Origin of the sequence: Pseudomonas sp. UBA6323 (assembly GCF_002439135.1) — a bacterium.
GTDB lineage: Bacteria > Pseudomonadota > Gammaproteobacteria > Pseudomonadales > Pseudomonadaceae > Aquipseudomonas.
In genome coordinates, this window is record NZ_DJSX01000075.1 from 55297 (window position 1) to 112967 (window position 57671).

52 protein-coding genes, 1 other RNA gene and 1 pseudogene (2 of these 54 only partly in view) are annotated in these 57671 nt (G+C 63.6%); 34 read left to right on the forward strand and 20 right to left on the reverse strand.

The window, feature by feature from the left end; translation table 11 throughout:
• The 5 genes from B3P22_RS17965 to B3P22_RS17985 form a co-directional block, all read left to right on the forward strand.
• Positions 1–345 carry the 3' portion of a FadR/GntR family transcriptional regulator gene (locus B3P22_RS17965; RefSeq protein ID WP_197859038.1) on the forward strand. 360 nt of this gene lie to the left of the window's left edge, so 345 of the gene's 705 nt are visible here — the last part of the coding sequence; the start codon falls outside the window, past its left edge; it ends in the stop codon at positions 343–345.
• A 110-nt stretch (positions 346–455) separates the two neighbouring features.
• Entirely contained in the window at positions 456–782 is a 327-nt protein-coding gene (trxA, locus tag B3P22_RS17970) for a thioredoxin TrxA (RefSeq protein ID WP_037052882.1), read from the forward strand.
• A gap of 232 nt (positions 783–1014) precedes the next feature.
• The gene (gene rho / locus B3P22_RS17975; protein ID WP_296271925.1) at positions 1015–2274 is read left to right on the forward strand and encodes a transcription termination factor Rho; all 1260 of its coding nucleotides are present in this window, start codon (positions 1015–1017) and stop codon (positions 2272–2274) included.
• 320 nt (positions 2275–2594) lie between these two features.
• Positions 2595–4061 (forward strand): 4-hydroxy-3-polyprenylbenzoate decarboxylase, encoded by a 1467-nt coding sequence (gene ubiD, locus B3P22_RS17980; protein ID WP_296271926.1) that lies wholly within the window; start codon positions 2595–2597, stop codon positions 4059–4061.
• Positions 4061–5029: a CDP-6-deoxy-delta-3,4-glucoseen reductase gene (locus B3P22_RS17985; RefSeq protein ID WP_296271927.1), complete on the forward strand. Its 969-nt coding sequence runs from the start codon at positions 4061–4063 to the stop codon at positions 5027–5029. The genes ubiD and B3P22_RS17985 overlap by 1 nt, the downstream gene beginning before the upstream one ends.
• 45 nt (positions 5030–5074) lie before the next feature.
• Here B3P22_RS17985 and B3P22_RS17990 read toward each other — a convergent pair whose 3' ends face one another.
• From B3P22_RS17990 to B3P22_RS18000, 3 genes are read right to left on the reverse strand one after another with little or no spacing between them, the layout of a single operon-like run.
• Entirely contained in the window at positions 5075–6079 is a 1005-nt protein-coding gene (locus tag B3P22_RS17990; RefSeq protein WP_296271928.1) for an ArsA family ATPase, read from the reverse strand.
• Positions 6070–6339, reverse strand: coding sequence for a cory-CC-star protein (locus B3P22_RS17995; RefSeq protein ID WP_275545644.1), 270 nt, complete (start codon positions 6337–6339; stop codon positions 6070–6072). The genes B3P22_RS17990 and B3P22_RS17995 overlap by 10 nt, the downstream gene beginning before the upstream one ends.
• Complete coding sequence (locus B3P22_RS18000) at positions 6336–8018, reverse strand: carbon starvation CstA family protein (RefSeq protein ID WP_275545643.1); 1683 nt, start codon at positions 8016–8018, stop codon at positions 6336–6338. The genes B3P22_RS17995 and B3P22_RS18000 overlap by 4 nt, the downstream gene beginning before the upstream one ends.
• A 526-nt stretch (positions 8019–8544) precedes the next feature.
• Between B3P22_RS18000 and B3P22_RS18005 the strand changes: the two genes are divergently transcribed.
• On the forward strand, positions 8545–8703 hold the full coding sequence (locus B3P22_RS18005; protein ID WP_161865703.1) for a DUF3309 family protein: 159 nt from the start codon (positions 8545–8547) through the stop codon (positions 8701–8703).
• Positions 8704–8815: 112 nt separating this feature from the next.
• On the opposite strand, the gene B3P22_RS18010 is transcribed toward B3P22_RS18005, so the two are convergent.
• A complete protein-coding gene (locus tag B3P22_RS18010) occupies positions 8816–9796 on the reverse strand; it encodes an NADPH:quinone oxidoreductase family protein (RefSeq protein WP_296271929.1) in 981 nt (326 codons plus the stop codon).
• Positions 9797–9951: 155 nt separating this feature from the next.
• Here B3P22_RS18010 and B3P22_RS18015 point away from each other — a divergent pair, with 155 nt between their 5' ends.
• Complete coding sequence (locus B3P22_RS18015; RefSeq protein ID WP_197859045.1) at positions 9952–10356, forward strand: flagellar basal body-associated protein FliL; 405 nt, start codon at positions 9952–9954, stop codon at positions 10354–10356.
• Between the two features lie 90 nt (positions 10357–10446).
• Here the strand turns inward: B3P22_RS18015 and B3P22_RS18020 are convergent, their stop codons facing one another.
• Entirely contained in the window at positions 10447–10896 is a 450-nt protein-coding gene (locus B3P22_RS18020; RefSeq protein WP_197859046.1) for an EVE domain-containing protein, read from the reverse strand.
• A gap of 194 nt (positions 10897–11090) precedes the next feature.
• Between B3P22_RS18020 and B3P22_RS18025 the strand changes: the two genes are divergently transcribed.
• A complete protein-coding gene (locus B3P22_RS18025; protein ID WP_269476145.1) occupies positions 11091–11222 on the forward strand; it encodes a hypothetical protein in 132 nt (43 codons plus the stop codon).
• A gap of 54 nt (positions 11223–11276) precedes the next feature.
• Here the strand turns inward: B3P22_RS18025 and B3P22_RS18030 are convergent, their stop codons facing one another.
• From B3P22_RS18030 to B3P22_RS18045, 4 genes are all read right to left on the reverse strand, one after another.
• Positions 11277–11873 carry a 5-formyltetrahydrofolate cyclo-ligase gene (locus tag B3P22_RS18030; RefSeq protein ID WP_197859047.1) on the reverse strand — a complete coding sequence of 199 codons (597 nt, stop codon included), beginning with the start codon at positions 11871–11873 and terminating at the stop codon, positions 11277–11279.
• Between the two features lie 49 nt (positions 11874–11922).
• Positions 11923–12101: non-coding RNA, 6S RNA (gene ssrS, locus B3P22_RS18035), on the reverse strand.
• A gap of 67 nt (positions 12102–12168) precedes the next feature.
• A complete protein-coding gene (locus B3P22_RS18040) occupies positions 12169–12474 on the reverse strand; it encodes a cell division protein ZapA (protein ID WP_197859048.1) in 306 nt (101 codons plus the stop codon).
• Entirely contained in the window at positions 12471–12680 is a 210-nt protein-coding gene (locus B3P22_RS18045) for a TIGR02449 family protein (protein WP_197859049.1), read from the reverse strand. Before B3P22_RS18045 ends, B3P22_RS18040 begins: the two co-directional genes overlap by 4 nt.
• Positions 12681–12871: 191 nt before the next feature.
• Between B3P22_RS18045 and B3P22_RS18050 the strand changes: the two genes are divergently transcribed.
• The 12 genes from B3P22_RS18050 to B3P22_RS18105 all read left to right on the forward strand — a co-directional run bounded on the left by B3P22_RS18050 (position 12872) and on the right by B3P22_RS18105 (position 27860).
• The gene (locus B3P22_RS18050) at positions 12872–13426 is read left to right on the forward strand and encodes a YecA family protein (protein ID WP_197859050.1); all 555 of its coding nucleotides are present in this window, start codon (positions 12872–12874) and stop codon (positions 13424–13426) included.
• Between the two features lie 19 nt (positions 13427–13445).
• Entirely contained in the window at positions 13446–14780 is a 1335-nt protein-coding gene (gene pepP, locus B3P22_RS18055; RefSeq protein WP_275545638.1) for a Xaa-Pro aminopeptidase, read from the forward strand.
• Positions 14781–14784: 4 nt separating this feature from the next.
• Entirely contained in the window at positions 14785–15969 is a 1185-nt protein-coding gene (gene ubiH / locus B3P22_RS18060; RefSeq protein ID WP_296271930.1) for a 2-octaprenyl-6-methoxyphenyl hydroxylase, read from the forward strand.
• A 218-nt stretch (positions 15970–16187) separates the two neighbouring features.
• Positions 16188–17405 carry a 2-octaprenyl-3-methyl-6-methoxy-1,4-benzoquinol hydroxylase gene (locus B3P22_RS18065; protein ID WP_296271931.1) on the forward strand — a complete coding sequence of 406 codons (1218 nt, stop codon included), beginning with the start codon at positions 16188–16190 and terminating at the stop codon, positions 17403–17405.
• 369 nt (positions 17406–17774) lie between these two features.
• A complete protein-coding gene (locus B3P22_RS18070; protein ID WP_296271932.1) occupies positions 17775–18275 on the forward strand; it encodes a sigma-70 family RNA polymerase sigma factor in 501 nt (166 codons plus the stop codon).
• Positions 18276–18277: 2 nt separating this feature from the next.
• Positions 18278–19210, forward strand: a complete 933-nt coding sequence (locus tag B3P22_RS18075) for a FecR domain-containing protein (RefSeq protein WP_296271933.1) — start codon at positions 18278–18280, stop codon at positions 19208–19210.
• Between the two features lie 193 nt (positions 19211–19403).
• Positions 19404–21830 (forward strand): TonB-dependent receptor, encoded by a 2427-nt coding sequence (locus tag B3P22_RS18080; protein ID WP_296271934.1) that lies wholly within the window; start codon positions 19404–19406, stop codon positions 21828–21830.
• Between the two features lie 159 nt (positions 21831–21989).
• Positions 21990–22991, forward strand: a complete 1002-nt coding sequence (locus B3P22_RS18085; RefSeq protein WP_296271935.1) for an extracellular solute-binding protein — start codon at positions 21990–21992, stop codon at positions 22989–22991.
• A gap of 115 nt (positions 22992–23106) precedes the next feature.
• Positions 23107–24723, forward strand: a complete 1617-nt coding sequence (locus tag B3P22_RS18090; RefSeq protein WP_296271936.1) for an ABC transporter permease — start codon at positions 23107–23109, stop codon at positions 24721–24723.
• 313 nt (positions 24724–25036) lie between these two features.
• The gene (gcvT, locus tag B3P22_RS18095) at positions 25037–26134 is read left to right on the forward strand and encodes a glycine cleavage system aminomethyltransferase GcvT (RefSeq protein WP_296271937.1); all 1098 of its coding nucleotides are present in this window, start codon (positions 25037–25039) and stop codon (positions 26132–26134) included.
• 94 nt (positions 26135–26228) lie between these two features.
• Entirely contained in the window at positions 26229–26618 is a 390-nt protein-coding gene (gene gcvH, locus B3P22_RS18100; protein ID WP_161865714.1) for a glycine cleavage system protein GcvH, read from the forward strand.
• A 252-nt stretch (positions 26619–26870) separates the two neighbouring features.
• Entirely contained in the window at positions 26871–27860 is a 990-nt protein-coding gene (locus B3P22_RS18105) for a cytochrome-c peroxidase (RefSeq protein WP_197859059.1), read from the forward strand.
• Here B3P22_RS18105 and B3P22_RS23945 read toward each other — a convergent pair whose 3' ends face one another.
• The 6 genes and pseudogenes from B3P22_RS23945 to B3P22_RS18130 form a co-directional block, all read right to left on the reverse strand.
• Positions 27861–28319, reverse strand: a complete 459-nt coding sequence (locus B3P22_RS23945; RefSeq protein WP_419096363.1) for a methyl-accepting chemotaxis protein — start codon at positions 28317–28319, stop codon at positions 27861–27863.
• A gap of 87 nt (positions 28320–28406) precedes the next feature.
• Positions 28407–29180, reverse strand: a pseudogene (locus B3P22_RS23950) (PAS domain-containing protein); the annotation flags it as partial.
• Positions 29181–29265: 85 nt separating this feature from the next.
• Positions 29266–30372, reverse strand: a complete 1107-nt coding sequence (gene aguA / locus B3P22_RS18115; RefSeq protein WP_296271939.1) for an agmatine deiminase — start codon at positions 30370–30372, stop codon at positions 29266–29268.
• A 70-nt stretch (positions 30373–30442) separates the two neighbouring features.
• Positions 30443–31324, reverse strand: a complete 882-nt coding sequence (gene aguB / locus B3P22_RS18120) for an N-carbamoylputrescine amidase (RefSeq protein WP_296271940.1) — start codon at positions 31322–31324, stop codon at positions 30443–30445.
• A 301-nt stretch (positions 31325–31625) separates the two neighbouring features.
• On the reverse strand, positions 31626–32267 hold the full coding sequence (locus B3P22_RS18125) for a TetR/AcrR family transcriptional regulator (protein WP_296271941.1): 642 nt from the start codon (positions 32265–32267) through the stop codon (positions 31626–31628).
• Positions 32268–32366: 99 nt separating this feature from the next.
• Positions 32367–33746, reverse strand: a complete 1380-nt coding sequence (locus tag B3P22_RS18130) for a glutamine synthetase family protein (protein ID WP_197858117.1) — start codon at positions 33744–33746, stop codon at positions 32367–32369.
• 782 nt (positions 33747–34528) lie between these two features.
• Between B3P22_RS18130 and B3P22_RS18135 the strand changes: the two genes are divergently transcribed.
• From B3P22_RS18135 to B3P22_RS18165, 7 genes are all read left to right on the forward strand, one after another.
• The gene (locus B3P22_RS18135; protein WP_197858116.1) at positions 34529–35887 is read left to right on the forward strand and encodes a glutamine synthetase family protein; all 1359 of its coding nucleotides are present in this window, start codon (positions 34529–34531) and stop codon (positions 35885–35887) included.
• Positions 35888–35971: 84 nt separating this feature from the next.
• Entirely contained in the window at positions 35972–37345 is a 1374-nt protein-coding gene (locus B3P22_RS18140; protein ID WP_296271942.1) for an aspartate aminotransferase family protein, read from the forward strand.
• A 150-nt stretch (positions 37346–37495) separates the two neighbouring features.
• The gene (locus tag B3P22_RS18145) at positions 37496–38590 is read left to right on the forward strand and encodes a polyamine ABC transporter substrate-binding protein (protein WP_197858114.1); all 1095 of its coding nucleotides are present in this window, start codon (positions 37496–37498) and stop codon (positions 38588–38590) included.
• A 227-nt stretch (positions 38591–38817) separates the two neighbouring features.
• Entirely contained in the window at positions 38818–39909 is a 1092-nt protein-coding gene (locus B3P22_RS18150) for a polyamine ABC transporter substrate-binding protein (RefSeq protein ID WP_296271943.1), read from the forward strand.
• Between the two features lie 51 nt (positions 39910–39960).
• Positions 39961–41115 carry a polyamine ABC transporter ATP-binding protein gene (gene potA, locus B3P22_RS18155; protein WP_197858112.1) on the forward strand — a complete coding sequence of 385 codons (1155 nt, stop codon included), beginning with the start codon at positions 39961–39963 and terminating at the stop codon, positions 41113–41115.
• Between the two features lie 23 nt (positions 41116–41138).
• Complete coding sequence (locus B3P22_RS18160) at positions 41139–42020, forward strand: ABC transporter permease subunit (RefSeq protein ID WP_197858123.1); 882 nt, start codon at positions 41139–41141, stop codon at positions 42018–42020.
• Positions 42017–42895 carry an ABC transporter permease subunit gene (locus B3P22_RS18165; protein WP_296271944.1) on the forward strand — a complete coding sequence of 293 codons (879 nt, stop codon included), beginning with the start codon at positions 42017–42019 and terminating at the stop codon, positions 42893–42895. Before B3P22_RS18160 ends, B3P22_RS18165 begins: the two co-directional genes overlap by 4 nt.
• A 190-nt stretch (positions 42896–43085) precedes the next feature.
• On the opposite strand, the gene B3P22_RS18170 is transcribed toward B3P22_RS18165, so the two are convergent.
• Positions 43086–44447 carry an inorganic triphosphatase gene (locus B3P22_RS18170; RefSeq protein WP_296271945.1) on the reverse strand — a complete coding sequence of 454 codons (1362 nt, stop codon included), beginning with the start codon at positions 44445–44447 and terminating at the stop codon, positions 43086–43088.
• A 112-nt stretch (positions 44448–44559) separates the two neighbouring features.
• Here B3P22_RS18170 and B3P22_RS18175 point away from each other — a divergent pair, with 112 nt between their 5' ends.
• From B3P22_RS18175 to argA, 4 genes are all read left to right on the forward strand, one after another.
• Positions 44560–45237 carry a TIGR00153 family protein gene (locus tag B3P22_RS18175; RefSeq protein WP_197858109.1) on the forward strand — a complete coding sequence of 226 codons (678 nt, stop codon included), beginning with the start codon at positions 44560–44562 and terminating at the stop codon, positions 45235–45237.
• Positions 45238–45275: 38 nt separating this feature from the next.
• Positions 45276–46547 carry an inorganic phosphate transporter gene (locus tag B3P22_RS18180; protein WP_275545621.1) on the forward strand — a complete coding sequence of 424 codons (1272 nt, stop codon included), beginning with the start codon at positions 45276–45278 and terminating at the stop codon, positions 46545–46547.
• A 68-nt stretch (positions 46548–46615) separates the two neighbouring features.
• Positions 46616–47782 carry an acetylornithine deacetylase gene (gene argE / locus B3P22_RS18185; protein WP_296271946.1) on the forward strand — a complete coding sequence of 389 codons (1167 nt, stop codon included), beginning with the start codon at positions 46616–46618 and terminating at the stop codon, positions 47780–47782.
• Positions 47783–47846: 64 nt separating this feature from the next.
• The gene (argA, locus tag B3P22_RS18190; protein WP_296271947.1) at positions 47847–49145 is read left to right on the forward strand and encodes an amino-acid N-acetyltransferase; all 1299 of its coding nucleotides are present in this window, start codon (positions 47847–47849) and stop codon (positions 49143–49145) included.
• A 537-nt stretch (positions 49146–49682) separates the two neighbouring features.
• On the opposite strand, the gene rmf is transcribed toward argA, so the two are convergent.
• The 4 genes from rmf to B3P22_RS18210 form a co-directional block, all read right to left on the reverse strand.
• Entirely contained in the window at positions 49683–49874 is a 192-nt protein-coding gene (rmf, locus tag B3P22_RS18195; protein WP_275545618.1) for a ribosome modulation factor, read from the reverse strand.
• 125 nt (positions 49875–49999) lie between these two features.
• Complete coding sequence (gshA, locus tag B3P22_RS18200) at positions 50000–51580, reverse strand: glutamate--cysteine ligase (RefSeq protein WP_296271948.1); 1581 nt, start codon at positions 51578–51580, stop codon at positions 50000–50002.
• Between the two features lie 125 nt (positions 51581–51705).
• Positions 51706–52092, reverse strand: coding sequence for a PaaI family thioesterase (locus B3P22_RS18205; RefSeq protein ID WP_296271949.1), 387 nt, complete (start codon positions 52090–52092; stop codon positions 51706–51708).
• Entirely contained in the window at positions 52089–54416 is a 2328-nt protein-coding gene (locus tag B3P22_RS18210) for a Tex family protein (RefSeq protein WP_296271950.1), read from the reverse strand. The genes B3P22_RS18205 and B3P22_RS18210 overlap by 4 nt, the downstream gene beginning before the upstream one ends.
• A 201-nt stretch (positions 54417–54617) precedes the next feature.
• Here B3P22_RS18210 and ompR point away from each other — a divergent pair, with 201 nt between their 5' ends.
• The 3 genes from ompR to B3P22_RS18225 form a co-directional block, all read left to right on the forward strand.
• Complete coding sequence (gene ompR / locus B3P22_RS18215; protein ID WP_296271951.1) at positions 54618–55358, forward strand: two-component system response regulator OmpR; 741 nt, start codon at positions 54618–54620, stop codon at positions 55356–55358.
• 76 nt (positions 55359–55434) lie between these two features.
• Complete coding sequence (locus B3P22_RS18220) at positions 55435–56751, forward strand: ATP-binding protein (protein ID WP_275545613.1); 1317 nt, start codon at positions 55435–55437, stop codon at positions 56749–56751.
• A gap of 96 nt (positions 56752–56847) precedes the next feature.
• Positions 56848–57671, forward strand: partial view of an EAL domain-containing protein gene (locus B3P22_RS18225; RefSeq protein ID WP_296271952.1) — the 5' portion only. It continues 2941 nt past the right edge of the window; 824 of the gene's 3765 nt are visible here — the first part of the coding sequence; the start codon lies at positions 56848–56850; its stop codon lies beyond the right edge, outside the window.

The window sequence follows — 57671 nt, forward strand, 5'->3', positions numbered from 1 at the left end:
TTGGACATTCTCGAAGACAACGTCGAGCAGATGCGCCGTGAGCTGCGTGCGGGCGATTTCGCCCAGGCGACGCGCCTGGACTTCGAGTTCCACCAGCGCATCCTCGCCGCCAGCGGCAACCAGGCGATGTTCGCCCTGGTGACCTCCAGTGCGGACATTTTCCTGGAAAGCCAGAAGCTGCCGTTCATCCGACCGGAGCGGGCGATGGAAACCTGGCAGGAGCACCGCAAGATTCTCAAGGCCCTGGCCCGGCACGCCGCCGGCCCGGCGCAGAAGGCCATGCAGCAGCATATCCGCGCCGCTGCGCTGCGCACCGGCATCGCATTCGCCACACTTGGCGATTGAGGCGTACATTAGCGGCTATTGAAAGGCTCAATCGTCAGCGCCTTTCGGTGTCACTCAAGCCGGGCTATGATGGCGCCACTTTTTTGCTTCCGAATATACGGAGACTCCTCATGAGCGAATTCATCACCAACGTCAGCGACGCCAGCTTCGACCAGGACGTCATCCAGGCTGAGGGTCCGGTTCTGGTCGACTACTGGGCTGAATGGTGCGGCCCGTGCAAGATGATTGCACCGGTGCTCGACGAGATCGCCAAGGAATACCAAGGCAAACTCAAGGTGTGCAAACTCAACATCGACGAGAATCAGGAAACCCCGCCGAAGTACGGCGTACGCGGTATCCCGACCCTGATGCTGTTCAAGAACGGCAATGTCGAAGCGACCAAGGTCGGCGCACTGTCCAAGTCGCAGCTGGCTGCGTTCCTCGACAGCAACATCTGAGTCGAGTCGCACTGGAGAAGCCCCGCTAAATTGCGGGGTTTTTTCATTTTCGGGGCTAGACGCTGTTTTTTCACGGTGTTAAATTCGGCCTCGCTGCATCCTCCATGCAGCTCTCTGCATGCCGTCGCCGATTCATTCCTATACGAACTCGTTCGCGATCCTGTCGCCTTCTCTGCGGCGCGGCTTCTCAAGCTAACAGCTTTCTTCTCCTCTCGATGATCACGTCATTCCTATGAATCTGACCGAACTCAAGCAAAAGCCGATTGCCGAACTGCTGGACATGGCCGAACAGATGGGCCTGGAAAACATGGCCCGTTCGCGCAAGCAGGACATCATCTTCGCCCTGCTGAAAAAGCATGCCAAAAGCGGCGAGGAAATTTCCGGTGACGGCGTGCTGGAGATCCTCCAGGACGGTTTCGGCTTCCTGCGTAGCGCCGACTCCTCCTACCTGGCGGGCCCTGATGACATTTACGTCTCGCCCAGCCAGATCCGCCGTTTCAACCTGCGTACCGGTGACACCATCGTCGGCAAGATCCGTCCGCCGAAGGAAGGCGAGCGTTACTTCGCCCTGCTCAAGGTCGACAGCATCAACTTCGACCGCCCGGAAAACGCCAAGAACAAGATCCTGTTCGAGAACCTCACGCCGCTGTTCCCGAATCAGCGCCTGACCATGGAGGCCGGCAACGGCTCCACCGAGGACATCACCGGCCGTGTGATCGACCTCTGCGCGCCGATCGGCAAGGGCCAGCGCGGCCTGATCGTCGCCCCGCCGAAAGCGGGCAAGACCATCATGCTGCAGAACATCGCCTCGAACATCACGCGTAACAACCCGGAAGTGCACCTGATCGTTCTGCTGATCGACGAGCGCCCGGAAGAAGTGACCGAAATGCAGCGCACCGTGCGCGGCGAAGTGGTCGCCTCCACCTTCGACGAGCCGCCGACCCGCCACGTGCAGGTCGCCGAAATGGTGATCGAGAAGGCCAAGCGCCTGGTCGAGCACAAAAAGGATGTGGTCATCCTGCTCGACTCCATCACCCGTCTGGCACGCGCCTACAACACCGTGATCCCGAGCTCCGGCAAGGTGCTGACCGGTGGTGTTGACGCCCACGCCCTGGAGAAGCCGAAGCGCTTCTTCGGCGCCGCGCGTAACATCGAGGAAGGCGGCAGCCTGACCATCATCGCCACCGCGCTGGTCGACACCGGCTCGAAGATGGACGAGGTGATCTACGAGGAATTCAAGGGCACCGGCAACATGGAGCTGATCCTGGATCGCCGTGTGGCCGAGAAGCGCACCTTCCCGGCGATCAACATCAACAAGTCCGGCACCCGCCGCGAGGAGTTGCTGACTGGTGAGGAAGAGCTGTCGCGCATGTGGATTCTGCGCAAGCTGCTGCACCCGATGGATGAAATCGCGGCGATCGAGTTCCTGATCGACAAGCTGAAAGCGACCAAGACCAACGACGAGTTCTTCCTGTCGATGAAGCGCAAGTAAGACGTTGCGCTGTGCCACAAGGCCGGGGACACCCGTAGTGCTGTTCACTTAAGGTTGTACGCGTTTGGCTCCCCTCTCCCATTTATGGGAGAGGTGTTGGGGGAGAGGGCTGAAAACACCGCATAACGGCCAGTTTTCCCCTCTCCCTAACCCTCTCCCCAAAGGTGCGGGGGGACTGATCGCACTTGACCGTTCTAACGTGAACAGCATTCCGGGGAAACCCGGCCTTGTCGTTTCTGCCGGCTTCAAGCCTTCTGAAAGCCCGACTTCGGCGCTAAACTTTGCGGCCGACTCCTGCCTGTCCGACACGAGGCTCCTGCATGCAGTATCGCGACCTGCGCGACTTCATCCGTGAGCTGGAAAAGCGCGGCGAACTCAAGCGCATCCAGATCCCGATATCGCCCGTTCTGGAAATGACCGAAATCTGCGACCGCACCCTGCGCAAGGGCGGCCCGGCGCTGCTGTTCGAGAAGCCCACCGGTTTCGATGTGCCGGTGCTCGGCAACCTGTTCGGCACGCCCAAGCGCGTGGCGCTGGGTATGGGCGCCGAGGATGTGTCCGAGCTGCGTGAAATCGGCAAGCTGCTGGCCTTTCTCAAGGAGCCGGAGCCGCCCAAGGGCCTCAAGGACGCCTGGAGCAAGCTGCCGATCTTCAAGAAGGTCATTTCCATGGCGCCCAAGGTGGTCAAGGACGCGCCCTGCCATGAAGTGATCGAGGAGGGCGACGACGTCGACCTCGGCAAACTGCCCATCCAGCATTGCTGGCCCGGCGACGTGGCGCCGTTGATCACCTGGGGCCTGACCATCACCAAGGGCCCGAACAAGGAGCGGCAGAACCTTGGCATCTATCGCCAGCAGGTGATCGGCCGCAACAAGGTGATCATGCGCTGGCTCAGCCATCGCGGCGGCGCGCTGGATTACCGCGAGTGGTGCCAGAAGCATCCGGACAAGCCTTACCCGGTGTGCGTCGCACTGGGCGCCGACCCGGCGACCATTCTCGGCGCTGTCACTCCCGTGCCCGATACCCTCTCCGAATACGCCTTCGCCGGTCTGCTGCGCGGTCATCGCACCGAGCTGATCAAGGCGCGTGGCAGCGATCTGCAGGTGCCGGCCAGTGCCGAGATCGTGCTGGAAGGCGTGATCCATCCGGGCGAGACCGCGCCGGAAGGCCCCTACGGCGACCACACCGGCTACTACAACGAGGTCGACACCTTCCCGGTGTTCACCGTCGAGCGCATCACCCGGCGCCGCGATCCGATCTATCACAGCACCTACACCGGCCGCCCGCCAGATGAGCCGGCGATTCTCGGCGTAGCGCTGAACGAAGTGTTCGTGCCGATCCTGCAGAAGCAGTTCCCCGAGATCACCGACTTCTATCTGCCGCCGGAAGGCTGTTCCTACCGCATGGCGGTGGTGACCATGAAGAAGCAGTACCCCGGCCACGCCAAGCGCGTAATGCTCGGTGTGTGGTCGTTCCTGCGACAGTTCATGTACACCAAGTTCGTTATCGTCACCGACGACGATATCAACGCACGGGACTGGAATGACGTGATCTGGGCGATTACCACGCGCATGGACCCCAAGCGCGACACGGTGATGATCGACAACACGCCGATCGACTACCTCGACTTCGCCTCGCCGATCTCCGGCCTGGGTTCGAAGATGGGCCTGGACGCCACCCACAAGTGGCCGGGCGAGACCACGCGCGAGTGGGGCCGCGCCATCGAGAAGGACCCGGCCGTGGTGGCGCGCGTCGACGCGCTGTGGAGCGAGCTGGGAATCGATTGATGAACGTCACCCTGCAACCCTCCGGCATCACCCTTGCCCTGCAGCCGGGCGAGCGCATCCTCGATGGCGCCCGCCGTCTGGGCTACGACTGCCCGCAAAGCTGCCGCAATGGCAATTGCCATATCTGCGCCGCCTTGCTGGTGGAGGGACGGGTGCGGCAGAACGAGGTGGAACTGGATCATGGCGAGCTGTTCACCTGCCTCGCCGAACCGCTGGAAGATTGCGTGCTGCACTGGGATGGCGTGTTGGCGCCGGGTGAACTGCCGGTGCGCGAGCTGAGCTGCCAGGTGATCGAATGCCTGGACGTAGGCGGCGACGTATTCCGCGTGCGCCTGCGTACGCCTGCGGGCAAGGCGCCTCGCTACCATGCCGGGCAGTACCTGCTGCTGCAGCGCCCGGATGGCGAGATGGCGGCCTTTTCCCTGGCCTCGGCGCCGCACGCCGGGCGTGAGCTGGAGCTGCATATCCTCGCCCGCGAGGGCAGCAGCGTCGCCCTGCTGGAGCACCTGCGTGGTGCAGGCATCGCTCGTGTGCAGATGCCTTACGGCGATACCCACCTCGCCGATCTGCCCGATGGTCCGCTGGTGCTGATCGCCGCCGGTACCGGCATGGGTCAAATGCACAGTCTGATCGAACACTGCCGCGCCGCCGGTTTCGCCCACCCGGTACACCTGTACTGGGGTGCACGTCGGCCCGAAGACTTCTATGAACTACCGCATTGGGCCGAGTGGCAGCAGCTGGACAACCTGCACCTGCACCAGGTGGTCAGCGACCAGTGTGGCTGGCAGGGCCGTTGCGGCCTGCTGCACGAAGCGGTGCGCGAAGACTTCCCCAACCTCAAGTCCCTGCACGTCTATGCCAGTGGCTCGCCGTCGATGGTCTACGCCACGCTCGATGCGCTGGTCGAAACCGGGATGGACGCCCACCAGATGCGCGCTGACGTGTTCGCCTACGCGCCGCGAGGCTGAATGAAAAAGCCGCCCTCGGGCGGCTTTTTCATATCGATCCGACGCTTATCCTGTGGCGGGATCGGCCAGCCGCTCGGCAAAGGCTTGCAGCGCTGGTAGCCCCTGCACATCGGCCGCCAGTAGCGGAAGTTGCTGCACCGGCAGATGGTCCAGGGCCTGGCGCAACTCGTCCAGGTAGCGTTCCTCCTGCTCACGGCGCTCGGCCAGAAAGGCACCGGCATCGGCTGGCGAGCGCTTGTTGATCACTAGGCCTGCGACGGTCACCCCGCTGCGCTGCAACTGCCCGTGCAGTTCGATGCTCTCCAGCACCGGCAGGCGCTCGGCCGCCAGCACGATGACGAAGGCGCAGCGTTCGGCATCGCCAAGCACTTCGCGCAACTGGCTGAAACGATGTCGACGGCGATCCAGCAGTCGGCGTACCTGGCTGTCGCGATCATCCGGGGAGTCGCCCGGCTCGCGGCCCAGCAGCGACTCGCCAAAGCCGCGGTCGTCGCCACCCAGGTTGCGCAGCACCGCACCAAAGCCGGCACTGCGCTCACGGCGGCGCATCAGACCTTCGGTCCAGGCTGACATCATCTCCGGCAGCGCCATCAGGCGCGCGGTATGCCCCGAAGGGGCGGTGTCGAAGACCACCAGGTCGTAGTCGTGCAGGCCGCTGTCGACCGTTTCGGCGATGCGCTCCAGCAACGCAGCCTCGTGCATGCCCGGCGCGTCGCGCGACAGGCTCATGTGCTTGTCCACTTCTCCAGCCAGGTGCGCGGGCATCAGCTTGCGCAGCGCGGCGCCCACCTCGTTCAGGTGCTGTTCGACACTGGCCTGCGGGTCCAGCTCCATGCCATCGAGACCGTCGACCAGCGCCACTGGGCGCGGGCCGACTGGTTGGCCCCACAGGTGGCCCAGGTTGTGCGCGGGGTCGGTGGACACCAGCAGCACGCGGCGTCCACTGCGTGCCTGGGCCAGTGCGGTCGCCGCCGATACGGTGGTCTTGCCGACGCCGCCCTTGCCGCCGATGAACAGCACGCGGCGTTTTTCAGCCAGTTCTAGCAGCATCCGATGTGATCCAGTGGTGAGCGCTCCATGCCCATGCGTCGATGCCACTCGTGAAAGCGCTCGTACAGCACCGGCATCAGCTCCAGGGTGTAATAGGCCGCCGGATTGGGTACGCCGAGGGTTTCGCTGAACACCAGCAGCATGAACAGATCGTCCTCGTCGCGCCGGGCACGGGCGAAGGTTCGCCGGTACGGCGCGACGTAGAATTCGCGCAGCCCGGCGGATACCCGTTGCAGCAATGGCGCCTGGCGCTCGCTCACTCGCGCGCCTCGCCTTGCGCGTCAGCCTCGACCGGGTCGCGGCCCTGGCGCATGGCGATGAACGATTCCAGGGTCACCCACAGCGCGGCGATCAGGATCACCACGTCCATGCCCAGCAGCAGCCAGTTTTCGGCGCGGTAGAACTGGCCCATCTGCACCAGCAGGGCGAAGATCGACATCGCCAGCAGGAACACCAGCGGCACCAGGGTGTAGATCGCCGGGCGGCCCTTCTTGATCAGGATCACGGTGATGATCGCCAGAGTCAGGCCGGCCAACAGCTGGTTGGTGGTGCCGAACAGCGGCCAGATGATCATGCCACCGCTGCCATCGGCGCCGGCGCCGAAGGCCAGGGTCATGCACACGCCCACGGCCAGCACGGTACCGACCAGGGTGTTGACCTTGATTCCGGCCAGCTCGCCGGCTTCCTGGATGACGAAGCGCTGCAGGCGCAGGCCGGTATCCATGGTGGTGCCGGCGAACAGGATGGCCATCACCGCCAGGATGGTCGCGCCGAGATCCGCCGGCAGGCCCAGGCCGTTGGCCAGCAGGCTACCGCCGCCGGCCACGAAGGCGTTGACGCCGCCGGTGCCGAATGCGGTGTACACCGCCTGCCAGTCCACCAGGGTGGCGAAGCCGGCGGTGCAGCAGATGATCGCTGCCAGCGACAGCATGCCTTCGCCTACTGCACCGAAGTAGCCAACGAAGCGCGCGTCGGTTTCCTTGTCCAGCTGCTTGGAGGTGGTACCCGAGGCGACCAGACCGTGGAAGCCAGAGATGGCGCCACAGGCGATGGTCACGAACAGCAGCGGCACGATGCTCGGGGTGTTGGCCGGCAGTGCATCGTTGAACGCGGGGGCGACGATTTCCGGTGCGCCGAACAGCACCGCCGTGTACAGCAGGCCGAGGCCGACGAACAGCTGCAGGCCGTTGATGTAGTCGCGCGGCTGCAGCAGCACCCATACCGGCAGCAGCGAGGCGATGGCCGCGTAGGCGAACAGCAGCAGGATCCACACCGACTTGGCCGACAGGCCCAGCACGGTTTCCGGCAGCACCACCGGCACCGCGTTACCCAGCAGGATCAGCGCATAGAGCACTGCCACGCCAATGATCGACGGCCACAGCAGACCGACCTTGTAGCGATAGATCGCCTGGCCGATGAGCAGTGCCACGATGATCGCGCCCCATACCGGGATCACCGAGGTCGGCGTCGACACCAGCAGGTTGGAGATGACCGCAGCGAAGGCGCCATTGACCATCAGCAGCACCAGGAAGATCACTACCAGGAACAGGCTGCGTCCGCGTGCGCCGATCAGCTTCCCGCTGAGCATGCCGATCGACTGGCCGCGATTGCGCGCGCTGGCCCACAGGGCGCCGAAGTCATGTACGCCGGCGAAGAAGATGGTGCCCAGCGTCACCCACAGGAAGGCCGGCACCCAGCCCCAGATCACGGCGATCGCCGGCCCGACGATGGGCGCAGCGCCCGCCACCGAGGTGAAGTGATGGCCCCACAGCACGAAGCGATTGGTCGGCACGTAGTCGACCCCATCGCCCATGGTATGGGCTGGCGTGCGGTAGTTGGGATCGAGGCGGTAGATCCGCTCGGCGATGAACTTCGAGTAGAACAGATAGCCCAGCGACATGGCGCTCAGGCCGACCAGCATCAGCAGGATAGAACTCATCGTTGCGTTCCTTCGACTGCGCCCCGCTTTCGGGCATGCGCGCATGCCAGCCGCGGAATCTGGCCCGCGCGTCAGAGCAGGCAGGGCGTCATTTTTTATCAAGCGGCCCCAGGCCGCACGCACGCTCAACGGCGCAGCCCGAACTTACCGGCACAAGCCGCTGGGGTAAACCCTGAATTGCCCGCCAGGGCGCTGACGGCGCAGCGAAGGACGCTAATGGCATGACCATACCCAAGCGTTTCGTGAACGGTATCGGCTGATGGCGGCTTGGCTCATGGCGCTGCGCATATCCATCGCGCGCCGCTGCAAAGCAGGCCTGCCCGGCGCTCGCTGATGCAAAAGTTGGCACTTTCCGCTGCGCTGCCTGGTCGTAAAAGGTGAGGGAAGGGCAATGTGCCGAAGGCACCGCCAGACGCCAGCTTCACCGCAGCGTCATGCCCTGCATCCGAACGGCAGCCTGAACCGGGTAGCCGTTTCCAGGCGTGCCGCGTCATGTGGTCCGCCATCGACATGCGAGGAGATCGTCATGGGCTTGGGAACCATACTGCTGATCATTCTGATCCTGTTGCTGATCGGTGCCATTCCGGCGTGGCCGCATAGCCGCAGCTGGGGCTACGGGCCTACCGGAGGTCTGGGGCTGGTGCTGGTGATCGTACTGGTACTGCTACTGCTGGGTTACATATAAGCCTGCGCCTGCGTCGGCGACGCAGGCGCTGACCGTCAGCGATCCGTAGTCACTGGCGGCAAGCGTCGGGGCGGCAGCTTTGCAGTTTGTTGCGTTAGCCGCCCCACGTGCTTCAACGAACCTGCACCACCACCTTGCCCACGGCCTTGCGTTGACCAAGGGCATCGATCGCCTCGCCACCACGCTCTAGCGGGAAGGTCTGCGATACCAGAGGCTTGAGTTTGCCTTCGGCATGCCAGGCGAACAGTTGCTGGAAGTTGTCGGCGTTGTCCTGCGGCTGGCGCTGGGCGAACGAGCCCCAGAATACGCCGACCAGGGAGGCGCCCTTGAGCAACGGCAGGTTGGCCGGCAGGGCAGGGATTCCGCCGCCGGCAGCGAACCCCACCACCAGGAAGCGACCATTCCAGGCGATGCTGCGGAAGGCTTCTTCGAACAGCGCGCCACCGACCGGATCGTAAATCACGTCCACGCCCTGGCCACCGGTAAGCTTCTTCACTTCGTCCTTAAGGCTCTGCTCGCTGTAGTTGATCAGCTCGTCGGCGCCGGCATTGCGCGCGACTTCCAGCTTCTCGGCGCTGCTCGCCGCGGCGATCACCTTCGCGCCCATGGCCTTGCCGATTTCCACTGCAGCGAGGCCGACGCCACCGGAGGCGCCGAGCACCAGCAGGGTTTCACCCGGTTGCAGATTAGCGCGCTGTTTTAGGGCGTGCATCGAGGTGCCATAGGTCATGCCAAAGGCCGCCGCCGTGGTCAGGTCCATGCTCTTGGGCACCGGCAGCACATTGTAGGCCGGCGCCGCGACCTCTTCGGCGAAGCCGCCCCAGCCGGTCAGTGCCATGACCCGGTCGCCGGCGCGCAGGTGGCTGACCTTCTCGCCGACGGCCTTGACCACGCCCGCTACCTCACCACCCGGCGAGAAAGGGAAGGGCGGTTTGAACTGGTACTTGCCTTCGATGATCAGCGTGTCGGGGAAGTTGACCCCGGCAGCCTGCACTTCTATCAGCACCTCGTTCTTTTTCAGTTCGGGGCTTGGCAGGTCTTCCAGTACCAGAGTATCGGCGGGGCCGAAGGCTTTGCACAGCAGGGCTTTCATGAAGGTCATTCCTCTTGCAGGGTGCCTTGCAGTGTAGAAAGCGCCCGCCGAGGGTCAACGAGCATGCCGCAGCCTGATAGGCCGGCATAAGCGCCGGGCTTGGGTGCAGGCCTGTGGATGGCTATGCTAGGCACATCCCCGATGGAGTGCCGAACGTGAAACTGTTGACCGCCCTGCTGCTGAGCCTGTCGATCTGTCTGCCTGCCCTGGCCTCTTCGGAGAAGAAGGAAGAGGCGCCGACGACGCTCTATTACAACCTGACGCCAGCCTTGATCGGCAATCTGGCCGACCAGGGCAACCGCCTCAAGTTTTTCAAGGCCGATGTGTCGCTGCGCGTGACCGGTACCGAGGCCGAGGAGAAGCTCAAGCAGCATGAGCCGCTTATCCGTCATCAGATGGTGATGCTGTTCTCGGCGCAGACCAGCGAGACCATCAACGCGCCCGATGGCCGCGAGACCCTGCGTCAGCAGGCACTCAAGCAGGTGCAGGATGCGATCAACGGCGAAGAAGGCAAGCCCATCGTCGAGGATCTGCTGTTCAACAACCTGATCATTCAGTAGCCAGGCGCGGGTTCAGGCCAGGGGCACCAGCCGCTTCGGCACCGATCCGGTGCCGGTAGTCGGCGCAAGCAGCATGTCCCGCATCGCTGTTCAACGCATGGCGAGAATCGCCTTCCATTCGGCTTCGCCAACCGGCATCACCGACAGGCGACTGCCGCGTTGCACCAAGGCCAGGTCGGCCAGCAGCGGGTTGTTCTTCAGGTGCTGCAGCGCCAGCACCTCGTCAAAGGCTTCAACGAACTCCACGTCCAGGGCGCTCCAGGGATTCTTCTCGGCACTGGCCTTGGGGTCGTGATAGTGGCTTTGCGGGTCCAGCGCGGTTGGGTCCGGGTAGACCTCGCCGGCAATGCGCGCGATGCCGGCAATGCCCGGTTGCGGGCAACTGGAATGGTAGAAGAAGAACAGATCGCCCGGTTTCATCGCCCGCATGAAGTTGCGCGCCTGGTAATTGCGCACGCCGTCCCAGCGGGTTTTGCCCAGGCGTTGCAGGTCAAGAATGGACAATTCATCGGGTTCGGACTTCATCAGCCAATGAGGCATGAACTTTGCTCCTGCAGGTCTGTCCGTAAGCGGACGCTCGTTTGAGAGGAAGTCTCCGACGGCCGGTTGGCGTCGGAATTGCACCGCGACTTGCGCTGGCGGAAAATGCCCGGCTAAACGCCTGGCGCCGTCATGTTGCATACAACAATAACGCGCGACCAACGCGCGCATTGCCTTGAAGGGGGAGGCAATAAATGAAACGCAAGCCAGATCTTTTGTGGGTTCTCGTCGTACTGTTCAGCCTGGGCGTGGTTACCACGGGTTACACCCAGAGCCTGTGGGAGCGCCAGAGCGAAGCTTCCATTAATGTAACGCAGCAGCCCTGATTCGCGGACTGCCAGCGTAAGCGCCGCAGGGAAGGCGGCGCCGCATCGCTCGAATCAATACCACGCCCTGTCCGTCACCGTTGCCTGCAAGGGCACGTCCCAACTGGCCATCGCCAGTTCGTCCACTCGCTGACACTCATGCGCCAGGCCCAATAGCGTCGGCATATGCCAATTTTTGCGCCTGTGCAGATAGGCCAGGCTGCGGTCGTAGAAGCCGCCGCCCATACCCAGGCGCCCGCCGCGATCATCGAAGCCCACCAGTGGCAGCAGCACCAGATCCAGCGCCCAGACCTTGCGCTGGCGTTTCGCTTGCGGGCGCGGTTCGAGGATACGGAAGCGGTTGCCCGACAGTTTTTCGTGCCGGGTCACGTGCTGGAACACCATCTTGGTGCGTGGCCAGGCGCTGAGTACCGGCAGGTAGGTGCGTTTGCCACGTTTCTGCGCGGCAGCCAGCAGCGGCCGGGGATCGATTTCGCCGTCATTGGGCAGATACAGGGCGATATGCCGGGCGCGGCGAAACTGCGGGCTCTGCACCAATTGGCGATACAGGTTACGTGCGGCAGTGCGTTGCTGGCTGCGGCTGAGTGCGCGACGGCGCTGGCGCAGCACGCGACGAAGTTGCGGGCGGCTGAGTGGCGCGGACATGGTCATGGGATAAGGATGGAGCGAGACAGGTAGCCGCAGCTACCGGGGAGAATGATGACTTCCCAGCGTGCCGCTGTCGGTTTAGCCCTTGAACCCGAAAGTTCAAGGTGGAGGTTGCAGGAGGCGTTAAGGCTTTCCGTCAGGCGGACATGCACACCGGCCCCAACGTGCAACCCCCGTGGTTGTGCGTATCGGCTCAGGGACATCACCGACTGGCGCACACCCCAGGAAGTTGCGCCCAGTATACCCGAATAGACGGCTTGCGGGGCGGCCTGCGACGAACAGGCGGACATGCCGGAGCTCAGGACGCCGAGTCGTCGGTCAGCGCCTGGTCGACGCGGTCGAGCAGGTCGCGCACCTGCTGGCGGGTGGAACTGGCGTCCTGATCCAGGCGCTGCTGTTTGTGCAGCAGGTCGTGGGTGATGTTCAGCGCGGCCATCACGGCCACGCGGTCGGCACCGATCACCTTGCCGCTGGTGCGGATCTCGCGCATCTTGCCGTCCAGGTAGCGGGCGGCGCTTTCCAGGTTGGCGCGTTCATCCTGCGGGCAGGCGATGCAATATTCTTTGTCCAGAATATGGACGGTTACGGTGTTCGACTGGGTCATGAGTCCTGCTCCAGGGCTTTGAGGCGCGAAATCATCGATTCGACCTTGTGCCGGGCCATTTCGTTCTTTTCGATCAGATGGGCGCGTTCCTCGCGCCAGGCCTGTTCATTCGCCAGCAGGAGTCGGTTGTGAGCCTTCAGCTGCTCGACACGCTGGATCAGCAACTCCAGCTTGGCGGTCAATGCGTGCAGTTCGGCGTCTTCCATGGGCTCTCGCTATGAGGAGGAATGGCTGGACTATATAGGCCTGTCCCGGTTTCGGGTCAAACCCGGCTGGCAGTGGTGTGATGCAGATGACGGCATCACCCCGGCGGCCTCGGATGGTCTTGGCGCGCCTGCCGGTGCTAGGATACGAGGCCTCCATTCTAGAGATTGCGCCGTCTGGCGCCTAGCTATCTATGTCGATTCCAAGCTCTCCCTACGCCGCCTTCGCCGCTTTGTTGAACAGCGCCGGGCATTCCGTTTCCCCAGCCGAACTGCACGGCCTGCTGCTCGGCCGCAGTTGCGCGGGTGCCGGCTTCGACGCCGACGCCTGGCTGGTCGACGCCACTGAGCTGCTCGGCGGCGAGCCGCAGGACAACGTGCGCCAGGCGCTGATCGGTCTGCAGGAAATGGTCAAGGGTGAGCTGTGCAGCGAGGACGTCACCGTGGTCCTGCTGTTGCCGGATGACGAAACCCCGCTGGCGCAGCGCGCAGCCGCTCTGGGGCAGTGGTGTCAGGGCTTTCTCGGCGGCTTCGGCCTGACGGCCCGCGATGGCGCACTGAGCGCCGAGGCCATGGAAGTGTTGCAGGATCTCTCCGCCATCGCCCAGGTGCAGAGCGCCCTGGAAGAATCCGAAGATGGCGAGAGCGATTACATGGAGGTGATGGAGTACCTGCGTGTGGCACCGCTGCTGCTGTTCGCCGAATGCGCCAAGCCCGAGGCGCCTGCCGCCAAACCCTCCCTGCACTGATTTTCCGCCGGAGCCTGCCTTGATCAGCATCCCCAAGTCCGAATATGCCCGTCGGCGCAAGGCGCTGATGGCGCAGATGGAACCCAACAGCATCGCCATCCTGCCAGCGGCGCCGATGTACATCCGCAACCGCGATGTGGAGCACGTCTACCGCCAGGACAGCGACTTCCAGTACCTCACTGGCTTCCCCGAGCCGGAGGCGGTGATGGCGCTGATCCCGGGGCGTGAGCATGGCGAGTACGTGCTGTTCTGCCGCGAGCGTGATCCCGAGCGCGAGCTGTGGGACGGCTTGCGCGCCGGCCAGGACGGTGCGATCAGCAAGTTCGGCGCCGACGATGCGTTCCCCATTGGCGATATCGACGACATTCTCCCCGGGCTGATCGAAGGCCGCGAACGCGTCTACTACGCCATCGGCTTCAATCAGGAGTTCGACCATCGGCTGATGGAGTGGGTCAAGCACATCCGCGCCAAGGCGCGTCAGGGCGCTACGCCGCCGAACGAGTTCGTCGCCCTCGATCATCTGCTGCACGACATGCGTCTTTACAAGTCGGCCGCCGAGGTGAAGGTGATGAAGGAGGCCGCCGAGATTAGTGCGCGCGCCCATGTGCGGGCCATGCAGGCAAGCCGTGCCGGTCTGTACGAATACCATCTGGAAGCCGAGCTGGATTACGAATTCCGCAAGGGCGGGGCGAAGATGCCGGCCTACGGCAGCATCGTCGCCGCCGGCAGGAACGCCTGCATCCTGCACTACCGCGAGAACGATGCGCCGCTCAAGGACGGCGATCTGGTACTGATCGACGCTGGCTGCGAGATCGACTGCTACGCCAGCGACATCACCCGCACCTTCCCGGTCAGCGGCAAGTTCTCCCCCGAACAGAAGGCGATCTACGAGCTGGTGCTGGCCTCGCAGGAGGCGGCCTTCAAGGAGATCGCTCCGGGCAAACACTGGAACGAAGCCCACGAGGCCACCGTGCGCGTGATCACCGCCGGGCTGGTGGAGCTGGGGCTGCTAAGCGGCGATGTCGACGAGCTGATCGCCAGTGAGGCCTACAAACCCTTCTATATGCACCGCGCCGGCCACTGGCTGGGCATGGATGTGCACGATGTCGGCGACTACAAGGTCGGCGGTGAATGGCGCGTGCTGGAGCCGGGCATGGCGATGACCGTCGAGCCGGGCATCTATATCGCCGCCGACAACGACAAGGTCGCCAAGAAATGGCGCGGCATCGGCGTGCGCATCGAGGATGACGTGGTGGTGACCAAGAAGGGCTGCGAGATTCTCACCGGCGGCGTGCCCAAGACCGTCGCCGAGATCGAGGCACTGATGGCTGCCGCGCGCACCGAGGCGGCCTGAGCCCATGTCCCGTGTGAACCTGGCGATCATCGGTGGTGGTCTGGTAGGTGCCAGCCTGGCGCTGGCCCTGCAGGACACTGCGCGTCAGCGCGGCTGGCGCATCGCCCTGATCGAGCCCTTCGCCCCGGGCAGCGAATACCAGCCCAGCTATGATGCCCGCTCCACCGCGCTGTCCTACGGCAGCCGGCTGATCTACGAGCGCCTCGGCCTGTGGCAGAGCATCGCTCAGCGGGCCGAGCCGATTCAGCAGATTCATGTATCCGACCGCGGCCGCTTCGGCGCCACGCGTCTGCAGGCCATCGAGGAAGGCGTCCCGGCGCTCGGCTACGTGGTGGAGAATGCCTGGATCGGCCATTGCCTGTGGCAGGCGCTGGATCAGGATGTGATCGAATGGCGTTGCCCGGCCGAAGTGGTCAGCATGCAGCGTCTCGATGACGGTTACCGCCTGACCCTGAACGATGAAGCCTGCCTTGACTGCGATCTGGCGATTCTTGCCGATGGCGGGCGTTCCGGCTTGCGTGAGCAGCTCGGTATCGGCGTTAGCATCAAGCCCTACGGGCAGAGTGCGCTGATCGCCAACGTCAGCCCGCTGGAGGCGCATCGCGGTCAGGCTTTCGAGCGCTTCACCGATGACGGCCCGATGGCCATGCTGCCGTTGGAAGGCAATCGTTGCGCATTGGTCTGGACGCGTACCAACGCCGATGCCGAGCGCTTGCTGCGGGTCAACGAAACAGACTTTCTCTGGGCGTTGCAGCAGGCCTTCGGTTACCGACTGGGCGCCTTGCAGCAGGTCGGCGCGCGGCATCTTTATCCGCTCAATCTGGTCGAGGCGCAGGAGCAGGTGCGGGCGCATCTGGTGGTGCTGGGCAATGCCGCGCACAGCCTGCACCCCATCGCCGGCCAGGGTTACAACCTGTCGCTGCGCGACACCCTGGCGCTGGCCGAGGTGCTGATCGGCAGCGATGCCGCGCTCGGCGATTTCGCCACGCTGCAGCGCTACCGGCAGCGCCAGCAGCTCGATCAGCAAATGACCGTCGGCTTTTCCGACCAGGTGACGCGTCTGTTCAGCAACGCGCAACCACTGCTGACCACAGGTCGCAACCTCGGTTTGCTGGGCCTAGACCTGCTGCCCCCGGCCAAGCGCTGGTTCGCCCGCCAGGCCATGGGCATGGGAACCCGCAGCCTGTGACAGCCAGGTGGCAGTGGTTCGTGAGCATGGTCGCCCTTATCGAGAACAAGGCAACCGAATGATTCAGTGGTGAACCAATTACTGTGGGGGCGGACTTGTCCGCGAGTTTTTATCTGGAAACGTTCGCGGACAAGTCCGCTCCCACCTATGTTTGCGAAGAGGCAGCGCGTCGTCTGGACTGCGGGGCCGCTCCTACAGCGAAACACTAAGGAATGGATATGCGCGCGGATCTGATCATCGTCGGTGCCGGTATGGTCGGCAGCACCCTGGCCCTGGCGCTCGAGCACAGCGGCCTGGACATCCTGATCGTCGATGGCAGCCCACTCAGCGTTTCGCCGTTCGCTGCGCAGGCGCCGTTCGAGCCGCGCGTCAGTGCGCTGTCGATGGCCAGCCAGCGCATCCTCGAACGCCTGGGCGCCTGGCCAAGCATCGCCGCACGGCGTGCCTGCCCCTATGGCGAGATGCGCGTGTGGGACGGCTCCGGTACCGGCAGCATCCACTTCTCTGCCGCCAGCGTGCATGCCGAGACGCTCGGGCATATCGTCGAGAATCGGGTGGTGCAGGACGCTCTGCTCGAACGCCTGCATGAAAGCCAGATCGGCCTGCTGCCCGGCGCACGCCTGGAGCAGTTGCGCCGCAGTGGTGACGACTGGCTGCTGACCCTCACCGATGGTCGCCAGTTGCGCGCGCCATTGCTGGTGGCCGCAGATGGCGCCAATTCCGCAGTGCGCCGTCTGGCCGGCTGCGCCACCCGTGAATGGGATTATCTGCATCACGCCATCGTCACCAGCGTGCGTTGCGAGCGCCCGCACCAGGCCACCGCCTGGCAGCGCTTCACCGACGATGGCCCGCTGGCCTTCCTGCCGCTGGCGGGGCCAGCCGGTGAGCACTGGTGCTCGATCGTCTGGTCCACCGTGCCGGACGAGGCCGAGCGCCTGATGGCGCTGGAAGATGAAACCTTCTGCGCCGAGCTGAGCAAGGCCTTCGAGCATCGCCTCGGCAAGGTGCTGCACGCCGACCGCCGGCTGTGCATCCCGCTGCGCCAGCGTCATGCCAAACGATATGTGGAACCGGGGCTGGCGCTGATCGGCGATGCTGCGCACACCATCCATCCGCTGGCGGGGCAGGGCGTCAACCTGGGCTTGCTCGATGCCGCGGTGCTCGCCGAGGTGTTGCTGCACGCTGCCGAGCGCGGCGAGAGCCTGAGCGAGGAGCGAGTGCTGAGCCGTTTCGAGCGTCGGCGCATGCCGCACAATCTGGCGATGATGGCGGCGATGGAAGGCTTCCAGCGTCTGTTCCAGGCCGACCCGCTGCCGTTGCGCCTGCTGCGCAACGTTGGCCTCGATCTGGTCGACGGCCAGGCCGAAGCCAAGGCGCTGTTCGTGCGCCAGGCGCTCGGGCTATCGGGCGACCTGCCGGAGTTGGCGCGGGCCTGAGGCGTTAGCGGGAATGGGGCGCTGCTGGCCATGGCTCCATTTGGTCAGCGATATGACTGCCCGAATTTCCCGCCATGGCCATTCGCGGAAAAGTCCGCTCCCACGGTTCAGCGTTGCCTAGTCGCAGAGCGCTCCGTGTGGGAGCGGACTTGTCCGCGATCTTTTTGCTGTCGATACCTGCAACGCACGGCAAGCTGAGCGTCCCTACTCCACGATCGATTTTCTAGCTATAACGCCATCCTGGTTCGGTAGTATGAACGGGAGCGCAAGCAAGCACTGATTGCAGAGCGGTCCGTATCGTCACTTGCAGGGACCGCCATGTCTGTAGAGAATGCGACAAATTATCATTTGCCTCGTTCGGCCTACGACATGACCGCTCCGGATTCTCGCGCCCTGCATCTTCTCTACACCGAGCACAACAGCTGGTTGCAGGGCTGGTTGCGCAGCAGGCTCGGTAACTCCAGCGATGCTGCTGACCTGGCGCAGGACACCTTCATGCGTGTGTTGGTGGCGCGCAACGTGGCAGCCGTTAGAGAACCGCGCTCCTACCTCAGCTCCATCGCCCGTGCGCTGCTGATCGACCGCTTCCGCCGTCGCGCGGTTGAGGATGCCTACCTGGCTGTACTGGCAGCGCGTCCCGAGCCGCTGGATATTTCCCCGGAAACTCGCCTGAGCATCCTCGAAACACTGACCGCCATCGACAGTCTGCTCGATGGGCTGGGCGAGCGTACTCGGCGTATTTTCCTCGCCGTGCAGCTGGAGGGGCTGAGCTATGTTGCGGTCAGTGAGCGCCTGGGGGTTTCGGTGACGACAGTGAAGAATCACCTGATACGCGCCATGACCCACTGCCTGCTGTTGGTCGAAGATTGAGTGTGCTCGACCGCCAGGTGCTAGAAGCCGCTGCCACCTGGTATGTACAGCTTAACGGTGCCCCACCCAGTGAGGCCGAATGTCAGGCCTGGCGCACCTGGGTCGAGCAGCATCCCGCACACGCCGTGGCTTGGGCGCGGGTAGAGAAACTGCAGCAGCAACTGGGCAGCGTGCCGCAGGACGTTGCCCTGCCGACTCTGGCCGGCGTGCGTGCCCGCCGCCGCGCTGTGCTCAAGACACTGACGATACTGCTTGCTGCTGGCGGCCTGGGAATCGCCGCTCGCGAGCCTGCGCAGGGTTGGATGGCCGAGCACCGTACCGCAAAAGGGGAGCGTCGGACGTTACGCCTGGTCGATGGCAGTCGACTGGACCTGAACACCGACAGCGCGGTGGATCTGGCCTTTGGCAGCGAGCTGCGCGAAGTGCTGCTGCGCCACGGTGAAATCCTCGTCGAAACGGCGCCTGACCCGGCTCGGCGGCCGTTTATCGTCCATCTGCCGCAAGGCAGCGTGCGTGCGCTGGGTACACGCTTCAGCGTGCGCAGTGACGATGGCCGGGCGCGGGTAGCGGTGTTCGAACATGCGGTGGAGGTGCGCCCGCAGCACTGGCAGGGCGTGCCGCGTCGCCTGGAAGCCGGGCAGACGCTGAGCTTTGACGCGCAAGACATGGGCGCGCCGCAGCTGTTGGCAGCGGGTGAGGGCGCCTGGCGTCAGGGCATGCTCAGCGTGGTCAATGAGCGTCTGGCGGATGTCGTCGCCGAGCTGGCGCGTTATCGGCTTGGCCATCTGCAATGCGCGGCGGAAGTGGCCGACATGCGCCTGTCCGGCGCGTTCTCCGTCGACGATACCGAGCTGGCGCTGGAGAACCTCAGCGCCTCGCTGCCAGTGCGCGTGCGTTACCTGACTCGTTACTGGGCACGTGTTGAACCCGTTTGACTGTTCATATCCTGTGGGAGGGGCTTTAGCCGCGACTGGCGAGTAACAGCTCGCCGCTAAAGCGCCTCCTACAAAATGCGACGAACGATAAAATTTTCACTTATGGGTTGCCGATTTTCATTCTCATCCGGCCAAGCAGGTGAAGTGGCGTTTCCAGCCGCATGTCTGCCCCGCCAACGATAAGGAAAACCGCATGCCCCGATTCACTCCCGCCGCCCGGCCGCTGCTGCGCGCCGTGCAACTGGCCCTGTTCGGTCTGCCCCTGGCGCCGCTCGTTCTGCTGTCCGCTCCGGCTTATGCGCAGGAGCAGGGTGCTTTCGAATACAACATCGCTGCCGGCCCGCTCGACGCCGCGCTAAGCCAGTTCGCTACGGCAGCCGGGGTGACGCTGTCGTTCGCCAGCACGCAGGTCAGCGGCTTGCAATCGCCGGGCTTGCAGGGGCGTTATGATGTCGAGGAGGGATTGGTCTATCTGCTCGCCGGTAGTGGCTTGCAAGCGCAGCGCCAGGCCAATGGTGGCTATGTGTTGGTGAGTGCGGTGCCTGCCGGAGCTGTGGAACTGACGCTGATGACCATTTCCGGCAAGGCGCCTGGCTCGACTACCGAGGGCACCGGCTCCTATACCACCGAGTCCTCCAGTAGCTCGACGCGCCTCAATCTATCGCTCAAGGAGACGCCGCAATCCGTCACCGTGCTGACTCGCCAGCGCATGGAAGATCAGAAACTCGACAACATCACCGATGCGCTGGACGCTACCACGGGAATCACGGTGATCCGCGAAAGCCTGGGGGCTGACAGCACCGTTTATCTGTCGCGCGGCTTTCCGGTTAACAACTTCGAGATCGATGGCGTACCGACCTCGTCGCGTATGGATAACTACACCCAGAATACGGCGATGTACGACCGCGTAGAGATCGTGCGCGGCGCCACTGGCCTGATCAGTGGCCTGGGCAATCCTTCGGCGACCATCAATCTGATTCGCAAGCGACCCTCCATCGAGCCTCGGGCACAGCTTTCGACCGAGGCTGGCAGTTGGGATCGTTACGGTCTGGGCGTGGACGTTGGTGGTGCGCTGAATGAAAACGGCACGGTACGGGCGCGTGTGGTGCTCGACCACAAGGACCAGCATGCCTGGCTGGATCGCTTCAGCCAGGAGGTGACCACTGGCTATGGGATAAGCGAGTTCGACCTGTCGGATGCGACGCTGCTGACGCTGGGCTTCAGCCATCAGGTCACTCATAGCACGGCGCCGATGCGTACCGGTTTTCCGTTGTTCACCACCGACGGTGGGCTTACGGACATCAAGCGCTCTTTTAATACGGCACCAGATTGGAGCTACTACGACCGCCAGCAGAGCACGCTCTTTACGTCGATCGAGCAACACTTCGGCGTCAACTGGAGCGGCAAGCTGGAATACAGCTTCATGCGTAACGACTACGACACTGTGGTCACCTACATGGACGGTGAGATCGATGCAGCGACCGGTGAAGGCGCTTACATCATGCCGACGCGCTGGCAGGCCAAGCCCGAGCAGCACAACCTCGACGGTTATCTGACAGGTTCCTTCTCGCTATTCGGGCGCGAGCACGAGCTGATCAGCGGCGTCACGCTGTCGCGTCTCAAGGAGCGCGGCACGCCGAACTACGGCGGCTGGCAGACCTCCTGGGCAGGCTTCAGTGGCGATATCGACAATATCTACGCCTGGGACGGCAATATCCCCAAGCCGACTTTCACCAAGCGCGGCGATAGCGACCTGACCGAAACCCAGAACGCGGCTTGTCTGGCGTCCCGCTGGCGATTGAGCGATCGCGCCAGCCTGATTCTCGGCTCTCGTGTGGTGGATTGGCAGCGTGACAGCGAGAGTCGGATCTACGGCGGGGCGACTACCAAAACCCGTCGTACCGAGACTGGCATCGTCATTCCCTACGCCGGCTTCGTCTATGACCTCAACGACGTATGGACGGCATATGCCAGCTATACGCAGATCTTCAACCCGCAATCGGCCTCGGTGCGTGATGTCAACGGCTCGCCGCTCGATCCGCTGGAAGGCACCGGCTATGAACTGGGTTTGAAGGCCGGTTTCTACGACGGGCGCCTCAATACCAGCCTGGCGCTATTCAAGGTCGAGCAGGACAACCTGGCAGTTGCCGACGGTAACCGACTGCAGCCCAATGGTTTCCAGGCCTACCGGCTGGAAAGCGGCACTACCAGCGAAGGTGTGGAACTGGAAATCAATGGTGAAGTCAGCGAGGGCTGGCAGCTCACCGGAGGCTATTCCTACAGCGTCAGCCGCAACTCCGATGATCGCCGCATCGTTACCGAGATTCCGCGTAACAGCGTGAAGATCTTCACCACCTATCGTCTGTCCGGGGCTCTGGACAAGCTCACTGTCGGTGGTGGGGTGAACTGGCAGAGCCAGGTCGGTTACGACCTCAGCTATGCCACCACGCAAAGCAGTTATGCACTGGTTGGCTTGATGGCGCGCTATCAGCTCACGCCCGAGCTATCGGCCGCGGTGAACGTCAACAACCTGTTCGACAAGGAGTACTACACCACCACAGCGGCAGGGCTGTACGGTGCTCCGCGCAATTTCATGACCTCTCTTAAATACAGCTTCTGAAGCGTGTCGTGAGTTGGCGTCTTTCACCGGGCGCTGGCTCGCAGCAGTTGTTTCAGCTTCTGAAACAACTGCTGACTTTTATGGCTGCTTTTACATTGAGAAGGCAAATAGCATTCACTAGTATTCAGCCACTTTGCTTACCCACAAGAGGCTGGTCCCATGAAGGCTCGCAACGCGCTGCTCGCTGCATTCACCCTCAGTACCCTGGCAACTGCCGTCCAGGCCGCCGACGAGGTGGTGGTCTACTCGTCGCGCATCGATGAACTGATCAAGCCGGTGTTCGATGCCTACACCGCCAAGACCGGCGTGCAGGTCAAGTTCATCACCGACAAGGAAGCGCCGCTGATGCAGCGGATCAAGGCCGAGGGCGAGAACGCCGTAGCCGACATGCTGATCACCGTCGATGCCGGCAACCTCTGGCAGGCCGAGCAGATGGGCATCCTGCAGCCGACCCAGTCCGATGTGATCAAGGCCAACATCCCCGCCCAGTATCGCTCCAGCACCGACAGCTGGACCGGCCTGTCGCTGCGTGCGCGGACCATCTTCTACTCCACCGAGCGCGTCAAGCCGGAAGAACTGTCCACCTACGAGGCGCTGGCCGACAAGAACTGGGAAGGCCGTCTGTGCCTGCGCACCAGCAAGAAGGTCTACAACCAGTCGCTGACCGCCACCCTGATCGAAACCCACGGCGCCGAGAAGACCGAGGAACTCATCAAGGGCTGGGTCAACAACCTGGCCACCGACGTGTTCCCGGACGACACCGCGCTGCTGCAGGCCATTGATGCCGGACAGTGCGACGTGGGCATCACCAACACCTACTACTACGGCCGCCTGCACAAGCAGCAGCCGGATCTGAAGGTCAAGCCCTTCTGGCCGAACCAGAACGACCGTGGCGTGCACGTCAACCTGGCCGGTGCCGGTGTGACCAAGCATGCACCGCACGCCGAGCAGGCCAAGAAGCTGCTGGAGTGGATGACCACCCCGGAAGCGCAAAGCATCTTCGCTGGCGTCAACCAGGAGTTCCCGGCCAACCCGGCGGTCGCTCCGTCTGACGAAGTGGCCGCCTGGGGTACCTTCAAGGCTGACTCCATCGCCACCGAAGTGGCCGGCAAGCGCCAGGCCGAGGCCACCATGCTGATGGATCGCGCCGGCTGGCAGTAAGACCGTAACGATCAAGCTCGCGAGATCGTACCTTCGGTGATCCACTTCGCTGCCGTTATACTGCGACGCCCCGCCTAGCCGGGGCGTTGTCTTTTTCCGGAATCGAGGAATCCGCGTGCCGCATCCCGTCCAGCGTCGCTGGTATCTCATCGTCCTTACCGTCGCCGCCCTGGTGCTGATGCCGCTGTCGGTCTTGCTGCTGAGTTGGCATGAGGTCGACCAGCAGATCTGGGCGCACCTGTGGCAGACGCAGATGGCGCGGCTGATCGGTAACACGCTGACCCTGGTGATCGGCGTGGGTGTCGGCGTGACGCTGCTGGGCGTCAGCCTGGCCTGGCTCACCAGTCTCTGCGAGTTCCCCGGCCGACGCTGGCTGGACTGGGCGCTGATGTTGCCCTTCGCCATTCCGGCTTATGTGCTGGCGTTCGTTTTCGTCGGCCTGCTGGATTTCGCCGGCCCGGTACAGACGCTGCTGCGTGAGTGGTTCGGCAGCGGCCTGCGTCTGCCGCGGGTACGCTCAACCGGCGGCGTGATCATCGTTCTGGTGCTGGTGTTCTACCCCTACGTCTACCTGCTCGCCCGTGGCGCCTTCCTGGCTCAGGGCAAGGGGCTGATGGAGGCGGCGCGGGTGCTCGGGCAGAGCCCCTGGCAAGCCTTCTGGCGTGTGGCGCTGCCGATGGCGCGCCCGGCGATCGGTGCCGGTCTGGCGCTGGCGATCATGGAAACGCTGGCCGACTTCGGCGCGGTATCGGTGTTCAACTTCGATACCTTCACCACGGCGATTTACAAGACCTGGTACAGCTTCTACAGCCTGACCAGCGCGACCCAGCTGGCCAGCCTGCTGCTGCTGGCCGTGGCTCTGGTGCTCTACGGCGAGCGTCGCGCGCGCGGCGCAGCGCGGCCGGCCAACGAACGCCCGCGCGGCAAGGCGCTGTATCACCTGCAAGGCTGGAAGGCCTTCGCTGCAAGCGCCTGGTGCGGTTTGGTGTTCGCCTGTGCCTTCGTCATTCCGCTGCTGCAGTTGCTAGTCTGGTTCTGGCAGCGCGGTCGCTTCGATCTCGACGAGCGCTACGCCGGGCTGATCCTGCATACCCTGTACCTGGGCGGTATGGCTGCGCTGATCACGGTCAGCGTGGCCATGCTGCTAGCCTTTGCCCGTCGCCAGGCGCCGACTCGCGGCGTGCGCGTCTGTGTTGCGCTGGGCAATCTGGGCTATGCCTTGCCGGGTTCGGTGCTGGCGGTGGCGATCATGCTGGCGTTCAGCTTTCTCGACCGCGAGCTGGTGATTCCGCTGTCCAGTGCATTGGGCGGCGCCGGCAAGCCGCTGCTGTTGGGCAGCCTGTCGGCGCTGCTGGTGGCCTATCTGATCCGCTTCATGGCGGTGGCCTACGGGCCGCTGGAAACCAGCCTGGCGCGCATCCGCCCGTCGCTGCCGGAGGCCTCGCGCAGCCTGGGTGTTGGCGGCTTCGGCCTGTTCTTCAAGGTCTACCTGCCGCTGCTGCTGCCGGGCACCTTGTCGGCCGCGTTGCTGGTGTTCGTCGACGTACTCAAGGAGATGCCGGCGACCCTGCTGATGCGGCCATTCGGCTGGGACACCCTGTCGGTGCGCGTATTCGAAATGACCAGCGAAGGCGAATGGGCTCGCGCTGCGCTACCGGCCCTGACCCTGGTGCTGGTCGGTCTGCTGCCGGTGATCCTGCTGATCCGCCGCTCGGCTCGCAGTTTCGGTTGAAAGCCTATGGTTCCGGCTCTGGGCTGACACAGATCAAGGCCAGGAGCACTGCGCGACCTTTGGTCAGATGACCCCCGCAGACCTTGCGGCTACAATGCGCGCCATTCGCGAGTCGGGGTAACCCGGCAAGATTCATCTAGAAGCGTTGCCAAGGCCGCCAGTGCAAGGCGCAGGCAAGCGAGAAACGCCCGGGGTCGCGCCCGACTGTGCTTTTGCACATGAGCATTTCGAGCTTGCCTGTAACGCAGCAATGGCAACGCAGGTAGCTTCTAGGGGTCTGAATCGCTTCGCCAAGCCCGGAAGGAGAAAACCCATGGGACAGCGCACCCCCCTCTATGATCTGCACGTGGCGCTGGGGGCCAAGATGGTGGACTTCGGCGGCTGGGACATGCCGCTGCACTACGGTTCGCAAGTGGAGGAGCATCATCAGGTGCGCCGCGACTGCGGCGTGTTCGACGTCTCGCACATGTGCGTGGTGGACCTGAGCGGCAGCCAGGCGCAAGCCTACCTGCAGCGTCTGCTGGCCAACGATGTGACTCGTCTGCAAAGCCCGGGCAAGGCGCTCTACAGCGCCATGCTCAACGAGCAGGGCGGGGTGATCGACGACCTGATCGTCTACCTCACTGGCTCTTTGTCCCAGGAGCAGGGCTACCGCCTGGTGGTCAACGCCGGTACCCGTGACAAGGACCTGGCGTGGATGCACGCCCAGGCTGGCGACTTCGATGTACAGCTGCGTGAGCGTCGCGATCTGGCCATGCTCGCCATTCAGGGGCCGAAGGCCCGGGCGCGGGTCTCCGAGCTGCTGACCCAGGCGCGTGCGGCGCTGATCCACGAACTCAAGCCGTTCCAGGGCCTGCCCGAGGGCGACTGGTTCATCGCCCGTACCGGTTATACCGGCGAAGATGGCCTGGAGATCGTGCTGCCGGTGGCCGAGGCGGTGGCCTTCCTCAACGAGCTGGTCGGGGCGGGTATTTCGCCTATCGGCCTTGGCGCCCGCGACACCCTACGCCTTGAGGCGGGCATGAACCTCTACGGCCAGGACATGGACGAGCAGGTCAGCCCGCTGGCGGCCAACATGGCCTGGACCATCGCCTGGGAGCCAGCCGCGCGTGACTTCATCGGCCGCCCAGCGCTGGAGGCGCAACGCGCCGCCGGTTGCCCGAGCAAACTGGTGGGTCTGGTGCTGGAAGAGCGTGGCGTGCTGCGCGCGCATCAGGTCGTGCGCGTCGAAGGCCTCGGCGAGGGTGAGATCACCAGTGGCAGCTTCTCGCCGACGCTGAACAAATCCATCGCGCTGGCACGGGTGCCGGCGGCGACCGGGGAGCGGGCCGAGGTGGAGATTCGCGGCAAGTGGTACCCGGTACGGGTGGTCAAGCCGAGCTTCGTGCGCCACGGCAAAACGCTAATTTGAATGATCGGGCCGCGGCGCTGGCTTTCCCTTCTGCCGCGGCCTGCTAAATTGTCCTGACGGCCCGCTTGCCGTCATCGCTTACGAGGAAAGACACATGAGCAATATCCCCGCCGATCTGCGTTATGCCGCCAGCCATGAGTGGGCTCGTCTGGAAGCTGACGGTAGCGTGACCGTGGGCATTTCCGACCACGCCCAGGAAGCCCTTGGCGACGTGGTGTTCATCGAGCTGCCGGAAGTCGGCAAGCAACTGAACGCTGGCCAGGAAGCCGGTGTAGTGGAGTCGGTCAAGGCCGCCTCCGACATCTACGCGCCGGTTGGCGGCGAGGTGATCGCGATCAACGAAGCGCTGGCCGACAGCCCGGAAAGCGTCAACAGCGACCCCTACGGCAGCTGGTTCTTCAAGCTCAAGCCGAGCGATGCCGGCGAGCTGGACAAGCTGCTGGACGCCGCGGCTTATGAGGCTGCCGCTGACGCCGACGCCTGATCGGCGGTGTTGAAAGAACCCGCTGCGGCGGGTTTTTTCGTTCTTGCGGCAAGGCTAGATCCGCCGGCTGCAGGCTCCGCGAGCGCAGCGGTGCGCCGAAACGCGCCTTGCCGGGCGGACCTGCTAAATGAAATGAAACAAATCGAATAAGCCGGAAGCATGGGCGACTTGATGCAGATCAAGCCGCACCGGGTTGGCGCTGGGCATGGTCGAGGCATAACCAGATCAGCCAATACCTGAGGAGATACCCACATGCGCACTCTGAGCCTGATGGCCGGGTTGTGCCTGGGCGCCAGCGCCTGGGCCACCGTACCGGCCGACGAACCCGTTCAGCCCATTGCCCCCGCCGAGATCACCGACCCCGCGAAAGTAGAGCTGGGCAAACAGCTATTCTTCGACCCGCGCCTGTCGCGCTCGGGATTCATTTCCTGCAACTCCTGCCACAACCTGTCGATGGGCGGCAGCGACAACCTGCCCAGCTCCATCGGCCATGCCTGGCAGCAGGGACCGATCAACTCGCCCACGGTGCTCAACTCCAGCCTCAACCTGGCGCAGTTCTGGGATGGCCGCGCCGCCGACCTCAAGGAGCAGGCCGCCGGGCCCATCGCCAACCCGATGGAGATGGCCTTCACCCACATTCTCGCCCTCGACGTGCTGCGCTCGATCCCGCAGTACCGGGAGTCGTTCAAGGCCGTGTACAAGCACGACGAGATCACCCTCGATGAGGTGACCGATGCCATCGCCGAGTTCGAGAAGACCCTGGTCACGCCCAACTCGCGCTTCGACCTGTGGCTCAAGGGCGACAAGCAAGCCATTACTAAAGTCGAGTTGGAGGGCTACGAGCTGTTCAAGTCCATCGGTTGCGTGGCCTGCCATAACGGCCCGGCGCTGGGTGGCAACTCGTTTCAGAAGATGGGCCTGGTGGAGCCCTATGAAACCAGCAACCCGGCCGAAGGCGTGGCCGGCCTGACCGGCAAGGATGCCGACCGCTTCAAGTTCAAGGTGCCGACCCTGCGCAACGTCGAGCTGACCTATCCCTACTTCCATGACGGCGCCTACTGGAAGCTGGAGGAGTCGGTGGACATCATGGCGCGCCTGCAGCTCGGGCGTAAGCTCAGCGAAGGCGAGATCGGCAAGATCACCGCCTTCCTCAAGACCCTGACGGGTGAGCAGCCGAGCTTTGCCCTGCCGATCCTGCCGCCGTCGAACAACGATACGCCGCGGCCACAGCCGTTCGACTGATCAGTTGTCTTCCAGCGCCTCGGCGAACTGGCGCACGGCATCGACCACCTGCCGTGCGCCCCTCTGGATCTGCTCGATGACATCGCCGGCCTGGTTGACCAGGCCCACGCCCTGATCGACCTTGTGCTGGCTCGATTGCATGTTGTTCACCGCGTCTTGCGCCAGGTCGTGGTTGCGCTTGACCACCTCGACGATTTCCACCGTCGCCTGCGCGGTACGCGCTGCCAGGCTGCGCACTTCATCGGCGACCACGGCAAAGCCGCGGCCCTGTTCGCCTGCCCGCGCGGCTTCGATGGCCGCGTTGAGGGCGAGCAGGTTGGTTTGTTCGGCGATGCCGCGGATGGTCTGCACGATGCTGCTGATCGTCTCCGACTGCTGGCTGACCGCGCTGATGCCCTCGGCGGCCCGGGACAATTCGTCGGCAATGCCGCGCACCACCGCGACCGTCTCGCTGATCACCTGGGCGCCATGCCGGGCACTGTCGTCGGTACGCTGGGATACCTCGTAGGCGAGCTTGGCGGCATTGGACTCGGTTTGTTGCTGGTGGACCTGGGCGGTGATGTCACGCGCGAACTTCACCACTTTGTAGAGGTTGCCGCTGGCATCGAAGACCGGGTTGTAAGTCGCACTGAGCCAGACGATATCGCCGTGGCGGTTGATTCGCTGGTAACGACCCGAGAAGAACTCGCCACTGTTGAGTCGCTCCCAGAAGCTCCGATAAGCCGCTGACTCCGCCTCCTCGCGCGTACAGAACATGCGGTGATGCTTGCCACGAATCTCATCGAGGCGATAACCCATGGTCTGCTCGAAGTTTTCGTTGGCTTCCAGCACCTCACCCTTGAGGTTGAAGGAAATGACTGCCATGGAACGGCTGATGGCCTGCACCATGCTGTTCTGTTCCTGCTCACGAGTGACTTGGGCGGTAATATCGGTAGCCAGCTTGAGCACGCCTTCGACACGACCGTCTGCGCCCCGGATCGGGTTGTAGCTGGCTTCCAGCCAGACTTCCCGACCTTGTTTGTTGCGGCGGCGGAAGCGTTCGCGGATGTACTCGCCCGCGGCCAGGCGTTGCCAGAAGCGACGGTACTCGGCGCTGGCCTGGTACTCGGGAAAGCAGAACATGCTGTGGTGTTTGCCGATGATCTCTTCCAGCCGATAGCCCATGGTGGCCAGAAGATTGTCGTTGGCACTGACGATGGTGCCGTCAGGTTTGAACTCGATCATGGCCGTCGAACGATCGACGGCAGCCAACCTCGCGAGGGCGGACTGCAACTGCTGATGAGAGGCTTCCAGGTCGCGTTTGAGGGCTTTATTGAACATGGCATGCTCTTCGAGGTAACGGGCTGCTCCCAACCAAGGTTATCGGCTTGGTCAGGATCAACTTGAAGCCCTCTCAGAACAATTTTCAGCCGTTTTGCGGCGCCGGTTGTTGCTGGGTGATGCAATGGATATTGCCGCCACCGAGGAGAATCTCGCGGCCGGGCACCATGACCACCCGATGCTCGGGGAACACGCGCTGCAGGATGGCGCGGGCTTCTTCGTCCTTGGCGTCGTCGAAGCTTGGCGCGACGATGCCGCCGTTGACGATCAGGAAGTTGACGTAGGAACCGGCCAGGCGCACCTCGGGGCTGCGCTCCTGGCTGCCATCGACGATGTCGACGCCGGCGCATTCTTCGACAGTGGCGTGGAGCGGGCCGGGGATCGGCATCTTGTGCACGGTCAGCTGGCGGCCCTTGGCATCGCGAACGCTCTCCAGCACGCGCATGGCGGCCTGGCAACGCGGATAGTTGGGATCGTTCGCATCCTCGGTCCAGGCCAGCAGCACTTCGCCGGGGCGCACGTAGCAGCAGAAGTTGTCGACGTGGCCGTCGGTCTCGTCGTTGTACAGGCCGTCCGGCAGCCAGATCACCGTATCGATGGCCAGGTGCTCATGCAGCACCTTCTCGATTTCCTCGCGCGACAGGTGCGGGTTGCGGTTCTTGTTCAGCAGGCACTCTTCGGTGGTGATCAGGGTGCCTTCGCCGTCGACATGGATCGAGCCGCCTTCGAGGACGAAACCCTCGGTGCGGTAGCGCTTGCAGCCTTCGATCTCGAGAATCTTGCGCGCCACCTGGTCGTCACGCAGCCAGGGCGAGTACAGGCCGCCATCGAAGCCGCCCCAGGCGTTGAAGGCCCAGTCCACGCCGCGCACTTCGCCGCTGGCGTTGGTGACGAAGGTCGGCCCGGTATCGCGCACCCAGGCGTCATCGGTGGTGATTTCCACCAGGCGAATGTTGTCGTCGTCCAGACGCGCGCGGGCGTTTTCGTATTGCGCGGCAGAGACGCAGACGGTTACCGGCTCGAACTGGGCGATGGCCTTGGCCACGGCGGTGAAGGCGGCCTGCGCCGGCTTGCCGCCGTTACGCCAGTTGTCCGGGCGCTCGGGCCAGACCACCCAGGTCTGGCTGTGCGGTGCCCACTCGGCGGGCATATGGAAACCATCGGCGCGTGGTGTGGTGTTGAGGGTGGTCATGTTTCACCTGTAGCCCGGATGCAATCCGGGGAGTCGTGAGAAAAAGCCCCGGATTGCGTCCGGGCTACGTTCATTCGGATGGGGTTTCGCCATCGAGCGTGGAAAGTGGCCAGTATAGGTTCGGCCGGCGGTCGCGGAACACACCCCAGGCGCTGCGCGTCTTCTCCAGCGCGTCCAGATCGAAGCTGTGCACCAGGATGCCCTCTTCGGTCTGGTTCAGCTCCTTGACCTTCGCTCCATATTGGTCGGCGATGAACGAGCTGCCATAGAAGGTGATGGCGTAGCCGTCCTGTTCCTCGTGGCCAATACGGTTGCTGGCCACCAGCGGCATAAGGTTGGCCCCGGCATGACCCTGCTGCACGCGCTGCCAGTGTTCGCGCGAGCTGATGCTGGCGTCGTGAGGCTCACTGCCGATGGCGGTGGGGTAGAAGAGGATTTCCGCACCCATCAGCGCCATGCTGCGCGCGCACTCCGGGAACCATTGATCCCAGCAGATGCCCACGCCGATGCGCGCATAGGCGGTGTCCCAGACCTTGAAGCCGGTATCGCCGGGGTTGAAATAGTACTTCTCGTGATAACCAGGGCCGTCGGGGATGTGGCTTTTTCGATAAATCCCCAGATTGCTGCCGTCGGCATCGATGATGGTGATGCTGTTGAATCGGGCACGGCCGGCACGCTCGAAGAAGCTGATCGGCAGCACTACCTTCAGCTCTGCAGCGACTTTGCGGAAATGCGCGATGGCCGGGTTCTCCTCGACCGTGGTGGCCAGCTGGGTGTAATCGGCGTTGGGCTTCTGGCAGAAGTAGGGGGTCTCGAACAGCTCCTGGATCAGGATGATCTGTGCGCCCTGAGCGGCTGCCTGGCGCACCAGCTGTTCGGCGTTGGCCATATTCGCGGCGGTATCCCAGGAGCAGGCCATCTGAGTCGCGGCAACGGTAACGATACGGGACATAAGGCACCTCGTAGCAGGAGTGCGGTCAGCCGAACCCGGTACTGACCTGTGGTGGCCCGCGGGTCAAATCATCAGGGCCTTTTTTTCGATTTATATCCGATAAATATCGGTATTAGAAGATGCGATTGATCGGTTCTCGATAAAATTGCAGATTTTTATCGGTTCTGGTCGGTGTGTGCTTGTGGGAGCGGACTTGTCCGCGAAAGGGGGCGGTGTTTTTTCGCGGGCAAGTCCGCTCCCACAGAGGCTCCCAGGCTCACAGGCACAGAGGCACGGGCTTAGGGACGTGGCGATAGACCGGTCAGGCCAGCGGCGTGGCCCGTTTCGGTAGTGCTGCGGGCAAGTACAGGCCGAGATACGCATCGAACACACGCATGCCTTCCTCGGCCAGGCGTGGCGTGATTTCACCGTACAGCTGCACTGCGTGGGCGTAGACGCGGTCGCCCAGCGACATGGCCAGGCTGAAAACCTCGATATCCGTCGGCAATTGCGGCAGGGGGAAGTGGCGGTCGAACAGCGCGCGCATCAGCCGGCCCAGCTCCAGGTCGTGCTGGTGATCGGCCTGGGTGATTTCCGCCAGGCCGTGCTGGGCGAGGATCAGCTGGCGCGCGGCGGCATCGGCTGCGTAGATGGCCAGCATGCGTTGCTCGACCAGGCGCGACAGATCATGCCAGCTGCGCAGTGCGGCGTGGTCGACCGGCTCCAGCAGGCTGGCGCGAAAGGCGGCATGCACATCGGCAGTCAGCCCTTCGAGCAGGGCGGGCACGCTGGCGAAGAAGTGATACACCGAAGAAGGCGGAATACCCGCGCGCTCGGCCACCGTATAGATCGACAGGTTGGCCATGCCCTGTTCGGCCAACAGCTCGCGCGCTGCCGCGAGAATCACGGCGATACGGGCCTGGCTGCTGGCGCGCGGCTTGCGGGTGCTGGCGGGGCGCGACATGGCGGGCTCCTCGATGAACGAGGCGCTATTGGACGTCAGGCAAGGTCACTTGGGCAAGCATGCTCAGCCGCCCGCACCTGGGTGCGGGCAGCCTGTGGTTTACACGGTGTGCAGGTACCAGTTGTATTCGAGGTCGGAGATGGTGGTCTCGAACTCCTGCAGCTCGGCTTCCTTGCAGGCGACGAAGATGTCGATGTACTTCGGGTCGATGTACTTGTTCAGCACTTCGCTGTCGTCCAGCTCACGCAGGGCATCGCGCAGGTTGTTCGGCAGGCTGGGTTCGAGCTGATCGTAGGCGTTGCCTTCGATGGGCTCACCCGGTTCGATCTGGTTGGTCAGGCCGTGGTGGATACCGGCAAGAATCGACGCCAGCATCAGGTAGGGGTTGGCGTCGGCGCCGGCCACACGATGCTCGATGCGTACCGCATCGGCGCTGCCGGTCGGTACGCGTACGGCCACGGTGCGGTTGTCCAGTGCCCAGCTCGGTGCGTTGGGCACGTAGAACTGCGCGCCGAAGCGGCGGTAGGAGTTGACGTTGGGGCAGAGGAAGGCCATCGACGCCGCCATGGTATCGAGGATGCCGCCGACGGCATGGCGCAACGAGGTGTTCTCCAGCGGATCTTCGGCGGCGAAGATGTTCTTGCCGGTCTTCTTGTCCAGCAGCGAGATATGCACGTGCAGGCCGTTGCCCGCCTGGCCCGGGTAGGGCTTGGCCATGAAGGTGGAATCCATCTCATGGTCGTAGGCGATGTTCTTGATCAGGCGCTTGAGCAGCAGCGCGTAGTCGCAGGCCTTGATGGCGTCTTCGACGTGGTGCAGGTTGACCTCGAACTGCGCCGGGGCGCTTTCCTTGACGATGGCGTCGGCCGGGATGTCCTGCTCCTTGGCGGCTTCGAGCATGTCCTGCAGGCAGTCGACGTATTCGTCGAGGTCGTCGATCAGATAGACCTGGGTGGAATGCGGGCGCTTGCCGGAGATCGGTGAACGCGGCGGCTGCGGACGGCCGTTCACGTTCTCCTGGTCGATCAGATAGAACTCCAGTTCGAAGGCTGCACAGATACGCAGGCCCAGTTCGTCGAACTTCTGTACCACCTGGCGCAATACCTCGCGCGGGTCGGCGAAGAAAGGCGTGCCGTCCAGCTCGTGCATGGTCATCAGCAGCTGCGCGGTCGGGCGCTTCTGCCAGGGTTCGTTGCACAGGGTATTGGGGATGGGGAAGCAGATACGGTCGGCGTCGCCGATGTCCAGGCCGAGGCCGGTGCTCTCGACGGTGGAGCCGTTGATGTCGAGGGCGAAGAGCGAGGCGGGCAGGTTGATGCCTTTCTCGTACACCTTGTGGAGGGCGTTCCGGTCGATGCGCTTGCCGCGCACCACGCCATTCATATCTGCAATAAGAAGGTCGACGAACTGGACCTCGGGATGTTCCTTGAGGAACGCGTTCGCTTCGTTAAGCTGAACGGCACGCGGGGGTACCGACATGATGCAACACCTTTTTGTTAAATATATCAATCATGCGACTGCATGGGTGTGAGTCAATCCGAAACGCACTTTACTGTCAAGCAGGCTGCATAGTGCCCTGTAGTGGGGCGTGATGGCCATTTTTGGGGCATTTCAAGGCCTTTCAGTCTGCCCCAAACGCTGATCTTTCAGGGTGCTCAGTGGGGTGTGTTCAATTTTTTACAGGGCTATTGTGTAAAAAAATGAACAAGGCTAAGCTCGGTTCAAACCCATAACAGCAATAATACGGGTGTCTCATGTTTTGCCTGCCGGCCATCGGCGTCAGCGCTTGTAACAGGACCATCGGTCACGCTACCTCCTCGCGCATCAGCGAGGCGAGTCTGCACATCATGCGGGCTCGCATGACCGCTGCAATGCGGCAACCTCCTTCCTCTGCGGCCTGCGTGCCGCGCGACCTGTCACGTCAGGTTCTTCGTCCACCCTATACCCTGCACGATAGCGTACGCGGCCATGTACCGCTGCCTGGCATGCGCCTTGGCCCGCGTCATGCAATGTACGACCCGCTCGCCGGCTTCGCAGGTTTCGCGCAAGGCCGCGAGATAGACAGTCCGGCGCCTGCAGGCGAGGGCGAACGATTTTGTTTCGGTGGAGTGAAATGCAAGGTGTCGGAGGTGCCGCACCCCTAGTAGCATCCACACGAATATCTCGCCTTCTTCCAGGCCTTTGGTGAGGCTTGCAGGGAGAGGGCGGGGCAACGCTGAACCCGCTATAACGCAAGCAGGTTCTACAACCCTGAGGTCTCTATGAGTACCAAGTTAGACCAGCTCACGAGCTGGCTGAAAGAACGCAAAATCACCGAAGTCGAATGCCTGATCAGCGACCTGACCGGCATTGCCCGCGGCAAGATCTCGCCGACCAACAAGTTCCTCGACGAGAAGGGCATGCGCCTCCCCGAGAGCGTGCTGCTGCAGACCGTGACCGGCGACTATGTCGAGGACGACATCTATTACGACCTGCTGGACGAGGCGGACATCGACATGTTCTGCCGTCCAGACCCCAATGCGGTATTCGTCGTGCCCTGGGCCATCGAGCCCACCGCCATGGTGATTCACGACACCTTCGACAAGCAGGGCAACCCCATCGAGCTGTCGCCGCGCAACATCCTCAAGAAAGTGCTGCAGATGTATGCCGACAAAGGCTGGAAGCCCATCGTCGCACCGGAGATGGAGTTCTACCTGACCAAGCGCAATAGCGACCCGGACTTCCCGCTGGTCGCGCCGGTGGGCCGCTCCGGCCGCCCGGAAACCGGTCGCCAGAGCTTCTCCATCGACGCGGCGAACGAATTCGACCCGCTGTTCGAAGACATGTACGACTGGTGCGAGCTGCAAGGCCTGGATCTGGACACCCTGATCCACGAAGAAGGCCCGGCGCAGATGGAAATCAACTTCCGCCATGGCGACGCGCTGCACCTGGCCGACCAGATTCTGGTGTTCAAGCGCACCATGCGCGAAGCCGCGCTCAAGCATGACGTGGCGGCCACCTTCATGGCCAAGCCGATCACCGATGAGCCCGGCAGCGCCATGCACATCCACCAGAGCGTGGTGGACATCAAGACCGGCAAGAACATCTTCTCCAACGAAGACGGCACGATGAGCGAGCTGTTCATGCATCACATCGGCGGATTGCAGAAGTACATCCCCGAGCTGCTGCCGCTGTTCGCGCCGAACGTCAATTCCTTCCGCCGCTTCCTGCCCGACACCTCGGCGCCGGTGAACGTGGAGTGGGGCGAGGAAAACCGCACCGTCGGCCTGCGTGTGCCGGAGGCCAGCCCGCAGAACCGCCGCGTGGAGAACCGCCTGGCTGGCGCTGACGCCAACCCCTACCTAGTGCTGGCGGCGACGCTGCTGTGCGGCTACATGGGCATGGTCGGCGGGGTGAATCCCGGCGCGCCGGTCAAGGGTCGCGGTTACGAGCGACGCAACCTGCGTCTGCCGGTGACCATCGAAAGCGCCCTGGAGCGCATGGAAGCCTGTAAGGATGCCGAGAAATTTCTCGGTGAGAAGTTCATCCGTGGCTATGTCGCGGTCAAGCGTGCCGAGCACGAGAACTTTAAGCGCGTGATCAGTTCCTGGGAGCGTGAGTTCCTGCTGTTGTCGGTGTAACGGGCTGCCGGCCGCGCCTGGCGCGGCCGCTGCCACGAATCCTGCCTAGCGCCGACGGCGCTGCGTGTTAGCAAGGTGTTGGTAATGAACAAGCAAGCGAGCAATCCCAAGACAGCGCAATGGCAGGCCCTGAGCCAGGCTCACCACCTGGCGCCGTTCAGTGACTACAAGCAGTTGGCCGAAAAGGGCCCGCGCATCATCACCGAGGCCAAGGGTGTGCACCTGTGGGACAGCGAGGGCAACAAGATCCTCGATGGCATGGCCGGCCTGTGGTGCGTGGCCGTTGGCTATGGTCGTGAGGAACTGGTCGAGGCTGCCGCTACGCAGATGCGCCAGTTGCCGTTCTACAACACCTTCTTCCAGACCGCGCACCCGCCGGTGCTGGAGCTGGCCCACGCCATCTCCCAGCTGGCGCCGGCCGGCATGAACCACGTGTTCTTCACCGGCTCCGGCTCGGAAGGCAACGACACCATGCTGCGTCTGGTACGCCACTACTGGGCGTGCAAAGGTCAGCCAAACAAGAAAATCGTCATTGGCCGCGACAACGGCTATCACGGCTCCACCGTGGCCGGCGCCAGCCTCGGCGGCATGAAGTTCATGCACGAGCAGGGCGATCTGCCGATTCCGGGCATCGCCCATATCCCGCAGCCGTACTGGTTCGGCGAGGGCGGCGAGCAGTCGCCGGAGGAGTTCGGTATCTGGGCTGCCGACCAGCTGGAGAAGAAGATTCTCGAACTGGGCGAAGAAAACGTCGCCGCCTTTATCGCCGAGCCGATCCAGGGCGCCGGTGGCGTGATTATCCCGCCAGAAACCTACTGGCCGCGGATCAAGGCAATCCTCGCCAAGTACGACATTCTGTTCGTCGCCGATGAAGTTATTTGCGGTTTCGGCCGGACCGGCGAATGGTTCGGCAGCCAGTACTACGGCCTGAAGCCCGACCTGATGACCATCGCCAAGGGCCTCACCAGCGGCTACGTGCCGATGGGCGGGCTGATCGTCAGCGACAAGGTCTTCGAGGTGATCGAGGCGCATGGCGACTTCAACCATGGCTTCACCTCTTCCGGTCACCCGGTAGCGGCGGCGGTGGGCTTGGAGAACCTGCGCATCCTCAAGGAAGAAGGCATCGTCGAGCGGGTGAAAGAGGAAACGGCACCGTATTTGCAGCGTCGTCTGCGTGAACTGGCGGATCATCCGCTGGTGGGCGAAGTGCGCGGCGTCGGCATGCTCGGCGCCATCGAACTGGTGCAGGACAAGGCGACGCGCCAACGTTACCCGGAGGAGCAGGCGGTGGGCATGATCTGCCGCGGCCACTGCTTCGACAACGGTCTGATCATGCGCGCCGTGGGCGACACCATGATCATCGCGCCGCCGCTGGTGATCAGCTTTGCCGAGATCGACGAACTGGTGGAAAAGGCACGCAAGTGTCTGGACCTGACGCTGGAACAGGTGGCGAGCTGAGTCGCTGTGAATACACAGCGTGCAGTCGGTACCACGGGAAAGTTGTATCACCGCGATGACCTTGCCAGACTGCGCCAGAGTGCGCGGGCCGGCCAGACCGGAAGTACTTGCGCTCGATCGCAAAACGACACAACAACAGGAGCTGTTCGCATGAAAATTTTCGGCAAGACTCTTCTTGCGTTGTCCCTGACCGCAGCCGTGGCTGGCGCTGCGCAGGCCGATAGCAAGGTACTGCATGTCTACAACTGGAGCGATTACATCGCCGAAGACACCATTGCCAACTTCGAGAAGGAAAGCGGCATCAAGGTGGTCTACGACGTCTTCGACAGCAACGAGACGCTGGAAGCCAAGCTCTTCGCGGGCAAGTCCGGTTACGACATCGTCGTGCCCTCGAACAACTTCCTGGCCAAGCACATCAAGGCCAAGGTCTACCAGCCGCTGGACAAGTCCAAGCTGACCTGGGACAACCTGGACAAGAACCTGCTCAAGACCGTCGAAGTCAGCGACCCGGGCAACCAGTACGCCTTCCCCTACATGTGGGGTTCGATCGGCATCGGCTTCAACCCGGAGAAGGTCAAGGCAGTGCTGGGTGAAAACGCCCCGGTGGACTCCTGGGACCTGCTGTTCAAGCCGGAAAACATCGAGAAGCTGAAGTCCTGCGGTGTGTCCTTCCTCGACTCGCCCACCGAGATCCTGCCGATCGCTCTGCAGTACCTCGGCCATGAGCCGACCAGCACCGACTCCAAGCAGCTCAAGGAAGCCGAGGATCTGTTCATGAAGATCCGTCCTTCGGTGACCTACTTCCACTCCTCCAAGTACATCTCCGACCTGGCCAACGGCAACCTCTGCGTGGCCGTGGGTTATTCCGGCGATATCTACCAGGCCAAGTCCCGTGCCGAAGAAGCCGGCGGCAAGGTCGAGGTGGCCTACAACATTCCGAAGGAAGGTGCCGGCACCTTCTTCGACATGCTGGCCATTCCGGCGGATGCCGAGAACGTCGATGCGGCCTACACCTTCCTGAACTACCTGCTCAAGCCGGAAGTGATGGCGCAGATCACCAACGAAGTGCAGTTCCCCAACGGCAACGCCAAGGCCACCGAATTGGTCGACGAGGCGATCCGCAAGGACCCGGGCATCTACCCGAGCGAGGAAGTGATGGCCAAGCTGTACGCCTTCCCTGACCTGCCGGCCCCGGCACAACGTGCGATGACCCGCAGCTGGACCAAGATCAAATCCGGTCGCTGATCGAAGCAGTACATGACCTGGCGGGCACGCCTGCCAGGTCACGCAGCAACACTTAAAAGGATCACGATAAAAGGGCCGGGATGGCCATCGTTTTGCGCCTGTTTGGGCTGAGAGCCTTGGGAAGTGGCGGTGCGGCCTGATCTGAGTTCGGCGGTCGCTGATTCCTGACGCGTTTTCCTATAAAGTGCCGCGCTTTTTTAGCGGCGCACCAAAGCGAGGATGAAACTGTGCGAGTAACCCTGCCCAAGACTCTGATCGCCCTGGCAGCCGCTAGCCTGAGTGGAGCCGCTCTGGCCCAGCAGACGGTGCATATCTACAACTGGAGCGACTACATCGGCGAAGAGACGCTGGCCGAGTTCGAACTGGCCACTGGCATCAAGCCGGTCTACGACGTCTTCGACTCCAATGAAACGCTGGAAGGCAAGCTGCTCGCCGGTCGTACCGGTTATGACGTGGTGGTGCCGTCCAATCATTTCCTCGGCAAGCAGATCAAGGCCGGCGCGTTCCAGCCGCTGGACCGTACCAAGCTGCCGAACTGGAGCAACCTCGATCCGGCGCTGCTCAAGCAGCTCGAAGCCAACGATCCGGGCAACCAGTACGCCGTGCCCTATCTGTGGGGCACCAACGGCATCGGTTACAACGTCGAGAAGGTCAAGGCGGCGCTGGGTGTCGAAAAGATCGACTCCTGGGCCGTATTGTTCGAGCCGGAGAACATGAAGAAGCTCGCCAGCTGTGGCGTGTCCTTCATGGATTCGGCCGACGAGATGATTCCCTCGGTGCTCAACTACCTTGGCCTGGATCCGAACAGCCAGAGTGCCGATGACTACGCCAAGGCCGAAGCCAAGTTGATGGAAGTGCGTCCCTACGTGAGCTACTTCCACTCTTCGAAATACATCTCCGATCTGGCCAACGGCAACATCTGCGTGGCGTTCGGCTATTCGGGGGACGTTCTGCAGGCGGCCGACCGCGCCGAAGAGGCCGGAAAGGGCATCGAAATCGCCTATGCGATTCCCAAGGAAGGCGCCAACCTGTGGTTCGACATGCTGGCCATCCCCAAGGATGCCCGCAACCTCGAGCAAGCCCATGCCTTCATCAACTACCTCCTCGATCCCAAGGTGATCGCCGGCGTCAGCGACTATGTCGGCTATGCCAACCCCAATATCAACGCGGGGGAGATCATGGACCAGGAGATTCGTCAGGACGAGTCGGTGTATCCACCACAGACCGTGCTGGACAAGTTGTACGTGATGGCCGAACTGCCGCCCAAGGCGCAGCGTCTGATGACCCGCAGCTGGACCAAGATCAAGTCGGGTCAGTAACCGTTTCAGCCCGGCCGGCATGGCCGGGCGCTATCTTCCGGGAGTTTCCGAATGGCTGTTGCCTCCAGCGCCTATAAAAAAGCCCTCGAAGGGGACCAGAAACCGAAAGAGGTGCTGGTCAAGATCGATCGGGTGACGAAGAAGTTCGACGAAACCGTAGCAGTCGACGATGTATCGCTTACCATCAACAAGGGCGAAATCTTCGCCCTGCTCGGTGGCTCGGGCTCCGGTAAATCCACGCTGCTGCGCATGCTCGCCGGTTTCGAGCGGCCGACCGAAGGGCGCATCATCCTCGATGGCGTCGACATCACTGACATGCCGCCGTACCAGCGGCCGATCAACATGATGTTCCAGTCCTACGCGCTGTTCCCGCACATGACCGTGGCGCAGAACATTGCCTTCGGTCTGCAGCAGGACAAGCTGCCCAAGGCCGAGATCGACGAGCGCGTGGCCGAGATGCTCAAACTGGTGCACATGACCCAGTATGCCAAGCGCAAGCCGCACCAGCTCTCCGGTGGTCAGCGTCAGCGCGTGGCCCTGGCCCGCTCCCTGGCCAAGCGTCCCAAGCTGCTGCTGCTCGACGAGCCGATGGGCGCGCTGGACAAGAAACTGCGTTCGCAGATGCAGCTGGAACTGGTGGAAATCATCGAGCGCGTCGGCGTGACCTGCGTGATGGTGACCCACGACCAGGAAGAGGCCATGACCATGGCCCAGCGCATCGCCATCATGCACCTGGGCTGGATCGCCCAGACCGGCAGCCCGGTGGACATCTACGAGACGCCGACCAGCCGCCTGGTGTGCGAATTCATTGGCAACGTCAACCTCTTCGACGGGCAGATCACGACCGACGAAGTCGACCACGCGATCATCGACTGCCCGCAACTGGACAAGCCGATCTACATCGGTCACGGCGTCAGCACCCGCGCCGAGGACAAGAAAGTCAGCTACGCACTGCGCCCCGAGAAGTTGCTGATGGCCACCGCGCTGCCGGACGATCACGAGCACCCGCAATACAACTGGAGCCATGGCCACGTGCATGACATCGCCTACCTCGGCGGTCATTCGGTCTACTACGTCAAGCTCACCTCCGGGCAGGTCGTGCAGTGCTTCATCGCCAACGCCGAGCGCCGCGGCAAGCGTCCGACCTGGGACGACCCGGTGGTGGTGTACTGGGAAGACGACAGCGGCGTGGTACTGCAATCATGAAAATGAGCAAACTGGCGCGGTATCTGCCCAGTGGGCGGCATGCCGTGATCGGCATTCCGTTCCTCTGGCTGTTCATGTTCTTCCTGCTGCCGTTCATCATCGTGCTGAAGATCAGCTTCGCCGAGGCGGACGTGGCGATCCCGCCGTACACGGAGATCTACGAGTGGGCGGACAACAAGCTGACGTTGCTGCTGAACTTCGGCAATTACATCTTCCTCACCGAAGACGCTCTATACCTGTCGGCTTACCTCGGTTCGTTGAAGGTGGCTTTCTTCAGCACCCTGCTGTGCCTGTTGATCGGCTACCCGATGGCCTACGCCATCGCCAGGGCACCGAAGTCCCAGCAGACCGTGCTGCTGCTGCTGATCATGATGCCGACCTGGACCGCAATCCTGATTCGCGTCTACGCCTGGATGGGTATCCTCGGCAATAACGGCCTGCTCAACAGCTTGCTGATGGGTATCGGCCTGATCGACTCGCCGCTGCAGATTCTCAACACCAACACTGCGGTCTACATCGGCGTGGTCTATTCGTACCTGCCGTTCATGATCCTGCCGCTCTACGCCAACCTGGTGAAGCACGACCTCAGCCTGCTGGAGGCCGCCTCCGACCTGGGTTCGAGCAACTTCAACAACTTCTGGAAGATCACCGTACCGCTGTCGAAGAACGGCATCATCGCCGGCTCGATGCTGGTGTTCATCCCGGTGGTCGGTGAGTTCGTCATCCCTGAGCTGCTTGGCGGTCCAGAGACCCTGATGATCGGCAAGGTGCTGTGGCAGGAGTTCTTCAACAACCGCGACTGGCCGGTGGCGTCCGCGCTGGCAGTGGTGATGCTGGCGATCCTGATCGTGCCGATCATTCTCTTCAACCGTAACCAGGCGAAAGAGCTGGAGGGGCGGCCATGAAGCGTTTCAGTTTCTCCAGCATCATGCTCTGGATCGGCCTGGTCTTCATCTACCTGCCCATGGTCATCCTGGTCATATACTCGTTCAATGCCTCGCGGCTGGTAACGGTCTGGGGCGGCTGGTCGGTGAAGTGGTACGTCGGCCTGCTGGATAACTCTCAGTTGATGAGCGCGGTGATGCGTTCGCTGGAAATCGCCTGCTACACCGCCATTGCGGCGGTGGCGCTGGGCACCCTGGCGGCCTTCGTGCTGACCCGCATCACCCACTTCAAGGGGCGCACGCTGTTCGGTGGTCTGGTCACCGCGCCGCTGGTGATGCCGGAAGTGATCACCGGCCTGTCCCTGCTGCTGCTATTCGTGCTGATGGCGCAGCTGATCGGCTGGCCGATGCAGCGCGGCATGGCTACCATCTGGATCGCCCACACCACCTTCTGCTCGGCCTACGTGGCGGTGGTGGTGTCGTCGCGTCTGCGTGAGCTGGACATGTCCATCGAAGAGGCGGCCATGGATCTGGGCGCACGCCCCTGGAAGGTGTTCTTCCTGATCACCGTGCCGATGATCGCACCGTCACTGGCAGCGGGCGCCATGATGTCCTTCGCCCTGTCGCTGGACGACCTGGTACTGGCCAGCTTCGTATCTGGCCCGGGCTCGACCACGCTGCCGATGGAGATCTTCTCTGCCGTGCGCCTGGGGGTTAAGCCGGAGATCAATGCGGTGGCCAGCCTGATCCTGCTGGCGGTGTCGTTCGCCACCTTCCTGGCCTGGTTCTTCGCCCATCGTGCCGAGGAAAAACGCAAGAAGGCCATGCAGCAGGCCATGGACGAGATCACCAATCCGTCCTGGCAGCCAGCCAGCGGCCAAAGCAGCAATCACTGAGCCGCACGCTGAAACCAGAACGGGCCCCGAGGGGCCCGTTTTTATTTTGTTGCGCTGGGTAGGACGGTGTCTGCCATCCCTTAGGGGCTTCGCGGACAAGTCCGCTCCCACAGATCGGAGGCCCACAGAGCTCTTTGTGGGAGCGGACTTGTCCGCGATGCTGTTGCTGCATCCAGCGTACAGTCGCCCCCTACACCAGCGCCTTCCACGCCTTGAGGCTGCTCACGATCTGCGCCTGGGTCGCGCGCAACTGACGCTGCTCGTCGTCCAGTTTCTGCTGCGCCAGGTCATACAGCTTGTTCAGCTCGCCATACAGGCGGTCGACCTCGGGCACCTCCAGCACGCCGCGGGCCAGGCGCAGCCAGACCAGCAGGCGCTCCAGGCGCGGCATCTGTTCAGCCAGGTCTTCCGGCTGCTGCTGGTAGCGGCGCAGTTGCAGGGCAGTGCCTTCTTCGCCCAGCAAAGTCGGCAGCCAGTTGCCCAGCGCGGCGTTGCCCTGGCGGGTGCCACGGTTGTTGCGCTCGGTGGTCCAGCTACGTAGCAGCAGCCAGTGCGACAGCTTCAGCGACAGCAGGCCCCAGCGGCAGCCATCCAGTTCGGCGGCGAACAGCGCCGGTGCGTTGCGCCGCATGCTGTCGTCGTCCTGGCCAGCCGCCAGGCGCGGACGCCAGTCGTCGAGCAGCGCATCGAGCGCTTCGCGCAGCTCACGCGAGCTGGCGCGTGGCGCGGCCTGGCCGAGGCTGGCGAGCAGGGCGCGCAGGTCGATCAGTTGCTCCAGCCATTGCTGCAGCAGGCTCCAGTGACCGTTCCAGCGATATTGCTCGGCCAGGCGCTGGCTGGCGCCGAGCAGATGCCAGGCGAGCGCGGCGAAGGCGTCGTCCAGGCTCATTTCGCCATTCAGGGCGGGAGCGGGCAGGCTCAGGCTGTAGCTGCCGGCATCGAACAGCCGATAGCCGCGCTCGGCCTTGCTGATGTCGCAGGGCATCAGCGGCAGATCCGCCGCCAGCTCGCAGGCCAGCTCCAGCAGCGCGGCGGGTTCGCCCTGGCGCAGTTCCAGCTCCAGTTCGCAAATCTCTTCTTCACCCTCGCCGGCAACGACCTTGCCCAGATCCAGCGCGGCCTCGATGACCACCTTGGCCTTGCCGCGACCCCAGGCGATCTCGGCCTTCTCGCGGACGAAATCGGTGGTGAACAGCGGTTGCAGGGTTTTCTTGTCCAGATCGGCCAGGCTGGCCGGCCAGCAGCTGTCGTCGAGCTTTTTCAGGTCCAGCTTGGCCTTGCTCAGGTGCCAGTCCCATTCGTTGCGCTCGGACAGGCCGGCGACGCTCTGGCCGCGGCTTTTCAGCGTCTGGATGAACTGCTCGCCGTCACGGCGCAGACGCAGGGCGACCTTGGCATTGGCCAGTTCGCGGTCTGCGGTGTCGTAGTACTGATTGAACAGCTCGCCGCGCTGCCAGCCGCTCTTGTTGCGCTTCTTCAGCAGCGGATGCTCGCGCAGGGCTGCCAGGGTGGCGCGGCTGACGCGCAGTTTGATTTCGGTTTCTTTGGCCATGATGGAGAGCTAGAACGCCTTTTATGAAAATGTGACAGACCGATGACGCGTGCTGGCGAATGACGAAACCGGTCCCTTTACTTGCGGCCTTCTCAAAACGGGGGCTTACCCTATGCCTATCAATCCCTTTGTCAGCCTGTTCGGCCGTTCACCCATCGGCCCCATGCAACAGCATATCGCCAAGGCCCACGAGTGCGCGGCGAACCTGATGCCTTTCTTCGAGGCCGTAATGGCCGAGGATTGGGCCAAGGTGGAACAGGTACAACAGGAGATGTCCCGGCTGGAGCACGAGGCTGACAAGCTGAAGAAAAGCGTGCGCCTGCACCTGCCCAAGAGCCTGTTCCTGCCGGTGCCGCGTTCGGACCTGCTGGAACTGCTCAGTGTACAGGACAAAGTCGCCAACCGTGCCAAGGACATCGCCGGCCTGATGCTCGGCCGGCAGATGGCCATTCCGCAGCCGCTGCAGCCGCTGATGCGGACCTACGTACAGCGTAGTGTGGACGCCAGCGCCCAGGCGCTGAAGGCGATGAACGAGCTGGACGAGCTGCTCGAGACCGGTTTCGCCGGTCGTGAGGCCGAGCTGGTGGAAACCCTCATCGAGGAACTCGGTTCGATCGAGAACGATACCGATCGCCTGCAGATCGAGGTCCGTCGCCACCTGTTCAAGCTGGAGAAGGATCTTCCCCCGGTCGATGTGATGTTCCTCTATCAGATCATCGACTGGATCGGCGATGTCGCCGACCGTGCCCAACGAGTGGGCAACCGACTGGAACAACTGCTGGCGCGCTAAGCGCCAGTGTCCTTTCTGGGATCTACGGAAACTAATTTATGTCTCTGATTGCGGACTACGGGCTGGTTCTGCTCGTTCTTGCCTGCCTTTTCGGTTTTTTCATGGCCTGGGGTGTTGGAGCCAACGATGTAGCCAATGCTATGGGTACATCCGTTGGCTCGCGTGCACTGACCATCAAGCAGGCGATCATCATCGCCATGGTCTTCGAATTCGCCGGTGCCTATCTGGCCGGCGGCGAGGTGACCGAAACCATCAAGAACGGCATCGTCGATGCCAATCTGATCAGCCCCAATCTGATGGTGCTGGGCATGATGTCGGCATTGCTGGCTGCCGGCACCTGGCTTCTGGTGGCCTCGACGCGTGGCTGGCCGGTGTCCACCACCCACACCATCGTCGGCGCAGTGATCGGTTTCGCTGCGGTCGGCGTGTCGATGGACGCGGTGCACTGGGGCGGTGTCGGCCCCATCGTCGCCAGCTGGGTGGTCACGCCGATGCTGGCCGGGATCATCTCCTTCTGCCTGTTCGTCAGCGTGCAGAAGCTGATCATCGATACCGACAACCCGTTCATGAACGCCAAGCGCTACGTGCCGCTGTACATGTTCATCACCGGCTTCATGATTTCACTGATGACCATGACCAAGGGCCTCAAGCATGTCGGCCTGAACCTCTCCAGCACCGAGGGCTTCCTGCTCTCGATCGGCATCGGTGTGCTGGTCATGCTGATTGGTATCGCTCTGCTCAGCCGCATTCACGTCGATGCCGAAGCCGACAAGGCTTTCCACTTCTCCAGCGTGGAGAAGGTGTTCGCCATCCTGATGATCTTCACCGCCTGCTCCATGGCCTTCGCTCATGGCTCCAATGATGTGGCCAACGCGGTCGGCCCGCTGGCCGCCATCGTCGGTGTGATCCAGAGTGGCGGCGAGCTTGCCGCTGGGCAGAAGTCGCTGGTACCGGGCTGGATCCTGCTGCTGGGCGCGCTGGGCATCGTGGTCGGTCTGGCCACCTACGGCTATAAGGTCATCGCCACCATCGGCAAGGAAATCACCGAGCTGACCCCCAGCCGTGGCTTCGCCGCCGAACTGGCTGCCGCCACTACCGTGGTCAGCGCCTCTGGCCTGGGCCTGCCGGTATCCACCACCCACACCCTGGTCGGCGCCATTCTCGGTGTCGGCCTGGCGCGCGGCATCGGTGCGCTGAACCTGGGCATGATCGGCAAGATCTTCCTGTCCTGGATCATCACCCTGCCAGCTGGCGCGATCCTGTCGATCGTCTTCTTCTTCATTCTGCGCGCGCTGTTCGGCGGGGTCTGATTCCATCCCGGCGGTTTCACCGACAAGGCGATGCCCCTATGATGGGGCACCGTCCGAGGAGATCGCCGATGCCCCTGCCATTCTTCCGAGAGCAGTTCGCCGCGCTGATCGCAGCGCCTTCGGTGAGCTGTACCCAGCCCAACTGGGACCAGACCAACGCGCCGGTCATCGAGCTGCTTGCCGCCTGGCTCGGTGATCTGGGCTTCACCTGCGAAACCCAGCAGATTGCCCCCGGCAAGTTCAACCTGCTCGCCAGCTATGGCTCCGGCCCTGGCGGCCTGGTGCTGGCCGGACACAGTGATACCGTGCCCTTCGACGCCGCCCTGTGGCAGACCGACCCGCTCAAGCTGAGCGAAGTGGGCGACCGCTGGGTGGGCCTCGGCAGTTGCGACATGAAGGGCTTCTTCGCCCTGGCCATCGAGGCCGTGCGGCCGCTTCTCGACCAGCCCTTCAAGCAACCTTTGCTGATTCTCGCCACCTGCGACGAGGAAAGCTCCATGGCCGGTGCCCGCGCCCTGGCCGATGCCGGGCGGCCGCTGGGCCGTGCGGCCGTGATTGGCGAGCCCACCGGCCTCAAGCCGATCCGCCTGCACAAGGGCATAATGATGGAGCGCATCGATATCCTCGGGCGCAGCGGCCACTCCTCCGATCCCGCGCTCGGCCACAGTGCGCTGGAGGCCATGCAGGACGTGATGGGCGAGCTGCGCGGCCTGCGCGCGCAATGGCAACGCGAGTTCAACAACCCCCAGTTCAGCGTGCCGCAGCCGACGCTGAACCTCGGCTGCATCCACGGCGGCGACAATCCCAATCGCATCTGCGGTCAGTGTGCGCTGGAGTTCGACCTGCGGCCGTTGCCGGGCATGGACGCGGAGCAGCTGCGTGAGGCCATTCGCGGCAAGCTGCAGCCGCTGGCGCTCAAGCATCAGGTGCGCATCGACTACGGTCCGCTGTTCCCGGAAGTGCCGCCGTTCGAACAGCGCGCCGATGCCGAGCTGGTGCGTCTGGCCGAGCGCCTCACCGGGCACAGCGCGCAGGCGGTGGCGTTCGGTACCGAGGCGCCTTATCTTCAGCAGCTGGGCTGCGAGACCCTGGTGCTCGGCCCCGGCGACATCGATTGCGCGCACCAGCCAGGGGAACACCTGGAACTGGCCCGCATCGAACCTACCGTGGCGCTGTTGCGCCAACTGATCCAACACTATTGCCTGAGCCGGAGCGAAGACGTGCAGCGACGATGAGACCGACCTTCTGACCGAACATGACGGCCATGCCGTCCTAAGTCTCTACGTTAATGGATTGCTCATGCACGACTACGTCACCTGGTTACGCCACGCTTCGCCTTACATCAATGCTCATCGCGACCGCACCTTCGTGGTCATGCTGCCGGGCGAGGGCGTCGCTCATCCGAATTTCGCCAATATCGTCCACGACCTGGTACTGCTGCACAGCCTTGGCGTGCGCCTGGTGCTGGTGCATGGCTCGCGCCCGCAGATCGAGGCACGCCTTGCCGCCCGCGGCCTGACCCCGCACTATCATCGCGACCTGCGTATCACCGATGCACCGACCCTGGAGTGCGTGATCGATGCCGTCGGCCAGCTGCGCATCGCCATCGAGGCGCGTCTGTCGATGGATATGGCCGCTTCGCCCATGCAGGGCTCGCGCCTGCGCCTGACCAGTGGCAACTTCGTGACCGCACGGCCGATCGGCGTGCTCGATGGCATCGACTATCACCACACCGGCGAAGTGCGGCGCATCGACCGCAAGGGCATCAACCGCCAGCTCGACGAACGCAGCATCGTGCTGCTGTCGCCGCTGGGCTATTCGCCTACCGGGGAAATCTTCAACCTGGCCTGCGAGGACGTCGCCACCCGCGCCGCCATCGACCTGGGCGCGGACAAGCTGCTGCTGTTCGGCGCCGAGGACGGCCTGCTCGACGACAATGGCAAACTGGTGCGCGAACTACGTCCGCAACAGGTACCGGCGCATCTGGCGCGCCTGGGCAGCAACTACCAGGGCGAACTGCTCGACGCCGCCGCCGAGGCCTGCCGTGGCGGCGTGAAACGCAGCCATATCGTCAGCTACGCCACCGACGGCGCGCTGCTCAGCGAACTGTTTACCCGTACCGGTAACGGCACCCTGGTGGCCCAGGAGCAGTTCGAATCCCTGCGCGAGGCGAGCATCGAGGATGTCGGTGGCCTGATCGAGCTGATCAGCCCGCTGGAAGAGCAGGGCATTCTGGTGCGGCGTTCGCGCGAGGTTCTGGAGCGCGAGATCGAGCAATTCAGCATCGTCGAGCGAGAAGGGCTGATCATCGCCTGCGCGGCGCTCTATCCGATCGCCGATTCCGATTGTGGCGAGCTGGCCTGCCTGGCGGTCAACCCCGATTACCGCCACGGCGGCCGCGGCGACGAATTGCTCGAGCGTATCGAGGCCAGGGCGCGGGCACAGGGGATCAAGACCCTGTTCGTGCTCACCACCCGCACCGCCCACTGGTTCCGCGAGCGCGGCTTCGAGCCGAGTAGTGTCGAGCGCATGCCTACCGCGCGGGCATCGCTGTACAACTACCAGCGCAATTCCAAGGTGTTCGAGAAGGCGTTGTAGGCAGGGCGAGAGCAGGCCGGGTCTGTAGGAGCGGATTTATCCGCGAGCTTCGCGGCTGAAGCCGCTCCTACACTTGGAGCGATGCGGGAGGCCAAGGCCGAGCATGTAGCCCGGATGCAATCCGGGACAGCGAGCCAGAATACCCCCGGATTTCATCCGGACTACATCTCCACCAGCGCAATCCCAGGTGTGTGAGAAGGCGTTGTAGGCGGGGCGAGAACAGACCGGAACTGTAGGAGCGGATTTATCCGCGAGCTTCGCGGCTGAAGCCGCTCCTACACTTGGAGCGATGCGGGAGGCCAAGGCCGAGCATGTAGCCCGGATGCAATCCGGGACAGCGAGCCAGAATACCCCCGGATTTCATCCGGGCTACATCTCTGCCAGCACAATGCCGGGTGTGCGAGAAGGCGTTGTAGGCGGGGCGAGACGGGTCGGAACTGTAGGAGCGGATTTATCCGCGAGCTTCGCGGCTGAAGCCGCTCCTACACTTGGAGCGATGCAGGAGGCCGAAGCCCCTTCCGCGGTGCGTTCAGAGATTCAGGCGCTGCGCTGCTGCAGGCGCAGCTGTTCGGAGCCATCGTCCCAGCCGGCCTCCCAGGCTGCCGCAGGGATTTCCTCAGGGTAGGGCTGGCGGGTTCGGGCCTGGCCGGTGAGACCGGCCATATAGCCTTGCTGGTAGGCCTTGGTCAGGCTCTCCAGGCTCCATTGCGGCGTGGCGTCTTCGGCCATGGGCGCTGCTCGTCTATCGTCCTTTACCCGGCAATGCTAGCTTGCCTGGCGGCCGCGGGAGTGCCCGCCCATCCCGGGTTTTGCTCCGCTGGTTGGCTTTGTGACGCAGTCGACGCTTCGTCGTCTTACACGGCCAAAGCCAGAATGCTCGCCTGATAGGCCGCGACGAAGGCGTCGAAGTCGCCCTTGGGCTGCGCTTCCAGCTCCGCCTGCTCGGCCAGCGACTGGTGAGCGGCCTTCTCGAAAGCCTGCTGTTGTTCGGCGCTCGGCGGCTGTGCGCGGAAGTACTCGGCGTGGCGCAGGCTCTGCTGCAGGGCGAAGTCGGTAAAGCTCTGGCCCTGACGAAGAATCGCCAGCACCTGCGCCGATGGCGTCATCTCAACATCCGCGACCTTGGCCTGCTGTTGCGCCAGGGCCTCGACATGCGCGCCACTGTCCTGGCTGCGGTCGAGCAGCTCGGCCAGCGGCAGGATGCGTTCGAGCAGCTCGCCGGCCCAGACTTTGAGCTCCACCTGCTGGCTGCCATTTTGCAGATGCAGACCGGGACGACGGCCTTCCTTGACCACCTTGAGGAAGTTGCTGGTGCAACTGTTGCATTCGCCGTTTTCCAGCAGCGGGCTGTCTTCCAGCGCGCAGAACAGCAAGAAGGCGTCGATGAAGCGCGCCTGCGCCACGTCGATGCCGAGCGGCAGGAAGGGGTTGATGTCCAGGCAGCGCACTTCCACGTACTGTACGCCGCGGCTCATCAGCGCCTGGATTGGCCGCTCGCCGCTATGGGTTACGCGTTTCGGGCGGATGCTCGAGTAGTACTCGTTCTCGATCTGCAGGATGTTGGTGTTGAGCTGCAGCCACTCGTCGCCGCGCTTGGTGCCAGCCTCGACATAAGCCGGATAGGGCGTGCCGACGGCCAGGCGCAGGCTGTCGGTGTAGCTGGCCAGGTCGTTGTAACAGGGGGTCAGGCCGGCCTGCGCGTTGCTCTGGTAGCCCAGGTCGCTCATGCGCAGGCTGGTGGCGTACGGCAGGTACAGGGTGCTGGCGTCCAGCTCCTGCAACTGGTGCGGGCGGCCGCGCATGAAGCCCTTGTCCAGCGCCGGCGAGGCGCCGAACAGGTACATCAGCAGCCAGCTGTAGCGGCGGAAATTGCGGATCAGCGAGATATAGCGGGCCGACTGGTAGTCGCGCGCGCTCTGCTCGCTGCCTTCGCTGCGCTGCTGCAATTGCCACAGCTCCTCGGGCAGGGAGAAGTTGTAGTGGATGCCGGCGATGCACTGCATGGTCTTGCCGTAACGCAGTGCCAGACCCTTGCGGTACACGTACTTGAGGCGGCCGATGTTGGAGCTGCCGTAGTGGGCGATGGGGATGGTCTCTTCGTCCGGCAGGGCGCAGGGCATCGATGGGCTCCACAGCAGTTCGCCATCGAGCTTGTCGTAGGCGAAGCGGTGGATGTTCTCCAGTTCGGCGAGGGTGGCGGCCGGATCGTTGGCGGTGCCGGTGATGAACTCCAGCAGCGACTCGGAGTAGTCGGTGGTGATCTGCGCATGGGTCAGCGCCGAGCCCAGCGCCTGCGGATGCGGGGTCAGGGCCAGCTGGCCGTCGCGGTCGACGCGCAGGCATTCGCGCTCGATACCGTGCAGACATTCACCCAGCAGGGACAGATTGGCCGGCTCGCCGAGCTGGGCCAGGCGGCGGGAGAGAAGATCGCTCAAGATGCAATTCCTAACTGGGCAGTCGCCACAATATGAGGACTGCAGCAGCAAGCTTCAAGCTGCAAGCCACAAGTAAGGGCGCGTGGGCATTTCCCGACAGCTTATGGCGTGCAGCTTGCCGCTGCTTATATGCAGGCGAAGGTGCCTTGTGCCTTGGCGACCAGCTTGTCGCCCTGCAGCACTTCGGCTTCGACCACCTGGGTACGACGCCCGGCATGCAGCACTTTGGCGTGGCACAGCACGTTGCCCTCGGACACCGGGCGGATGTAGTTGATTTTGCACTCCAGGGTCACGCTGCTCGGGCCGCCATCGCCCAGGCTGTGGCTGGCCTGGCCCATGGCGGTGTCGATCAGCGAGAACAGCGCGCCGCCATGCAGCTTGCCGTGCAGGTTGCGCAGCTCGTCGGTGAGGGTCAGGCGCACGCGCGCCTCGCCACCGCCGACCTGGAGGATCTCCAGGCCGAGCAGGCGGGAAAAGGCGCTGCTGGCGCCGACGTTGCCTTCCGTACTCATTTCTTCAACTGCTTGGCGTTGGCGAACAGGGCGGCCATGCCGCCGGTGGCGGGAGCCGGCTTGTCCTGGCTGGAGTGGCGCTCGCTGCGCGGCGTATTGCCGCCGCGGTTGCCGTTGCCGCGTTGCCCACCGCGTGCGCCCTCGACTTTCTCGCCGGGGGTGTCGCCCATGCGCATGGACAGGGCGATGCGGTTACGCGGGATGTCCACTTCCATCACCTTGACCTTGACCACGTCGCCGGCCTTGACCGCCTCGTGCGGGTCCTTGATGAACTTCTCCGACAGCGCGCTGATGTGCACCAGGCCGTCCTGGTGCACACCGATGTCGACGAAGGCGCCGAAGTTGGTGACGTTGGTCACCACGCCTTCGAGGACCATGCCCAGCTTGAGGTCGTTGAGGGTTTCCACGCCTTCCTGGAATTCGGCGGTCTTGAACTCCGGGCGCGGGTCGCGGCCGGGCTTGTCCAGTTCCTTGAGGATGTCGCCGACGGTCACCAGGCCGAAGCGCTCGTCGGTGAACTTGGCCGGGTCCAGGCGCTTGAGGAAGCCCGAGTCGCCGATCAGCGAGCGAATGTCGCGGCCGGTGTCCTGGGCGATGCGCTCGACCAGCGGGTAGGTTTCCGGGTGCACCGCGGAAGCGTCGAGCGGGTTGTCGCCGCTCATCACGCGCAAGAAGCCGGCGGCCTGCTCGAAGGTCTTCTCGCCCAGGCGCGGCACTTTCTTCAGCGCTGCGCGCGAGGCGAAGGCGCCGTTGGCGTCGCGGTACTGGACGATGTTCTGCGCCAGGGTCGCGTTGAGGCCGGAGATGCGTGCCAGCAGGGCCGCGGAGGCGGTGTTCACATCCACGCCGACGGCGTTCACGCAGTCCTCGACCACGGCGTCCAGGCTGCGCGCCAGCTTGAGCTGCGACACGTCGTGCTGGTACTGGCCGACGCCGATGGATTTCGGATCGATCTTCACCAGCTCGGCCAGCGGATCCTGCAGGCGGCGGGCGATGGACACCGCACCACGCAGCGAAACGTCCAGGTCTGGGAATTCGCGTGCGGCCAGTTCCGAGGCCGAGTACACCGAGGCGCCGGCCTCGGAGACCATCACCTTGGTCAGCTTGAGGCCCGGCACTTTCTTGATCAGCTCGGCGGCCAGTTTGTCGGTCTCGCGGCTGGCGGTGCCGTTGCCGATGGAGATCAGGTCGACGCCATGCTTGGCGCACAGCTTGGCGAGGATCGCCAGGGTGCCGTCCCAGTCGTTGCGCGGGGCGTGCGGATAAACAGTGGCGGTTTCCAGCACCTTGCCGGTGGCATCGACCACCGCCACCTTGCAGCCGGTGCGCAGACCCGGGTCCAGTGCCAGGGTGGCGCGCGGGCCGGCCGGGGCGGCCAGCAGCAGGTCGTGCAGGTTGCGGGCGAACACGCTGATCGCCTCGTCCTCGGCCTTCTCGCGCAGCTCGCCGAGCAGGTCGGTTTCCAGGTGGTTGTACAGCTTGACCTTCCAGGTCCAGCGCACTACTTCGGCCAGCCACTTGTCGGCGGCGCGGCCTTGCGCGCTGATACCGAAGCGCTCGCCGATCATCACCTCGCACGGGTGCAGGGTGCCGGGCAGTTCTTCGCCGACCTTCAGGCTGGCGCTGAGGATGCCCTCGTTACGCCCACGGAAGATCGCCAGTGCACGGTGCGACGGCACGCCCTTAAGTGCTTCGTCATGCTCGAAGTAGTCGCTGAACTTGACGCCTTCGTTTTCTTTGCCCGGCACCAGGCGGGCGCTGAGGGTGGCGTTGTCCTTGAGGAAGCTGCGCAGCTTGTCGAGCAGCGCGGCGTCTTCGGCGAAGCGCTCCATGAGGATGTACTTGGCGCCTTCGAGCACGGCCTTGGTATCGGCGAAGCCTTTCTCGGCATCGATGAAGCGCTCGGCTTCCTGTTCCGGCGTCAGGCTCGGGTCGGCGAACAGCGCATCGGCCAGCTCGCCGAGGCCAGCTTCGAGGGCGATCTGACCCTTGGTGCGGCGCTTCTGCTTGTACGGCAAATACAAGTCTTCGAGTCGCGTCTTGGTGTCGGCCAGGTCGATCTCGCGCTTGAGCTCGGGGGTGAGCTTGCCCTGCTCCTCGATGCTGGCGAGGATCGCCACGCGGCGCTCGTCCAGCTCGCGCAGGTAGCGCAGGCGCTCTTCCAGGTGGCGCAGCTGGGTATCGTCGAGGCTGCCGGTCACTTCTTTGCGGTAACGGGCGATGAAGGGCACGGTGGAACCTTCGTCGAGCAGGGCCACGGCGGCGGCAACCTGTTGCGGGCGCACGCCCAGTTCATCGGCGATGCGATTGTTGATGCTGTCCATATGAAAACTACCCACTGAAGCGACAGGGCGGCCGTAAAGATGCCGGCCAGATACGAAAGCGGCGCATTATAAACACCGCATTCATAAGTACTGGGCACCGTTGGGGAAAAATCTGCTAACAATGGCTAAAGCGCCCACCGGTGCGCCTGAGCGATAATGCCGCCACTTGCCGTCCACAGTACGGCTGTCCAAGGAGACGCCATGACCCAGTCCGCCGCCCCTGCCGCCGCCGAAGGCGAGAAGATTCTCATCGTCGATGACGACGCCCGTCTGCGCCGCCTGCTCGAGCGCTTCTTCGATGAGCAGGGCTACCGGGTGCGTGCGGTGGAGAACGTCGAGCAGATGGACCGTCTGCTGGCCCGCGAGCTGTTCAATCTGGTTGTGCTCGACCTGATGCTGCCTGGCGAAGACGGCCTGTCCGCCTGCCGCCGCCTGCGTGAATCGAACAACCAGATCCCGATCATCATGCTCACCGCCAAGGGCGATGAGTCCAGCCGCATTCAGGGCCTGGAGATAGGCGCCGACGATTACCTGGCCAAGCCTTTCAACCCGCGCGAGCTGCTCGCCCGCATCAAGGCCGTACTGCGCCGCCAGGCGCCGGTGGTGCCGGGTGCGCCGGGCGCCGAGGATGAAAGCGTCAGCTTCGGCGACTACGAGCTGTCCTTGGCCACGCGCGAACTGAGGAAGGGCGAGGAAGTGCACATGCTCACCACCGGCGAGTTCGCCGTGCTCAAGGCCCTGGTGCAGCATGCGCGGGAGCCGCTGACCCGCGACAAACTGATGAACCTGGCCCGTGGCCGCGAGTGGGATGCGCTGGAGCGCTCCATCGACGTACAGATCAGCCGCCTGCGCCGCCTGATCGAGCCGGACCCGTCCAAGCCGCGCTATATCCAGACCGTCTGGGGCGTTGGTTACGTCTTCGTTCCTGACGGCAACAAGTGACGCGTAGGAGCGAGCTCTGCTCGCGAATTGAAGCCACGTTTTCGCGAGCAGAGCTCGCTCCTACGGTTCTGCGCTGATGAAAGCCCCTTACTGGTTCCCGCAAAGCTTCTTCGCCCGCACCCTCTGGCTTGTGCTCGTCGTCGTGCTGTTCTCCAAGGCACTGACGCTGGTGTACCTGATGATGAACGAGGACGTGCTGGTCGACCGCCAGTACAGCCACGGTGCGGCGCTTACCTTGCGGGCCTACTGGGCGGCCAACCCCGATGACCGCGACCATATCGCCCAGGCCGCCGGGCTCAAGCGCATCCCGCGCGACAAAGTGCCGGCCAGCGAGCAGCACTGGCCCTACAGCGAAATCTTCCAGCGGCAGATGCAGACCGAGCTCGGCCCGGATACCGAAACCCACGTGCGAGCGACCACTCCGCCGGCGCTCTGGGTGCATGCGCCGAGCCTTGGCGACGGCTGGGTGCGGGTGCCGATGTACCCGCACCCGCTGCGTGGCCAGCGGATCTGGAGCGTGCTCGGCTGGTTCCTCGGCATTGGCCTGCTGTCCACTGCCGCGGCTTGGATCTTCGTGCGTCAGCTCAATGCGCCGCTCAAACGTTTGGTCTTCGCCGCCCGCCAGCTTGGCCAGGGGCGCAGCGTGCGCCTGCCGGTGAGCGATACGCCGAGTGAAATGACCGAGGTGTACCGCGCCTTCAATCAGATGGCCGAGGACGTCGAGCAGGCCGGCCGCGAGCGCGAGCTGATGCTGGCCGGCGTCTCCCATGATCTGCGCACGCCGCTGACGCGCCTGCGTCTGGCACTGGAGTTCATGGACAACGATTCCGAGCTGACCGAGGACATGGTGCGCGATATTGAGGACATGGACGCCATCCTCGATCAGTTCCTCGCCTTCATCCGCGACGGCCGCGACGAGCCGGTGGAGGAGGCCGACTTCCCCGAGCTGGTGCGCGAAACCCTGGCGCCCTACAACCAGGGCGGCGAGCGCGTGCGCCTGTGCCTTGAAGCCATTCCACCGTTTCCGCTGCGCCGGGTATCGACCAAGCGCCTGCTTACCAACCTGGTGGAGAACGCGCTCAACCATGGCGGTGGTGATGCCGTCGAGGTGGTCGCCAGCCTGGCCGGCGATCACAGCGCGCCCTATGTGGTATTGAGCGTGCTGGACCGTGGCAATGGTATCGATCCGGCCGAGCTGGACAGCATCTTCAATCCCTTCATTCGCGGTGATCGTGCCCGTGGCGGGCGCGGCACCGGCCTGGGCCTGGCCATCGTCAAGCGTATCGCGGCGCTACACGGCGGCAGCGTCGAGCTGCGCAACCGCAGTGGCGGCGGCCTGGAGGCGCGGGTGCGGTTGCCGCTGGGGCTGTTGTTGCCGCGCGACGCGGTGTAACCGGCCGTCCACTCGCGGCGCCCAAGTGCTGGCAATATGCTGCCAAGCGCTTTGGCGCTGGGCTATGCTGTGCCAGCGCATCACTTCGAGGCCTGCATGCCCGCCGCCTTCCCCGACCGCTTGCCCAGCTGGACCTGGTGGCTACCGCTGCCGATCCTCCACCTGGCAACCTGGATTTCCCTGGCGACCCGTCTGAACGATGGGATAGCGCTGTGCTACCTGCCTATGGTACTCGGCCTTGCATTCTGCCTGTGGTGGGGCCCGCGCGTGCTGCTGGCGCTTTACCTCAACGCCCTGCTCAGCGTGCCGCTTTGGGACCTGCCCTGGCAGTGGGCGCCGCTCTATGCGCTGCCGGAAACCGCCGCGGTGGCCCTGGGATGGTGGTTGTTGCGGCGCCAGTCGTTCGACCCGTCCCTGGGGCGCCTGAGCGATGTGCTGCGATTCCTCGCCTTCGCCGTGCTGATGCCGGCCACCCTGGTGGCCCTCTGGCTGCAGAGCAACCTCTGGCTTACCGGCTTTCAGGCCGGCGATCAGTGGGCACGGGCGAGCCTGACGGTGTGGTTGAGCGACACCATCAACCTGCTGGCGCTGACGGCCCCCTTGTTGACCTTCGGCACGCCGCTGCTACGCAGTCGCGGCTGGCTGCGCGAGCGAAGCCACGTCACCGCTCCTGCGCTGCCGGTCAGCCGCTGGCCCGGTGGCTGGCCGCTGGCGTTGGGCGTATTTCTGCTGTTGATGCTGCTCGGTGCCAGCCTGCCGGCCCAACTCGCCTTGCCGCTGCTGGGGCTCTGTACGCTGGTACTGGCATTGCGTCACGCTTTCGCAGGGGCGTTGTACGGCGTGCTGCTGGTGTTCGTTGTCACCCTGCCATTACCGCTCTGGCGCGGCAGTTCAAGTTTCACCGAGTTGGATCTGCAGCG

Coding starts and splice junctions, on each gene's coding strand:
- rmf (WP_275545618.1), bottom strand. CDS start 49,874: ATGGCCGAAGACGCCACGCCGCAATGGAGCCTGGAGAGCCTGACCAAG.
- B3P22_RS18170 (WP_296271945.1), bottom strand. CDS start 44,447: ATGGCCAAAGAAACCGAAATCAAACTGCGCGTCAGCCGCGCCACCCTG.
- gcvT (WP_296271937.1), top strand. CDS start 25,037: ATGGGACAGCGCACCCCCCTCTATGATCTGCACGTGGCGCTGGGGGCC.
- aguB (WP_296271940.1), bottom strand. CDS start 31,324: ATGTCCCGTATCGTTACCGTTGCCGCGACTCAGATGGCCTGCTCCTGG.
- rho (WP_296271925.1), top strand. CDS start 1,015: ATGAATCTGACCGAACTCAAGCAAAAGCCGATTGCCGAACTGCTGGAC.
- B3P22_RS18065 (WP_296271931.1), top strand. CDS start 16,188: ATGCGCGCGGATCTGATCATCGTCGGTGCCGGTATGGTCGGCAGCACC.
- B3P22_RS18070 (WP_296271932.1), top strand. CDS start 17,775: ATGACCGCTCCGGATTCTCGCGCCCTGCATCTTCTCTACACCGAGCAC.
- B3P22_RS17990 (WP_296271928.1), bottom strand. CDS start 6,079: ATGCTGCTAGAACTGGCTGAAAAACGCCGCGTGCTGTTCATCGGCGGC.
- B3P22_RS18210 (WP_296271950.1), bottom strand. CDS start 54,416: ATGGACAGCATCAACAATCGCATCGCCGATGAACTGGGCGTGCGCCCG.
- B3P22_RS18130 (WP_197858117.1), bottom strand. CDS start 33,746: ATGTCGGTACCCCCGCGTGCCGTTCAGCTTAACGAAGCGAACGCGTTC.
- B3P22_RS18125 (WP_296271941.1), bottom strand. CDS start 32,267: ATGTCGCGCCCCGCCAGCACCCGCAAGCCGCGCGCCAGCAGCCAGGCC.
- B3P22_RS17985 (WP_296271927.1), top strand. CDS start 4,061: ATGAACGTCACCCTGCAACCCTCCGGCATCACCCTTGCCCTGCAGCCG.
- B3P22_RS18000 (WP_275545643.1), bottom strand. CDS start 8,018: ATGAGTTCTATCCTGCTGATGCTGGTCGGCCTGAGCGCCATGTCGCTG.
- B3P22_RS18080 (WP_296271934.1), top strand. CDS start 19,404: ATGCCCCGATTCACTCCCGCCGCCCGGCCGCTGCTGCGCGCCGTGCAA.
- B3P22_RS18105 (WP_197859059.1), top strand. CDS start 26,871: ATGCGCACTCTGAGCCTGATGGCCGGGTTGTGCCTGGGCGCCAGCGCC.
- B3P22_RS18085 (WP_296271935.1), top strand. CDS start 21,990: ATGAAGGCTCGCAACGCGCTGCTCGCTGCATTCACCCTCAGTACCCTG.
- B3P22_RS18045 (WP_197859049.1), bottom strand. CDS start 12,680: ATGGAAGACGCCGAACTGCACGCATTGACCGCCAAGCTGGAGTTGCTG.
- B3P22_RS18145 (WP_197858114.1), top strand. CDS start 37,496: ATGAAAATTTTCGGCAAGACTCTTCTTGCGTTGTCCCTGACCGCAGCC.
- B3P22_RS18180 (WP_275545621.1), top strand. CDS start 45,276: ATGTCTCTGATTGCGGACTACGGGCTGGTTCTGCTCGTTCTTGCCTGC.
- B3P22_RS18040 (WP_197859048.1), bottom strand. CDS start 12,474: ATGACCCAGTCGAACACCGTAACCGTCCATATTCTGGACAAAGAATAT.
- B3P22_RS18030 (WP_197859047.1), bottom strand. CDS start 11,873: ATGACCATGTCCGCGCCACTCAGCCGCCCGCAACTTCGTCGCGTGCTG.
- gcvH (WP_161865714.1), top strand. CDS start 26,229: ATGAGCAATATCCCCGCCGATCTGCGTTATGCCGCCAGCCATGAGTGG.
- ubiD (WP_296271926.1), top strand. CDS start 2,595: ATGCAGTATCGCGACCTGCGCGACTTCATCCGTGAGCTGGAAAAGCGC.
- B3P22_RS18175 (WP_197858109.1), top strand. CDS start 44,560: ATGCCTATCAATCCCTTTGTCAGCCTGTTCGGCCGTTCACCCATCGGC.
- B3P22_RS18020 (WP_197859046.1), bottom strand. CDS start 10,896: ATGCCTCATTGGCTGATGAAGTCCGAACCCGATGAATTGTCCATTCTT.
- trxA (WP_037052882.1), top strand. CDS start 456: ATGAGCGAATTCATCACCAACGTCAGCGACGCCAGCTTCGACCAGGAC.
- aguA (WP_296271939.1), bottom strand. CDS start 30,372: ATGACCACCCTCAACACCACACCACGCGCCGATGGTTTCCATATGCCC.
- potA (WP_197858112.1), top strand. CDS start 39,961: ATGGCTGTTGCCTCCAGCGCCTATAAAAAAGCCCTCGAAGGGGACCAG.
- B3P22_RS18165 (WP_296271944.1), top strand. CDS start 42,017: ATGAAGCGTTTCAGTTTCTCCAGCATCATGCTCTGGATCGGCCTGGTC.
- B3P22_RS18220 (WP_275545613.1), top strand. CDS start 55,435: ATGAAAGCCCCTTACTGGTTCCCGCAAAGCTTCTTCGCCCGCACCCTC.
- B3P22_RS18025 (WP_269476145.1), top strand. CDS start 11,091: ATGAAACGCAAGCCAGATCTTTTGTGGGTTCTCGTCGTACTGTTCAGC.
- B3P22_RS18205 (WP_296271949.1), bottom strand. CDS start 52,092: ATGAGTACGGAAGGCAACGTCGGCGCCAGCAGCGCCTTTTCCCGCCTG.
- B3P22_RS18135 (WP_197858116.1), top strand. CDS start 34,529: ATGAGTACCAAGTTAGACCAGCTCACGAGCTGGCTGAAAGAACGCAAA.
- argA (WP_296271947.1), top strand. CDS start 47,847: ATGCACGACTACGTCACCTGGTTACGCCACGCTTCGCCTTACATCAAT.
- B3P22_RS18005 (WP_161865703.1), top strand. CDS start 8,545: ATGGGCTTGGGAACCATACTGCTGATCATTCTGATCCTGTTGCTGATC.
- ompR (WP_296271951.1), top strand. CDS start 54,618: ATGACCCAGTCCGCCGCCCCTGCCGCCGCCGAAGGCGAGAAGATTCTC.
- B3P22_RS18010 (WP_296271929.1), bottom strand. CDS start 9,796: ATGAAAGCCCTGCTGTGCAAAGCCTTCGGCCCCGCCGATACTCTGGTA.
- ubiH (WP_296271930.1), top strand. CDS start 14,785: ATGTCCCGTGTGAACCTGGCGATCATCGGTGGTGGTCTGGTAGGTGCC.
- B3P22_RS18050 (WP_197859050.1), top strand. CDS start 12,872: ATGTCGATTCCAAGCTCTCCCTACGCCGCCTTCGCCGCTTTGTTGAAC.
- B3P22_RS18140 (WP_296271942.1), top strand. CDS start 35,972: ATGAACAAGCAAGCGAGCAATCCCAAGACAGCGCAATGGCAGGCCCTG.
- argE (WP_296271946.1), top strand. CDS start 46,616: ATGCCCCTGCCATTCTTCCGAGAGCAGTTCGCCGCGCTGATCGCAGCG.